We start from the raw sequence: 57671 nt of genomic DNA on the forward strand, positions 1-57671 counted from the left end.
ACGTGGCCGGTGAGGGGTTCGCCGACCGGGGTGCGGGTGGCCAGGTCCCACACCCTCACCGTCGCGTCGGCGCCGCCGGTGATGACCTGGGTGCCGTCCGAGGTCACTGCCACCGCTACCACCGCCCCGTGGTGGCCGGTGAGGGGTTCGCCGACCGGGGTGCGGGTGGCCAGGTCCCACACCCGCACCGTCGCGTCGGCGCCGCCGGTGATGACCTGGGCGTCGTCCGAGGTCACCGCCACCGCCCACACCGCCCCGTGGTGGCCGGTGAGGGGTTCGCCGACCGGGGTGCGGGTGGCCAGGTCCCACACCCGCACCGTCCCGTCGTAACCGCCGGTGATGACCTGGGTGCCGTCCGAGGTCACCGCCACCGCCCACACCGCCCCGTCGTGGCCGGTGAGGGGTTCGCCGACCGGGGTGCGGGTGGCCAGGTCCCACACCCTCACCGTCGCGTCGGCGCCGCCGGTGATGACCTGGGTGCCGTCTGAGGTCACTGCCACCGCCAGCACCGCGCCGTCGTGGCCGGTGAGCGGGGCGCCGACCGGGGTGCGGGTGGCCCGGTCCCACACCCGCACCGTCCCGTCGGAGCCGCCGGTGATGATCTGGGTGCCGTCCGGGGTGAGCGCCAGGGCCGTGATCGCCATGGCGGGTATGTCGCTCGCAGTGCGGGATCACTTACACAGTGATCCACCGGCGGCGCAGCTTCGGACGCCCCGACGGTCACCCACTCGGACGTTCACCCTGCGCTTGACCGAATCCGAGGGGAGATCGGAGCGCGCCACGCGTGAGGTACCCGGGCCCGGGCCGCGGGTCGCGGTAGGCCGCGAACCGGTTCTGTACTTCCACGAGTCCAGGACCTGCCCGCCCCGTCCGGTCCCGAGGGTCACCACCCTCGGCGAGGGCATCCGCCGCGCCCCCGGTTACGTCACCGGGGTGGGCGAAGCGTTGGTCGGCCTCGTGGGTCTCACAGGTCTCCCTTGAGCAGGGCGATGATCCGGTCGTTGAGCGCGTCGGCGTCGTCGGCGATGTCGTCGAGGAGGGTGAGGGCCTCCTCGAGGCTGGGCGCCTTCCGGCTTGCGGCAGCCGGCGTGGGTGTGGTGGCGTCCGGTGTCGGTGTGTGGGGAGCCGGTGTGTCGTGCTCGCTCTGCTGTGCTGCGCGGATAGCGGCGAGGGCGAGACGGGTACGGATGGTGCGCGTGGTGATGGGTTGGTAGTCGTCGTGCCAGCCGTAGCGGTCGATCGCGGGTAGCAGGGTGGCGGCGGCGCGCCATCGCTGCGGGTCTCGGAGCTCATGGCGGTGCGGGTCGGTGGCGGTCGTGGCGTGGGCGCTGGTGAGGTGCATGCGGGCTGATCCGCGGCCGAGTCCGTCGAGGACGCCGAGGGTCTCCAGCCAGCGCACGACCGCACAGCTCGGGCAGCGCCGCGGGTCCGGGTCGGTGGGCACCACCTGGTCACTGACCCGCACACCATCGTCGGCGACGTCGACCTCGGTGGGGACCAGCCTTCGGACGTGTGCCTGCGGCAGGTCCAGGACCAGGGCGGTCACGACCAGGAAGGCGTCGCGGCGGCCGTGCAGTCCGTGTGGCCAGCCGCGGGTGGGGCAGGCGGCGATCATCTCGACCGGGTCCGCCCCGCCCGCGCGGGCCGCGCGTGGCCGCGGGGTCGGGTCCGGTGGCGCCGCCGGCCCGTGCTGCGGGCGGTTCAGCAGGTGCCCGGCCCGGCGGTGCGCGTCGGCGATCGCGCGTACCCGCCGGGCCTGGGTGGCTGGGCGGGCCGGGAGCGCGGCGAGGAACCCGGCCAGGGCAGCCACGGTGGTCGGCAGTGCCGGCTGTCCGGTCGCGGTGGCGTAGTCGCAGAACAACGCCCACTCGCGGCGGTAGCCGGTACCGGCGGCGTCCCGCAGTGGCTCCTCGTGAGCCGCCGGGTCTGCTCGACCGGCGACCGGCCGGGCAGCAGTCTCGAAGGTGGGGGTCATCGGCTCACAGTCCGAGTTGGGTGACGGCGTTGCCGGCGAGTGGGGTGTGGTCGCGGTCGTAGGTTTCGATCATGGCGTCGCTGGAGTGGCGGGTCTGGCGGCGTACCGAGCGGTGATCGGCCCCGGCGCGGCGGGCGGTGGTGACGAACCCGGCGCGCAGCGAGTGGAACCCGACCGGGCCCGGTAGGCCTGCGGTGTGGGCGCGGCGTCGGACCATGGCGTGCAGGGCGTCCCCGGTCATCGCGGTGTCGGTGAGGGTGCCGCCGCGGCGGATCGCCCGCAGCAGCGGGGCGTCACCGGCCAGCGCGGGCACCGGTGCACGCCACGACCGGGACGCCTGCTCCGCTGCGTTGGTGGCGCCGGTCTCGGCCGGTGCCGACGTGCCGGCGGCGGAGGTGGTGGGGTCGGGGTGGGTGAACAGGTGGGTCAGGTCGGGCCAGGGCGGGGTTTCCAGGACGGCGCGCATCAGCGCCGGCCGCCCCTGGGGAGCGATGCTGAGGAGCTGGAGCCAGCGCAGCACCACACACGGCGGGCAGGTCCCCGGCCGGGTGCCGTAGGGCAGCACCACGGTGGCACCCCGGCCGGTCTGGTCGGTCTTCGAGCGCGCGATCCGCACGTGCAGCCCGTCGACCGGATGGAAGCGTAGGTCGGCGACGGTGAGCGCGGCGAGCTCGCTGCGGCGCAGGGCACCGGTGAACCCGATCAGCAACGCGGCCGCATCCCGGGCGGCGATCAACCCGGCCGGCCACGTCCCGAACCCCAGCCCGCCCAGCACAGTGCGCAGATCGTCCAGCAGCAGCGGGCGCATCTGGTGCCTCGAATGGGCACGGGCGCGTTTGATACCGGTCAGCACCGCCCCGACCGCGGGGTCGCGGGTCGGGGACCGGTGCCCGGCGTCGTGATGGGCGGCAGCGATCGCAGCCAGGCGCCGGCCCATCGTCGCCGGAGAGAACACCGCCTGCCCGGTGGGAGTGCGGGTGGCCTCCAGGTCAGCGAGGTAGAGCCGCACGGTGTCCACCGCCGCCGGCAACGCCTGAAGCCCCGCAGCAGTGCACCAGCGAGCGAAGTGCGCCCAGTCCCCGGCATACGCGGCACGGGTGCTCGCCGCCCGGGCGGCGACCGCGTGCGCGTCGGCGCGCTCGGCCAACGCCGCAAGGGAAGCAGCGCGGGCCGCCGCGGCCGCGACACCACCGGCCAGCACCGCGGTGTCGAGCCCGTCTGCGGCGCCCCCACCAGCACCCGGATCACCGTCTGGGGTGCTCTCCGTGCTCATCAGGGGCCTTCCCGCCGGCATGGACCTGCGCCCGCATCCGCGGGATAGGTCAGATAACCGGAGATTATCGCGTGTCCTAGCCGATGAAGCGGAAGCGACCAGGTGCGTCGCCAGGAACGGCCGCCAAGAACTAGTCACGCCGTCGTTCACCTGGTGTGAGCAGCAAAGACTGTGACCCATGCCCAGACATCCGCGATCTTGCGAGCAGCGCGTGCGCATCCGATCGCGTAGCGAAGTCGACCGGTACCGCTTCTTCGCTGAACCCGAGGGCTGAGGCCGGACGAACCTGGCTTCGTGATTCCAGCTCGAGGACCGCTTGAGCCCTGAGCTTGATCTTTAACCTCTGAGGTTGACGGCGCGCTGCCGCAGTGACCCCGGGTGACGTGGGGGCAGCCCTTGGTTGATCATGCTTCTGGCGAGTAAGAAGATCAACACAAGGACAGCTGCGGTGAGTAGTGCACGATCAAGCTCAGGTGGCGGCGCTCGGGGAGCTGACCTGGTTCCGCCACGAGTTCTACACGTCGTTGACCACGCGCTCTGATGTGTTGTTTGAGCTGACCGACGCCGTGCTTCGGCGCGATGTTCTTCGCCGACCCGGTCGCTGCGTTCGCCAACGTCGCCGCCGCGCTGCGCCCCGGCGGACGGCTCGCGCTCGTGTGTGCGCGAGCGATGGAGCAGTGCCCGTGGTACGTCGAACCGCTCGCCGCCGTGCTGGAGGAGCGCCCGACCCCGGAGACCGCGCCGTCGGTGATGTTCTCGCTGGCCGATCCCGCCGCCGTCCGGTCGATCCTGGAGCGCGCCGGGTTCGGCCCGGTACGGATCGAGACCGCCGACGTGCCGCTGTGGTTCGGCGCGGACGTCGGGGAAGCCCTGGAGTTCTACGTCGGTGCGGGTCCGGTCCGCGCCGCGCTCGAACAACAGCCGCAGTTGACGGTCGACGGTGTCCGCCGGCGTCTCGAAGCGGTCCTCGCCCGGTACGCCTCCGACAGCGGTGTCTGGATCCCCGGTGCGCACTGGCTCGTGACGACCACCCGAGCCGCTTGACGCCCGTAGAGCGGGCTGCGGCCCACTCGCGTCGCAGGACAGGGCCGTGCACCGCCGTCAGAGCCCGAGGCCCTTTCGCATCGCGAAGCCGTCGACGTAGGTGTCCTTGCGGGTGAACACGCCGTCGGCGTGCCGCAGTAGGTCAACCGCTTCGAAGCGCATCGGAGTGCCCGTCGGGGTGCCGGTCTCGTCGCCGATCGGGAACGGTGCGGCCAGAGTGGCGGTGATGACGTACTCGAGCACGACGAGGTCTCGCCCGATGACGACGCGTGTGATCTCTGCGGCGTAGTCGGGCATTGCGGTGAAGAAGTAGCCGAACAGCTCGCGGAGGGCCTGCGTGCCCGAGATCTCCTCGAATCCGTCCACGTTGCGTTCCGGTGATCCGCTGTGCCCGGCCGATCCCCTGGAGGCAGCCGCCCTCGCCGTTGCCGGGCTGCTGATCGACTCGACCGAGCTCGACGATGCGGACTATCGACGCTTGGCCGAGCAGCTGACCGAGGCGACGCTGTTCGAGATCGTGATCCTCGTCGGCTACTACACGACACTCGCGGACGTCCTGCGGGTCTTCGCGTCCGACCAGTGACGTTCGCCCAGGACACCTCGATCGACTTCGGCCACCCCTGCGCGGCCCGAACCCGGTCGGCCCGGCCTCATGGACCACTTCCACCGGCCCGGCCAGCCCACGCAGCCACCAAGCCCTTCGTCGTGGTCCGGGGTCAACCGGCGCTCATGCAGCTGCCCGGTCACCCGGTCCAGGGCACAGGCGGGCCACCGATCGTGCGTGGACTGCACACCCAGCCCGACGCTCGTACGCTTCCGGCCCACTGGGGCCCGGACCTCCATACCGTCTAGTCTAGAAGCTGACGTTCTGGGCGAGCGTGAGTTCCGCGGCGTAGTTGACAGTGCTGGTGCTCCGTCGCATGTAGGCCCGCCACGCGTCCGATCCGGACTCCCGACCGCCGCCGGTCTCCTTCTCGCCTCCGAACGCGCCACCGATCTCCGCACCCGAGGTACCGAGGTTGACGTTGGCGATGCCGCAGTCGGAGCCCTCAGCGGAGAGGAACAGCTCGGCTTCCTGCTGGTCCCGGGTGAAGATGCTCGACGACAGCCCTTGCGGGACGTCGTTGTGCAGAGCGATCGCCGCGTCGAAGGTCTCGTAGGGCAGGCAGTAGAGGATCGGGGCGAACGTCTCCTCGCGCACCACCGGGGTCTGCTCGCTCATCCGCACGATCGCCGGTTCGACGTAGGCTCCTGCGCCGGGTTGGTTCGCGAACCGGCGCCCGCCACCGACCAGGAGCTTGCCGCCCTCGGCCTGCGCACGGTCCAGCGCGTCCTGCATCGTGTCCTGTGCTGCGGTCGTGATCAGGGGACCGACGAGCGTTCGTTCGTCGAAGGGGTCGCCGATCGGGAGCCGGGTGTAGGCGGCGACGAGCCGCTCGAGCAGCTCGTCGGCGACGCTGGTGTGGACGATCAACCGGCGCAGCGTGGTGCAGCGCTGGCCCGTCGTGCCCGCTGCGGCGAACACGACCCCCTGGACGACGAGATCCAGGTCGGCTGACGGTGTGACGATGGCGGCGTTGTTTCCACCCAGTTCCAGGAGTGAGCGGCCGAAGCGGGCGGCGACCCGGGGACCGACCTCTCGGCCCATCCGCGTGGAGCCCGTCGCGCTGACGAGCGCGATCCGGTGGTCGTCGACCAGCTTCTCGCCGGCTGCGCGGTCGCCGATGACCAGGTGGTGCACCTCGTGCGGGGCGCCGACCTCGGCGGCGGCGCGCCGCAGCAGCGCGTCGGCCGCGATCGCGGTCAGCGGGGTGAGCTCGGAGGGCTTCCACACCACGGTGTCCCCGCACACCAGCGCGATCGCGGTGTTCCAGGACCAGACCGCCGCCGGGAAGTTGAACGCGGAGATGACCCCCACGACCCCGAGCGGGTGCCAGGTCTCGGCCAGCCGGTGGCCGGGTCGCTCGGACGCGATGGTGCGGCCGTAGAGCTGCCGGGACAGGCCGACCGCGAAGTCGCAGATGTCGATCATCTCCTGGACCTCGCCCATGGCCTCGGAGCGGATCTTGCCCACCTCGATGGTGATGAGCTCGGCGAGATCGGCGTGGTGCTCGCGCAGGAGCTCACCCAGCCGGCGCACAAGTTCGCCCCGGCGCGGCGCCGGCGTGGAACGCCACGCTTGGAAGGCGTGGTGCGCTGCCACCACCGCGGCGTCCGCCTCTGCTGCCGATGTGGGCCTGATGGTGAAGAGCTCGTCGCCGGTGATGGGGGAGCGGGCGGAGAGGCCGATGCCCTCGACAACGGTGGCGCCGATGCGTCCCAGGCAGGCACGGGCCTTTTCCCGGAGGGTCTCGGTTTCGGGCAGGGTCGAGGTGTCGCTCATGATTCCTTCCCCTTGAGTGCAGTGGTCAGTGATGCGGGTCGTTCGACGGCGGCGTGATCGAGCTTGAGCCGCTGTCCGATGGTCTGGATCGACCGGGCCTGTTGGTGTTCGTAGAGGTCGAACGGGTCGAGGACCTCTCGGTCGATCGCTCCCGCGAGCCACGCCGGGTCGTAGCCGATACCGGTGATGGCGTCGTTCCGGGTCCCCGCACCGGTCAGGTTCGACTGGAAGATCCCGGCGGCCGAGCGGGGCAGGAAGTCCTCGTAGACGATGGGCTCGGCAGTCACCCATCCCTGGTCGACGAGTTCGGTGACCGTCGTGGGCGGATACCGCCCGTCCCTCGTCCGCTCGCGCCTCAGCTGGTAGGTGAAGAACGCCAGGCCCCGTTCGGCGAGGCCGCGTTCCGTGGCGGGGAAGCCGCCCTCCCAGACGGCGCGAGCGATCTCCGCACGGCTCGTGCCCGGCGTCGCCTCGACCCGACGGTCGATCTCGGCGAGGAGGGTGTCGTAGTGGGCCCGGCCCTTGCGGGTCAACGCGATGCCGCGGGCCTCGACCTCACCGAACCGGACCCGGAGCGCACCGGTCTTGATCACGCCGTCCGCACCGCGCATCCGGCGGGGCTCGGCCAGCGCGCGGAACGACGTCTGGCGCAGCAGCACGTCCGGGCCGCTCCACCGCGGTGGGCCCTGGATCCGGCAGATCATCTCGACGCCCCGGCCCGTCATCCGCCGGTAGAGCTCGTCGATATCCAGAACCCGGGGTGTCAGGTGGTTGACGTGCGTGCTGCGAACCCCCGCGATGTCCGCCGCGACGCTGGAGACCTTCTCGAGCGTCGCGTACCAGGACGTGTCCACCGGTTCCCTGGATAGCCGGAAAGCGCCGACGGCCAGCCGCAGGAACTCCTCGCCCAGAGCCTCCGGTAGCTCCTGCTCCCGCTCGGCCTGGTCGGCCAGCTCGAGCAGCCGCGGCGGGAAGATCCGTCGGGTGCCCAGGAACCGGTCGATCCTCGTGCGCAGCTCCGGGTCGAAGAACTGCGGGTCCCCTGTGGTCAGCAGCGAGGTGAAGACGCGGAACGGGTTGCGCGCGAGCTCCTCGGCGTCGACGGGGCGAAACGCCGTGGAGACGACCGGTACGGCGCTGGTGGCCGCCTCGCGAAGATCGTAAAACCCGACCGGGCGCATCCCGAGCGCGCCGAAGATCCGTGCCACCTGGTTGAGCTCCTCAGGGGTGCCCACCCGGATCGCTCCGTGCCGCTCGGCGGTAACCCGGCCGATCGACCCGAGGCGTTCGGCGTTCGCGCCCGATCGCCGCAGGACGTCCTCGTTCACCTCCTGGGACACGTCGACGAGGGTCGCGTAGGCGGGCACTTCCCGCCCGTACATCGCCGACAGCCGCTGCGCGAACGCCGCCCGCAGCTGCCACTGCTCCATCACCGGCATATGACTGTCTCCTCACCGTCCCGCCCGCGGAACGGGTTCGTTGCCCGAATCAGATCCACGACCACGCCCGATCAGGCCGCGGGTAGCCGTCCCTTGCTGCGCATCGCCGCCCGCACGCGCTGCTCGGCGATGTCGCGGCCCGCCGCGTGGGGGGTGGCGCCGGTGCGTGCGGCCACGTCGAGTGCGGCTTCCGTGGTGACCCGCAGCTTCTGCGAGACGGCCGAGAAGATCTGCTCGACGCCGGGCCGGAACCCGGAGTACCGCGCGTCCATCGCGAAGGCCGCTGCCACGACACCGCCGGCGTTCGCGAGGAAGTCCGGCACGACGGTGACGCCGCGCCGCGCCAGGACCTCCTGTGCGGCCGGCGTGGTCGGGAGGTTGGCGCCTTCCACGACAAGTCGCGCCTTGATCCGGTGAGCGGTGTCCTTGTCGATGACGTCCTGCAGCGCGGCCGGAACGAGTACGTCGCAGTCCACGACGAGCTCCTCGCCAGGAACCAGGGCCGCACCGTCGACGTGCTCGACGAGCCGGTCCCCGTGCTCGGATCGGGCGTCCCGCAACGTCGCCACGTCGAATCCGGTCGGTGCGTGCACGGCACCGTGCGCCGTGGAGATGGCGACGATGTCGGCGCCGAGCTCGGCGAACCGGGTGGCCGCGGCGGCGCCCACTGCGCCGAATCCCTGGATGGCGACGCGAGCTCCGGCGAGCGGGAGCCCTACGCGGTTCGCGGCCGCGTCAGCGGCTTCCGCGACCCCGTAGCCGGTCACGCCGAGCTCATCGTAGGCCACGCCACCCAGATGCGCGGGCGTCCCCACCGCGGCGCCCCGGTCGCCCAGCTCGTCCTGCACGATGGCGGCGTCGTCCTCGGTGAGACCCATGTCCAGCCCGAGGACGTACTCCCGCGGGACTTCGTTGTGCAGCGCCCTGGCGAACGCGCGCAGCACGGGCTCCTTGTCCGGGGAAGCGGGATCGGCGACGATCCCCGCCTTGGCGCCACCGTAGAAGAGGTCGACGCCCGCCCACTTCCACGTCATGTTGCGCGCAAGGCGAGCGACCTCCGCGACCGTCACAGTCGGGCTCATGCGGGTGCCGCCCTTGCCGAGGCCACGGGCGGTGTTGTCTATGACGAGCACCCCCTTCATCCCGGTGCGGCGATGGGAGATGATCACAACCTTCTCGGGGCCCCAGTCGTCGACGAGGGCGAGCGGATCGTTCATGGGACGGGTCCTCCGTGGGTTGCCGGAACAGGCCCGGCTACTGGTGGTCATGGGACGGTGCCGAGGCATCGATCGCCCCTGCGAGGAGTTCGGCGAGGTGTGCCGCGGAGCGCCGGCTGTGCTGCGCGATCTGTGTTCGGCAGCTGAAGCCGTCCGCGAGGATCACGGTGTCCGCGGCGGCGGCTCGAACGGCGGGCAGGAGCACCTGCTCACCCACTGCGACCGAGGTCGCGTAGTGACCGCGCTCGAAGCCGAAGTTGCCCGCCAGGCCGCAGCAGCCCGAATCGAGTGCGGTGTTGTCCATCCCCATGCGGGCCAGCAGCCGTGCGTCGGCGCCGAAGCCACTGGTCGCGTGCTGGTGGCAGTGCGTCTGGCTGAGCGAGCGTCGGCCTACGGGAGGCGGGGTCCAGTCGGCCGCGTGCTGCTCGAGGAACTCGGCGAGGGTGTGGACGGATTCGCCGAGCAGCCGGGCCCGAGGATCGCCGTCGAGGAGCTCGGGCAGATCCGTGCGCAGTGCCGCCGTGCAGCTGGGCTCCAGGCCGACCACGGGCATGCCCGCCTGCAGCGGACCGTTGAGCGCACGCACCGTCCGACGGGCGACCCGCCGAGCGACGTCGAGCTGGCCGGTGCTGATCCAGGTCACCGCGCAGCACTGGGGTCGGTCGGGCAGGTGCACCCGGAAACCGGCGTGCTCAAGCACCCGCGTGCCGGCCTGCAGCACCTCCGGGGTGAAGTGGTTGTTGAACGTGTCGGGCCAGAGCAGGACGTCGCCACGTTCGCCGCTGCCGTGGCCGGTCCGGCTGTGGAACCAGGCCAGGAAGGTCTGCTCGGCGAAGCGGGGCAGCTCCCGTTCGGCGGCGACACCGCAGGCCCGCTTGAGCACCAGTGCTGCGGGGGAGGCGGTCACGGCGTTGACCAGGCGCGGGGCGCGTGCGGCGATCTGCGACAGCAGAGGCAACCAGCCCATGGAGTAGTGCGACGCGGGCCGGATCCGGTGGCGGTAGTGGTGGTGGAGGAACTCGGACTTGTACGCGGCGACGTCCACACCGACCGGGCAGTCCACGCTGCAGCCCTTGCACGACAGGCAAAGGTCCAGTGCGTCGCGCACCTCCGCGGAGCGCCACCCGCCGGTGATGACCTCGCCCTGCGTCATCTCGTGGAGCAGCCGGGCGCGACCGCGGGGGGAGTCCTTCTCGTCGAGGGTGACCCGGTAGCTCGGGCACATGACCTCGCCGCGGTGCGCGGTGGTCCGGCACTTCGCGACGCCCACGCAGCGCCGCGTCGCCTTGGCGAAGTCGCCGTCGTCACTGTGGAACGGACGCACGGTCGTGATCGGGAGGCTGCGCCTGGCGGGATCGATCCGCAGGTTCGCATCGATCGGGCGCGGCCGCACGATGATGCCCGGGTTGAGCTGGTCATCGGGATCCCACACTTGTCGGAAGTCCTCGAAGAGCCCGATGACGCGGGGGCTGTAGATCAGCGAGAGCAGCTCGGAACGGGCCTGACCGTCACCGTGCTCCCCCGACAGCGATCCGTGGTGCTCGGCGACCTCGACCATGAACGCGCGGAACGTGGCCGTTCCTTCCTCGGTGGTGAAGTCGAAGTCGATGCGCACGTGCAGGCAGCCCTCGCCGAAGTGACCGTAGATCACGCCGTGCAGTCCGTGCCGATCCAGCAGCTCGGTGAAGCCGCGCAGGTAGGAGCCGAGAGCGATCGGCGGAACCGCCACGTCCTCCACCCCCGGCCAGGCCTCGCTCCCGTCGGGGAGCCGGGTGGCGAGACCGGCACCGTCCTCCCGGATGCGCCAGAAGGTGCGTGCTCGGGCGGGATCCTGCACGATCTCCGTGCCGGTGAACCCGGCGCGGTGCCCGGCGACGGCGGCGAGGCGGTCGGCCGATCCGGCGACCTCCTCCGCCGTTCTGCCCAGCTCGGCGAACAGCCAGGCCTGCCCGTCGGGCAGGGCGTCGACGACCGCGCGCGTCTCAGGTCTGGTGACGATGTCGGTCAGGGACCGGTCGAGTCCCTCCAGAGCCAGGAGCTCGCGCGACAGGAGGTCCGGCACGGCATCCGCGGCGGTGGCGACGTCGGCGAAGCCGACGACGACGAGCGCGCGAGCCGGCGGCGGCGTGATCAAGCGGACCGTCGCGGACAGGACGATCGCACACGTCCCCTCGCTGCCCACCAGCGCCTTCGCGAGATCGAACCGGTGCTCGGGCAACAGCTGCTCCAGGGCGTAACCCGAGGCCTGCCGCGCGAACCGGCCCAGCTCGGTCCGCAGCACGCCGAGGTTCTCCTGCGCCAGCCGGTGCAGAGCCCCTACGATCCGGCCCTGCTCACCCCCGGCCGCGATCGCCGCGTCGATCTCGGTCCGCGACATCGCACCGATCGTCATGACCGTGCCGTGGTAGGTCAGGACCTCCAGCTCCACCACGTTGTCGGCCGTCCGTCCCCAGGCCAGGGAGCGGGCCCCGCAGGCATTGTTGCCGATCATGCCGCCGAGCGTGCAGCGGCTGTGGGTCGACGGGTCCGCACCGAACAGCAGGCCGTGCTGGGCGGCTGCGTCCTGCAGGTCGTCGAGCACGATGCCGGGCTCGACCGTCGCGGTCTGCTTCTCGACGTCCACGGCGAGGAGCCGGTTGAAGTGACGTGAGAAGTCGAGAACCACACCGGCGCCCAGGGCCTGCCCCGACGTGCTGGTCCCCGCTCCCCGACAGGTGACGGGCAGCTGCAGCGCGCGGCAGGCCGCGACCGCGTTGACGACGTGAGCGCGGGTGCGCGGGAGGACGACCGCGCTCGGTACCTGCCGGTAGTTGGAAGCATCGGTCGAGTACTGCGCCCGCCGGCTCGCATCGGTCATCACGTCGCCGCAGTCGGCGCGGTGCAACGCCTCCGCGATGGCGGTCGCCTGTGGTGCACCGTCGGTGCGCTTCAGGGACATCCTCACCGCTGCTCTCCCCTTGCCGTCGACGGCCCGATCGCCGTCGGTCTCCAGCCTGGGGGGGAGCAGCCGCTCCGCCAAGACCCAGCAGAACGCTAGATTTCGTTCGTGAGCCACAGAGATGCTTATGCTTCGCGGAGACAGGGATGATCAAGCCGCTCCACCTCGCCACGCTGCGCGCGGTCTGCCGGCACGGGTCCTTCGCGCTCGCTGCCCGGGATCTCGGTTACACGGCGTCGGCGGTCTCGCAGCAGGTCGCCGCCCTCGAGAAGGACACGGGCCTGACCCTCTTCGAACGCGAGGCTCGCGGCATCCGCACCACTGCGGCAGCGGAGCGGCTCGTCGAGCTGAGCGGCACCGTGCTCGCCACCCTCGACGAGCTCGACCACCAGGTGCGGGAACTGGCAGCGGGCTCGACCGGGCGGCTGCGCCTCGGCAGTTTCCCGACGGGAAGCGTCCGGCTCGTCCCCGCCGCGCTGTCCACCATCGCCGCAGTGCGCCCACGTGCGGACATCCAGCTGGAAGAGGGCGAACCCGACGAGCTGATCCCATCGCTTGTCGCCGGCGAGCTCGATCTGGCGCTCGTCTACGAGTACGCGCTCAGCAGGGGGAGGTGGCCCGAGGGTGTCGTGGTCCGCCCGCTCGTGCGTGAGGAACTGGTGCTGCTTCAGCCGAAGGGCAGCCCGGCTGCGGAGGTCTCGCAGCTGGCGTCGGCGCGGTGGGTCACGAGCAGGGAGGGCACGGCCGGTGCGCGTTCCCTGACTCGACTGTGCGCCGCCGCCGGCTTCACCCCGGACGTCTCCTTCCGTACCAACAACTACGCTGTGGTCCGCGAACTGGTGGCAACCCGGCTGGGCGTCGCGGTGGTCCCGGCTCTTGGGCACGTCCCGGACGAGCGGGTCCACGCGACCAGGGTGGGGCGGCGCGCGGCCCACCGAACGGTGCTCGCGGTGCACCGCGCGGCGAACTCGAACCCGCTGCTCCCGGAGGCGGTGACGATCCTGCAGCGCTCGATCCCTGCGGACCTGCCCTTCCTCACCCGGCCCGCGCTCAGGCGTACGGGTTCCGGTTCGCCTCGTCGAGGACCCAATTCCAGAAAGCCGAGAGCTTCTCGTTGACGACCCGGCCGACCGGTCGCGCGAGGTAGTACCCGGCCCCCGGGTCCGCGTGCACGTCGAACGGCCGGATTAGGTGGCCGCGCCGGATGTCCTCGTGGATCAGCCCCGAGAAGAAGAGGGCGATGCCCTGACCGTCGAGGGCCACCCGACGTAGCGCGTGGGAGTCGTCGATGCGAACGGCGTCGATCGGCCCGGTCGGCGTCACTCCGGCCTCGACGAACCAGCGGTTCCAGTGCTCGACGTTGAACTCGTAGAACAGGCGCTCGCCGAGGAGGGCCTGCGGGGACAGCGGCGTAGGGAGGCGGGCGAAAAGGTCTGCGCTGCAGACGGCGGTGAGGTCCCCGGACAGGAGCCGGACCGTGGCGGCACCGGGCCAGTCACCGGAACCCCAGTTGATGCCGGCATCGACCTGGTCGCCGAAGAAGTCCATGGGCTGGTACGCGTGGTGGAGCTGCAGATCGACATCGGGGTGGGCTGCCCAGAACGTGCTCAGCCGGGGCGTGAGCCAGATCGCCGAGAAGTAGGGCGCGACGCTCACGGTGAGGGGTCGCTCCTTCTCCAGCGCGGCCGCGTCGAGGACCGCGCGCTTGAGGACCTGCAGTCCTTGCGCGCAGCCGGTGAGGAGCTCACGGCCGGTCGGTGTGAGCTCGATACGCCGGTGCTTCCGCACCAGCAGCGCCGTGCCCAGCTGGCGTTCCAGGTGGCGGACGTGATGACTCAGGGCGGCCGGCGTGACCCACAGCTCCTCTGCGGCCCGGGTGAAGCTCATGTGGCGACCGACGGCTTCGAAGGCGCGCAGCTGCGCGAGCAGGCTCGGGCTCAGGTCCACGACCCATATTCGATTTAGTCTCGCTCACATGTCAACGCAGATCCTCGCTTGAAGGACCCTCGGCGAGCAGGGACTCTTCGTCGGAAGCGGCGCTCGTGCGCCAGTTCGACCAAGGAGGGTTCAAACATGCCCGCACCGCTGTCCGCCGCCGCGCCGGCGTTCGAGATCGTCAAGGGGGAGCGCGAGGTACTGGTTCTGAGCGAGGCCGCGGTGGAGGCCAACCTCGACCTGGCCGACCTGCTCGACGGCCTGCAGGAAGGGTTCGCCGGGCTCGAGCGCGGAGAGGTGCAGTCTCCGCACCGACCGGAGATCACCGTCCCCGAGGCGGGCTTCTCCCTGGCCATGTCGGCGTGGCAGCCAGGGATGCAGATCTGCACGAAGATCGTGAACGTCTTCGAGGCCAACCTCGACATTGGGTTGCCCAACCACCTCGCGATGATCAACTTGTTCGACCCGGCGACGGGGGCGACGACCTGCGTCATGGACGGTACCTACATCACGGGCATCCGGACCGCGGCGTCGGCGGTCCTGTCAGCGCGACTGCTGAGCAACCCGGCGTCGACGGTCGCGACCATCATCGGAGCAGGTGTCCAGGCCCGCGAACACCTGCGCTTGCTTCCCCTGGTCCGCGACCTCGACAGGATCAACATCTGTTCCCTCGATCCCGAGCACGCCGCACGACTCGCAGAGACGCACCCACTCGCGTCAGCCCACGACGACATCGAGTCGGCGGTGCGCGAGTCGGACATCGTGTGCCTCGCGACGCACTCCTCCACTCCTGTCATCGACGCGAGCTGGCTTTCGCCCGGCACGCACATCTCCTCCGTGGGCTACTACCCGCCCGAGGGTGAGCTGCCGCCGGCCGTGGCACGGCAGCATCGCCTCTTCGTCGAGACCCCGGACGCCTTCCTGCCGGCTCCGGTGGGCTGCAGCGAGCTGACCGGGCTCGACCCGGCGAGCGGGACGGCCCTGGGAGCCGTGGTCATCGGCACAGCGGAGGGCCGGACCGACGACACGGAGATCACCGTCTACAAGGCCATGGGCATCGGCATGGAGGACCTGGTCGCCGCCAATCTCGTCTACCGATCGGCGGTCGCCTCCGGCGCGACGCCCACATTCGCGTGGTGACGGGATGAGCACCCGTTCGCATCCGAAGGGTCGGTAGCACCTCCGCGAGAACCGGTATCACCCGGGGAGCGTCGCCGCGACCGGCCGGCGACACCGCCCCGAGCGCTATGCCGCTCGGTGGGCACCCGCCTGCACGCACTGCGGTCCAGTCCGCAACCTGAGGAAGCGAGGCAATACTTCATGGCCAGCGTCGTCCGTTGTGCAGAGATCTGTGCTGACCTGTGTCCTCCGACGCCATGACGTCCGCGCCCCTGACGCCGCCGCCGGCACCCGGTCAGGGCCCGGCCGCCGACGTGCGAGGTGTGCTCTCCGGGGTCGAGAACGCGCTCAACGAGGCCTTCGCGCCGATCGCCGAGACGGTCTCGGCGTTCGTCTTCGCCGAGATCATGCTCTTCGGCGTCACCTTCCCGTGGATCGTCGCATGGCTGGTGCTCGCCGGCGCGATCTTCACCGTGTACTTCGGGTTCGTCCAGTTCCGGAACTTCCCGTTGGCCATCGCGCTCGTCCGCGGGAGGCTTACCAGGGACGACGAGCCGGGCGAGATCACCCACTTCCAAGCGCTGACGTCGGCGTTGTCCGGGACGGTTGGACTGGGCAACATCGCGGGAGTCGGCGTCGCGGTGACGATCGGCGGACCTGGGGCGACCTTTTGGATGATCGTCGCCGGGCTTCTGGGGATGTGCACCAAGTTCGTGGAGTGCACGCTCGGGGTGAAGTACCGCGAGATCCACCCGGACGGCAGCGTCTCCGGCGGGCCGATGCAGTACCTGCGCAAGGGCATCGCCGAGCGCATCCCCGGGAACGTCGGGAAGGCACTCGGTCGGACCCTCGCAGCTCTCGCCGCTGTCTTCATCCTGTTCTTCGGGATCGCGGCCGGCAACATGTTCCAGGCGAACCAGACCTTCGCGCAGCTGCGTTCCGTCACCGGCGGTGAAGCGGGCATCTTCGGTAGCGACGGTGCCGGCCTCGTCTTCGGGGTCCTGCTCGCACTCGTGGTCGGAGCGGTGATCTTCGGTGGAATCACGTCCATCGGACGTGTCACCAGCCGGCTCGTCCCGGCGATGGGCATCATCTACGTGATCGCTTGCTTGTGCGTGATCGTCGCCAACCTGTCCCAGGTCCCGGCGGCCATCGCGGCGATCTTCTCCGGGGCGTTCACCGGCGCCGGGGTGACCGGCGGGGCGATCGGCGCATTGATCGTCGGGTTCCAGCGGGCCTCGTTCTCCAACGAAGCCGGGCTCGGTTCCGCCCCGATCGCGCACTCGGCGGTGAAGACAAAACGCCCGGTGACCGAGGGTTATGTCGCTCTCTTGGAACCGTTCATCGACACGGTGATCATCTGCACGATGACGGCACTGACGATCGTCATCGCTTCGACGCCGTTCTGGCGCGACGCACAGGCGACCGTCATGGCCGGCGGAGCGACCCCAGACGGTGTGCTCGTGACCTCCGACGCCTTCGCCACCGTGATGCCGTGGTTCCCGTATGTACTCACGGTCGCAGTGGCTCTCTTCGCAATCTCGACGATCATTACGTGGGGCTACTACGGGCAGAAGGCCTGGACGTACCTGTTCGGGATGAGCAGGGTGAGCGAGCGGCTCTACCAGGGCTTGTACTCACTGTTCGTGATCGCCGGATCGGTGCTGACCCTGAGCAGCGTGCTGGACTTCGCCGATGCCGTGTTGTTCCTCCTCGCCCTGTTCAACATCATCGGGCTCTACCTCCTCGCTCCGATCGTGCAGCGGGAGGTCCGGGCCTACCGCGACGAGCTCAGGTGCGGCGAGGTGCAACTGGCGCGCCTGGACCCGATGCGCCCGCCGCTCTAGATCCAAACCCTGACGGACGTGGTTGACACCCGGCCCCAAGATCAGTAAGGAGGCTGGGGCGTGAGCCGGAGCTGGACCGTCAGGCGCGTCGCCGCCAGGCCTACTACGCCTGGCCATCTCGCGGGAGTCCGAGGGGTCGACGGGCTGCGGCACCGTCCGAAGCGACTGCGGATCAGCCCGGACGCGACCCAGGCCGACGTCGTGGAGAAGATCATTCACCTGCGGCAGCACACCCAGTTTCGGTCGGGCAAGATCACATGGACGTACAGCGCTACCCCCCGAAGGGACGAACAGCAAGTCCGGTGTATGGCGCATCCTGCATCGACTGGGCATTGGACGGCTCCTCGCCTCGCAGCGTTACCAGCGCCGTGTGGCTGCCTACTGCGGATCGGGCTAGCCACCGGGGCCGTTCTCCCCGACGTCGGCGACGTGTACGGCGAGGTCGTCAACATCGCCGCGCGACCGACTGACCAGCACCGCCCCGCCCGACTCTGTGCTGGTCGACCACGGCGTGGCCGAGGCGCTGGCCGACGATCCGCGCTTCGCGCTGCGCCGGATCAAACCGGTCGCGGTGCGCGGCTACCGGCGTGGCCGAGGTGCGATTCCTCCGCTCTGGACTCAATGACGTCTTCGAGGTCACCGCCGCGCAGGGCCGGTTCATTCTGCGTGTGTACCGCGCCGGGCGGCGCACCGACGACGACATCCTGTGGGAGTGTGCACTGTTGGCGCACTTGCGGCGGGCAGGTGTGCCGGTCACCGCGGCGGTGCCGACGGATGATGGCCAGCAGTTTGTCGTTGGCCACGCGCCGGAGGGCCGACGGCAGCTGCTGCTCGACTACGCCGAGGGAAGCCTTGTCCGGAGCGGCCGGGCCAAGGGTGGCAAGCCCTCAGTGGTCGAGGTCGTCGAGCAGTACGCCACCGTTGCCGCGGCAGTCCACACCGCGGCCGACGGGTTCGCCGTCCCGCACCTACGCCTGGTCCTCGATGTTGAGCACCTCATCCGTGAGCCGGCCCGCGCTGCGCGTCAGCTGGTGGTCGGACGGTCTGACGTACGCAGGGTCCTGGACACGACCGCTGACCGGCTCGGTGAACTGGTCGAGGAGGTCATGCCTCTGCTCGATTGGGGACCGTGTCACGGTGATCTGTCCGGCGGGAACGCGGTGTTGCGCGACGGGCAGCTCACGCTCTTCGACTTCGACTGCGGTGGACCGGGCCCGCGCGCCTACGATCTGGCAGTGTTCGGCTGGTCGATGGGCCTGCACGGGGCGGATTCCACGGTGGTGGACCGCTACCACGCCGCCTACCGGGCGGCGCGGTACCTGCCCGAGCTGGACCGCGGGCAGGACCAGTTGTTCCAGGCTGTCCGGCAGTTGTGGTTCATCGGGATGCAGACGGCCAACTCGGGCGATTGGGGCTATCTCAAGGCCGACGACGACTTCGTCGATCAGGAGTTCGCGCTGCTGGCCAACCTCGCACAGCGGATCGACTGACCATCACTGGCCAGGTCGCTCAGGCAGTCGAAGCCGATCTGCGAAGGTGGGTCGCAGACTGGAGCACCCGAAGCCGTTCATCTGGACCAGACCGCTGACGACAGCCTCGGACCCTCGGACGACGTGTCCAGCGAATCTCAGACGCGGGACACTAGCCCGGTCGAGAACGACCTTGCTCTGATCAAACCGCCCTGTTGATCACGGCAAGGTCGTTCTCGACGCGCCAGGGGGTGAGCACCGCGGTCGCCCAACGGCGGACCGCCGCGCAGTGCTCGGCCGCCGAGCCGGCCGCCACCACGTCGGTCACGGTGAGCTCACCCCGGTGGGCGGGACGGACCAGCGGTGGCCCCGGCGTCCGGCTCAGCCCGGCGGAGAGCCGGCGGATGCGCCGCCCGTTCGCCGCGACGTCCAGACCGAGCACGACCGCCCCGTAGAGGGCGCCGAGGTGCACCGCCAACGAGTGCTCGCTCACCGAGTCGGGGTGCTGCAGCGTGTACGCGGCGACGGTGAGCCGGTGCACTGCGAAGTACTCCTGGTCGGAGAACTCCCGCTCGGCGAGCACCAGCGCGGCACTCGAGCACTCCGGGGACGGCAGATAGGGCCCGGTGCTCGCCGAGCAGCCCGCGCAGCCGGCCGTCATCCGCCGAAGCGGGACGTGCCCGCCCGAGCGTAGGTGATCTGCAGTGCGTCGCGCCGGTGCGGCCCGTCGTTGCGGGTGCCCGAGTGCCACAGGTGCCCGCTGAACAACAGCACCGACCCGGCCGCGAGCGCGATGCGCCGCTCGCCGGGAACGCTGCGGTTGTGGCTGTCTCTGGGCGCGAGCTTGCGCCACGTGTGCGTGCCCGGCACCACCCGCGTCGCCCCGCCCCGCTCGGTGACGTCGACCAACGCAACGATCGCGACCGCGCCCTGGGCGCCCGTGCCGGGCGGGAGGCCGGCGAAGTCGGCGTGCATCGCCTGGCCGCCGTAGCCGGGGTTCGGCGCGCGCACGTTGACCTTCACCAGCTCAGCGTCGGCGCCCAGCAGGTACTCGACGGCGGCCCGAAGGCGCGGCGCCGAGGTGAGCCCGTCGATGGCCGGACCGGTCGGCTCGGCGTGGCCGGTGCCGATCGGCCCGTCGTCGCGCGCCTCCCGCAGCGCGGCGAGCGTCGCCTCGTGCACGGCGGTCAGCGCCGCGGCGTCGAGCAGCCTGTCGAGGACGACGAAGCCGTCGCGGTCGAGAGCGGTGGTGTCGACGGTCGCGGCGGTCATGCACCCAGTGTGGCCCTTGACGCGACGTCAACCACAACTGGTTTTCGGAGCACCGCCCGATCGCTGCTCGTTGGTCACCACAGGCAAGGGACAGGGCGAGATCGGCGTGCACTCGTAGATGAACGCCTACTTCTGGTCCGACACGCCCTGCGCGCCACGCACGCCCGGCCGGTCACGAGGCCGAGGCGCTGGCGATGCATGCGCCGTCCGCGAGCTGGCGCAAGCCGCGCACCAGCCGATGCCGCGGCTCTACATCAGCCCCACCGGCCGCAACCAACGCGGATACTCGGTCAACAGCTCGGATCTGCGGCTCGACTGCGTCCACCAGCCACCCGCGCCCCCGCCCTCCCTGTCAAGCTAAGCGTCGCGCCCGACCAGTGACGTTCGCCCAGGACACGCGATCGACTTCGGCCACCCTAGACCTGCAGACGTCGCCCGTACGCACGGCTCACGCGCTTCAGCGTCTCCGGACGTCCCGAAGGGCGCAGCGAACTCGAACCTGAAGCAGGCCGTTGAAGTCGAAGCCCGAGCCGACCGATGATGGACGCTAGAGCGGGATGTGAGAGGCCATGACCGGCTACGTCGTCGTGATCGAAGAAGGCCCTACGAGCTTCGGTGCGTGGTCTCCTGATCTGCCCGGTGTCATCGCTGCAGGCGACACCCGCGACGAATGCGAACGCCTCATGCGAGAGGCGATTGCGTTCCACATCGCGGGGTTGATCGAAGACGGCGACGCGGTGCCGCCGCCGAGCAACGCCGTTGACGTGGTCTTCGTCGACCCCGCCGCGGCTTAGACATCTACCTAGCGCAGCCCGCAGCGCCAGGAGCTGGTCTCGGTCTGAGCCAGTCCCCGAGCGCGGCCACCCGCAGGCTCTTGCGACAAGTCAGCGGGTGTCATGGCAGGTGTGGGTCGGCCACGGCGGGTTCTGCGAGGTCTTCCTGGGAGTAGATCCGGCCACCGACGATCACGTGAGAGGGGCGGTGCAGGACGTCGAGGTCGTCGAGGGGGTCACCGTCGACGACGAGCAGGTCGGCGGCCAGGCCCTCACCGACCGCGCCGGTGATCGCGCCGAGCCCGAGCAGGCCGGCCGCGCCGCTGGTGGCGGTCTCGATGATCTGGGCGCGGTCGAAGCCCAGGTCCTCGTAGAGTTCGAGGCTGGCGCGGAACTGGTCGAACAGGGCGTTGGGCATGCCGGAGTCGGTGCCGATGACGTGGGCGACGCCGTGGTCGGTCATCCAGCGGATCTGGTCGCCGAACCGGAAGCCCTCGGGGAAGGTGATCCGCTCGGCCATGCGCCGCCACTGCGGCGGTGTGGTGTCACCGGCGATCGTGGCTTGGGCGGCCATGCGTCGGGCGGCGGCGACGGGCCGGTCGCGTTGTTGTGGCCCGGAGCGCCATCCGCAGTGTTCGATCGTGGCGACTCCGGCCTCGATGCAGTCGAGGATCGCCGGCGTGGCGTGGGCGTGGGCCGCCACGACCAGCCCGTGGGTGGCCGCGTGGTCGACGATGAGCCGGAGCTGGTCGGCGGTGTACTGCGAGTCGAACTCGCTCGGCCCGCCCGGTGTCATCTGCCCTCCCCCGGCCATCACCTTGATCAGGTCCGAGGAGGCCGCCAGGGAGTCGATGGCCGTGCGGATCTCGTGGTCGGTGTCGGCGACGCCGCCGAGGAACCAGCAGTGCCCACCGGTGATGGTCAGCGGGGTGCCGGCGGCCAGGATCCGAGGAGTCGGCGCCGCGGCGCCCTCCCTGGTCTCGTCCCGGACCTGGGCGACCACGCCGTGGGCGTCACCGAGGTCGCGCACGGTGGTACAGCCCGAGCGCAGGCAGGCCCGGGCGTTGGTCTGGACCAGCTCGACGATCTCGGCGCGCGATCGGGTCCGCAGGGTGGCGAAGGGCTCGCGGGTGAGATCGGCGGCCAGGTGCACGTGGCTGTTGATCAGCCCCGGCATGAGGGTCGACCCGGTGAAGCTCAGGCGCTGTGCACCCGGGTAGCGCGCGGCGAGCTCGTCGGCGGCGCCGACGGCGGCGATCCGGTCACCTTCCACGGCTACCGCGGTGCGCTCGCGCACGTCGCCGGCCGGGCCGACGAGGACCCGGTCGGCTTCGAGGATGCGATCCATGATCGGCGCTGTCCCCCTCTTCTGGCGCTATGCCGGCTGGTGACGGTCGGCGTCGGGCTCGCGGTAGCGGGCGAGCAACCGGCCGCCCTGGTACTGGGTGAGCCACCGTGCCACGCGGATCAAGCTACGTTCCGAACTCGCTTCCTGATCACCGGGGGCGCCGCCGGGCATGGTGCGCAGGGCATCGAGGAGCAGGCTCCCGTAACCGTCGCGGCACCGTTGCAGTCGCTCCCGGTGGGTGAATCGGGTCGAGAACAACGAGGGGTCCGGTCCGCGCTCGCGGGCGATCCGTGGGGTCTGCAGGCCATGCTCGCCCGCCTCGTCCAGCCGCGCTCCGGTCTACCCCATCCCCGTTAACACCCCGGCTCCGGGTGACACCGCCGGGTTGCGGATCAGCGGTCCCGCCGGTCGACCGTCGCGTGGCTCAACCGGGCTTTGTGATGTATGCTCGCATAATGGTATGTTATGACAGTTTTGGCGAGCCTCGCAAGGGGCCAACCTTGGGTCGCTGACGACCGGAGGTGCTCCCGGCGGGTGGCGTGGCCAGCAGGCGGGGCGTGCAGGCAAGGTGGTTGGTGCCTAGCGCGCTATCGGCTCAGACCTAGAGTCGATCCCGCAGCGGTAGACGACGAGCTGGGCGGAACGGTCCGTCGGTCGCAGCTCGTCGAGCGATACGAAATGAGAATAGGGGTAACGGGCTCGCTGGGGCCAACAAGGAGGGCGGTGACCGTCGCCCTGGACGCCCCACACGGATAACACGAGAGCTCCAGGATCCCTCGTTCACGCCTGTGGTCAGACCCTGAAGGCTCTGCTGCGGGGTACGGATCGGAGCGATGTGGCTGCGCCCTGGGATTCGCTTGCGGTCGCACCTCGTCGCCATCCCGGGACCTGTGATCGCCGGGCTAAGCCTTTGGCATCGCCGAAGTAAACGCCGTTTACCGCGGCTGATCTGTGCAGGCTCGGCCAGTCGTCGGAGTGTAGCCGGGGCCCGGACCGCGCCTGCCTCCGTGGATCGCACGACGCCAGATCTGATTGAACTGGCAGAGTCCGGCTGTCAACTGGCGGGAGCGTCGGGCACCGCGCGGGCAGGAACCCGCATCAGTGAGTTGGCGGGTCCGCACTCAAGCATCGGGGGTCTCGGGCCGTGGTACCCACGACGTCCGGAGCTTCGGGCCCGGTTCCATCTCCGGGGCGCCGTTGAGCAGTGCTGCCCACCAGTAGTGGGTCGAGGGCCGTGGGGCCGGCGCCGTTCTCGCGGAATCGTGCTTCCTATGTTGTCGGCTCACCACGTCGCGGCGCCGTGCGTGAGAAGCGAGCACGATGCACGGCGCTACCTCTTGGCCATGGGCCGTCGGCAAAGGGGTCGTGGGGTCCGCTGCCGAAGCCCGCTGCCGTGTTGTGTTGGATCTCAGCCGTACCTGCCCTACATCCCCACGCGGTTGCATTGCACGGTCGCGAGCTCGGACCACCTGAGCAGGAAGCCGGATGTGAGTGCCATCGGATTGGCCCCGATCTGATTCGGCCATGCACGGGTGCCGTCCTCAGGACGATGGACTCATGACGCGAGGTCAGCGGCGCCCCGGGCTTTGCTCAGCGCCAGCCGGTCGCTGGTCGCGGCCGGAGTGTTACCGGGCTCAGCTCTCCCGCTGTGGGTCTGCGCTGCATCAGCTCGGCTGCCTCGCGCAACTCGAGCCCCTCTTCTCTGGTCGCTAGGCAAGCGGGGCGTAAACGCCGTTTATCCATGATCGCCGTGTGGTCGGAGTCTAGGCGTATCGCCTCACAGGGAACGGTTAGTCGAGGAGCTGCAGGAACTATCCGCTCCTGTGGGGCGTGCCCGGGGCCCGCGTTTGCGGTGTCTGTCGAGTGACCCCGATAACTCGTCCGGCCGGCACGAAGCGCCGAGGTCCGAAGGACTGATCCGCGCGGCGGTGGGTCGGTTCTGGCTTGTCTCAGCGGGCTCCGGTGGCCCGGTCGAGGTCCGCCCGCCGCGTTCCCGTACGGAGGCGCTCATCGTGGGGGTGCGTAAACGCCGTTTACCGGTCTGACTGCTCCCAGGCTGGTGGCACGGCCCTGGTTACCTTGCTGTACTCGTTGGCTCACCTGCGTGGAGTCCTGTCCGACGCCGGCTTCTATCCGGCCAGTTAGCGGTGAAGGCCGGTCATAGCGCAGTCGGCTCTGCCGCCTCGAGCTGTTCGTGACCCGCCGGTGGACCCTTGCCGCGCGCGTCGACGGATCGTCACCGTTGGAGGCCAGCCGAGCGCACCGTAAACGCCGTTTAAACCAGAGCCCGCGTTCCGTCTCGCTTCACGCACACGCTTCAGGGCACGGTTGCAGCAGACGGCGGCCTCTCGAGGGTAGCTGATATGTGAGGAGAAGACGCAGTAAACGGCGTTTACGCGACAGGTCACCGAAACGACCAGCAGGGCGTGGTCGCGGACGGCGGGAGCGGGGCGACGAGCCGCGTAGTGGTCGAGGGCCGCGCGTTCTCCAGGCTCGCTGTCCCGCCTTGGACTTTGCTGCCGGCTCCGCGGTCGAGCATGCCGTGCGTGTGCGCTCGGGCTCGTGCCGGTCGGATTGGCATGCAGCGAGCACTCTCTGGGTAGCTGTCTCCGTTGTCGGTCCATCGGTGAGTCCCACGTTGTCCAGCTGGCCCGGAGTGCAGGCTTCAGTCACTGCCGAGCTGCCGTAGACGCCCTTGTGTCAGCGCCTGCCTCCCGTCACGAGCTCCGTCCTGTGCCGGACCGTGCGTGGACTTGGTCGGTCGATTACCGCTGCAGCTGTGCAGAGCAGTTGTTGGGGCCGGGTCCGGTCAGGGTAAGAGAGAGAGGTAAACGGCGTTTACGTCCGCCGCGCCGGAAGCGACTGGGCGGGAGACTCTGGGAAGCTGACTGCCGATGCAGGTCACCCGCGGCAGCAGGCTCACGTACTGGTCGCCTGAGTGTGCCGTACCGGCACGGCGTCCGATGACGGTCCGCGCGGCGGGGTCGCCGCACCGCCCGGCGCCTCGGAGCGCGGACAGTCGATCCCGGCGGGACCGGCCCGGCGCCGCGCGGACCGGTAGGGCTGGCCGCAGCTGCTCGGCAGTCATGCGCTCAGGCTCCTCCGCGGCGAGCCGTTCCCGGGCCGCGGGCGTCCGGAGTGCCGTCGACCTCCGGGCCTGGCGGTAACCGAATGCATCGCCAGGCTGCTCCGGTTGAGGCAGGACCTGCGCCTTGATCTGCCATGTCTCAGTCAGCCTGGCGGCGAGCGAGGTGCGGGCACTACCGTGCGGCTCCGGATGCGGCGGCGCGCAGATGCGGCGCGCCCGCCGGCGAACGAGCACGTGGCTCCGGTCACGAGGAGCGTGTAAACGCCGTTTACAGCTGCCCATGAAACGGCCATGCAGGTCTCGTTGACCCGATGCAGGTCTACCTCGCGCCAGCGATCTTCGGGTGTCCCTAGGGTGCGGTCCCTGGGGGTAAACGGCGTTTACGCCCAGGGACCGAGGATGGGGCTGAGGTCACTCCTCGGCAGTCGTGGCCGACTTGGCCCTGTTCTCCGCATCGGCCTCTGGCTCAGCCGACTCGGAGAGGAGTCGGATGAGCTCGGCGCGCTCGGTCTCAGTGAAGACTTCACGGATCGAGGCCGCTGCGCGAGCCGGGCTGGAGACGGCGATGCTCCGCCGCGTCCGCCGCGGTGGTTCTGCCCCGTGCGGTAGCGCCGGGGCAGGTCGCCGGTAAGGCGGCCCGGCCGCTGCGATCGCTTCCTGCTCAGGTTCGGGCAGCGTGCCGAACTGGCGCGCCTGCTCGACCTTCAGCGCTCCGAGCTCAAGCGCTTCACGCAGCGCCGGGATCAGACCGAGCAGCGCCATCCGCTGGCTGACGTACATCGGGGTACGCCCGATCCGGGTTGCGAGTGCCCGCTGGGTGATGTTCGCTTCTGCCAGCAGGCGCCGCATCGCTTCTGCCTCGTGCAGCGGTCCCAGTGCCTTGCGGTGGCTGTTCTCGACGAGCATGACCTCGTACATCGAGGCGACTCGGTCGTCATTGATCAGTGCCGGGATCTGCTGCAGGCCTGCGACCGTGGCCGCGCGCAGTCGGCGGTTGCCGATTAGGGCGATCCATCGTGCCCCGTCGACAAGGTGTTGCTGATCGGGGTAGCGATCGGCGAAAGCAGCCGCGGTGCAGACCACGATCGGCTGCAGGACGCCGTGGCCGCGGATGGTGGAGACGAGCTCGTAGAACTCGCCGTCCTCATCGTCCTCGATCGCCCGCTGGTTGAGCGGGTTCGGCACGATCTCCGTGACCGGCAACATCGACGTCGCAGGCCCCTGTTCCGGGACTACCGGAGATTCCCGAGCCTCGGGAGGTTTCGGCGTTGGCACCGGAGTTGCCTCGACCACAGGCGGCGCGCTTGCGGAAGCGGCGTAGTGCTCTGGGAGCTCTTCGCGAGCGAGCTCGGCGAGGTTGACACGCTTGCCCATGGGTCACTCCTCACTGGCCGCGTAAACGCCGTTTACGTCGCTGGAGTGCCGGGGGCCTTCGCTTCCAGAGCCCAGTACCTCGAGTGCGAGGCGGAAGAAGTCTTGCCGGGCTTCGAGCGCGACGCGGTTCTTCGCGTACTGCACTACGGTGATGCCCTCGGCTGAGGCACGGGTGTGCAGCTTGTAGTGGCGGATGACGGTATTGAATACCGGCCAGCCCCGGGCGGCGACGTACTCGCGGGTCTGCTCCAGGTCTCCGGCCCCGTCGCGGGGGTCCCAGTTGTTGAGAAGGACCCGCCACGGCACGCCAGCCGGTTCAATGACGCTCTGGATGGATCGGGTCGCGGGCGAGAACGACAACGGCTCTGGCTCGAGCGGCACGATGACGTCGTCGGCCTGGGTAAGCACCGTTCGAAGGATCGATTCGTCTTGGAGACTCCCGGGAGTGTCCACGAAGATGTGCGAGTACTGCTTGATCTCGCGCAGCGTGCCGAGCAACTGTGGGTTGTCGTGGCACTGCTCGAAGTCGAACGGGAGGTCGTCCCCTACGCGCTGGGCCCACTCGAGCATCGATGCTTGGGGGTCGGTCGAGACCCCCAGAACTGGTGACGAGTCGGCGGTTCCCCCGAGGGTGTCTGCGACGACCGCGGCCAGGTTCACCGTGACGGTGGTCTTGCCGACCCCGCCCTTCTGATTAGCGATGACGTGCACGCGCGCCATGAAGTAATCCCCTCCGTCTGCTTCCCGCCCGGCGGGCGGTACTTCGGATCGGCTCCGATAATCGCAGATCACCGCTATCACTCTGCGCAGCAGGTCGTCTGTGGCGCGTCGGAGCCCAGCTGCGCACCGGTAAACGCCGTTTACGCCGCAGCCGAGGACTGGTCACGACTCAAATATCGAACAGCTGTTCGACTTCGTTGACCTGAGGTCGTCGGAGTTGTGTCATGTCTCAGGACATCGGTGACGATCCTGCGTCGGGACATCGGTGACACTGGGGGTGTTGTTGGTGGTGACACTTCCGTCGCGAGGCTGCGGCGGTGCCCGCCCAGGAACCCATCGATCCCCGTGTCCGCCTTGCGATTGCGCAGTGGCCTGACGACGCGCCGCGGGGGCGGTCTCGACGTTCTGCACCGAGCACGGCATCTCGCGAAAGTCGTTCTACGAGCTCCGCAAGCGGGCCCGCGCGGAGGGCCCCGCGGCGGTGCTCGAGCCCCGCTCCCGACGACCCCGGTCGAGCCCGTCGAAGCTGACCGAGCAGACCAAGACCCAGGCGGTCGCGGTGCGGGCCGCGCTCGAGGCGTCCGGGCTCGACCACGGCCCGATCAGCGTGCACGACAAGATGCGCGCAATGGGCCTGAGCTCAGTGCCGTCGACGGCGTCGCTGGCACGGATCTTCCGCGAAACCGGGATCTCCCGCCGGGAGCCGCGCAAGAAGCCCCGCTCAGCGTGGCGGCGGTTCGTCTATCCGGCGCCCAACGCCTGCTGGCAACTCGACGCCACCGAGTACGTCCTGACCGGAGGCCGCAAATGCGTGATCTTCCAGCTCATCGACGACCACTCCCGCTACGCCGTCGCCTCCCACGCCGCGCCCGGCGAGACCGCCCGCGACGCGATCACGGTGTTCAACAAGGCCGTAGCCGCCCACGGAGTGCCGCAACGGCTCTTGTCGGACAACGGGGCCGCGCTCAACCCGACGCGTCGGGGCGCTTGGTCGGGCAACTCGTCTCCCATGTCGCCGGGCTGGGCACTTGAGGCGCTCTGGGTCCGGTGGAGACTCCACCGGACCCAGAGCGACTCACATGGACTGGCGACGTGGAACGACGACGCCATGGCCGATCCGCGCCGCTCACACCAGGAACGGGACATGTGATCCTGCCCGTAGGCCTCATGTGCAGACCCAGGCGGCGTCGAGAACGCGACCGAGCATCTCAGTGGCCAGCGCCGCCTTGGTGGCGACCTCGCCCCTCGTCAGCATCGCCGCGCCCCGGCAGCGTTCCCGGTCACCGGCCCGGTACTCCGCGGGCCGCGGATCGCAAACGCGGCACCCGCAGCGAGATACCGCGGAAGGTCGGGTTCTCCACGTCACCGCGATTCATTGCGATATCCACTCGCGTCACACAACCGGGAGCGATCACGTGTGCGCCGTGAGTGACCGGGCTCGACGCGTTCGTTCTGGCCAACACCCTCCTTCACCAACCCCGCCCGATATTGGCGCGTCCTGACCACGCCGTATCGCTGCTGACTGAGATCGGAGTGTTGACCCGTGCGTGACGTGGGGCCGTCCAACAAGACCCAGCAGACCACCGAGACCCAGCTCCGAGCGAACCTCGAGGCCTACCACCCTGCCCCGCTCGGTTGTTCTCCCCGGTCGGCCGCCACGTCACCTTACGCTGAGTGCTCCCACCCGGTCCCGGCCGTCGCGTCACGGATTTAAGAGATGGTTCAGAATGAGCTCGGCGTGTCTACAGCAGACACGCCGAGCTCATTCTGAAGCCATCTCTAAGCCTCCCGACACGCCGGGACGATGCAAACACCCGGCTTGCCAAGTACGACGACATCATCACTACCGCGGTCGCCGAACATCCCGACACCGATCCTCGCTAGTTCCCCGGTGATCCTGACCGGCCCGCCACGAAACTCGAACCGTACCGCTGACGCCTCCCCGACCTGGGGAATCGCAGTCAGCGAACCTCGGGGAGAGTGCCGGCTGTGTTGGAGTTTTCAGGGGCAAGGATGACCTGCGCGGCGACCCCGGGCTCAGTGAGCTGCTCGAGGCTGAGGCCGGTGGTGCGTGGCCCGAAGACCAGGACGAATAGGCAGGCGAAACTCAGCAGGACCGCTGAGGCGATGAGCACACCGGCGGCACCGAACGCGGCAAGGATCGGCAGCCCAACGAACGGCATTACCCCTGCGCTCAGTCGGCCGAGACTATAACAGACGCCGACCATGGTGCTGCGAATGCGGGTAGGGAACACTTCCGCCATGTACATGGTCGAGGAGCTGCCGAGGACATTGGCGGCGACTCCTACGAGGAACCCGGCGAGCAGGATCAACCAGTCGGAAGCAGCGAACCCGAACACCAGGCCAAAAAGCCCAGTTCCGGCGGCCGCGGTGATGACGAGGGCGCGGCGTTCGAGGCTCTCTGCGACGAAGGAGGCGAGCGCGGCTCCGAGCGGATAGCCGATCGCGATGATCGCGGTGTAGATCAACGACTGCGTGACGTCGAACCCCTTGTCGACCAGCAAGACTGGGGCGAGCGAGCCGAACCCGTAGTAACCCATCGTGCCGAAGACGAGCAGCGCCCCGATGGCGAGCACGCGACGAACGAACTCCGGCCTTGGTATCTCCGCCGCGCGGGTGGCCGGCTCGATGGAGGCGACCTCGGGCACCGGCGGCAGTGGGGTCCCAGTGCGGCGCATGATGGTCGCCTCGATCCTCGCCAGCTCGGCTTCGGCCTTTGCCGTCTGCCCTGTTGCCACTAGCCAACGCGGAGACTCGGGCAGGTTCCGGCGCATCCACACCACCAGCACCACCCCCGAGCTACCAATGATCAGCAGCCAACGCCATCCGTCGATCAGCCAGAAGACCTGGGCGAGTGGCGCGCCAAGCAGGGACACCACGGGGAACGACAGAAATCCGATCGTCATGGCCAGGCCGATGTAGCGGCCGCGGCGCTGTCGGGGAATGAACTCGCTGAGGTAGGTCGGGATCAGCGCCGCCTCGGCGCCGGCGCCGAGCCCGGCGAGGAAACGGCAGGCAATCAGCCACCAGACGTTCGGCGCGGCAGCGGCGAGCAGCCCGAACCCGAGGTAGATCATCAGGTTGATGATGAACATGCGTTTGCGGCCGAACCGGTCGGCAAGTCGCCCAAGGGTCAACGCACCGGTGAACATCCCGAAGAACACCGACCCGACGAGCAGCGCGCTCTCCAGAGGCCCGAGCTCCCAAGCGGGACGGAGCACGGCGAGCAGCACGCTGCCTGCGAAGACTTCGAAGAACTCAAAGAACAATCCGATCCCAACGATCACCACTAGCTTGCGGTGCCAGGAGGAGACCGGAAGGCGTTCGAGACGGGCGGCGACGGCGGCCGCATTGGGCAGGTCGGTGGTCATGGCGCGTTCCTCGTACGTCGATGGGCGAGAAGGCAGAAGTCGGGTGGTGTCGGTGCTCGCACGGCACGGTGGGCGGCAGGCAGACGGTGGGCGAGCACCGGGGCGCAGACATCGGTTGGGCCCGGCGCGGTCAGGGACTGCGGCGCAGAATCTCGTCCAGTGCGCTCCGCAGCGTGGCGCGGGCGTCGGTAACGGCACCTTGGCTGCGCCAACCCACGTGCCCGTCGGGCCGGACGAGGACGGCACCGTCGTCCTCGACCTGCCGCACGCGCGACCACTGCCCGGTGAGATCGGCGACGGGGCCGGTCGGTGTCACCGCGATGGTCGTCAGGGGTAGGCCCGTCTCCTCGACGAGCGAGCGGGCGGCTTCGGCGAAGGCCTCGCCGTCGCGCCCCAGCAGGAGCAGGAGACGGCCACGGCCAAGCAGGTCCAGCGTGGACATCCGGCCCTGCGGGCCCTCCAGCCAAGCGTGCGGCATACGGTGTCCGGGGCGCGTGGTCGGCCGGTAGTCGTGCCCCGCCGGGTCGCGACGCGGCGCGGGAGTGCCGTCCGGGACGAGAGCCCCGTCGGTGTAGACGTAACCGAGGTCGATGTCATGAGCCTGGAACTCACGGCGCATCGCCTGCGTCGCGACGTCAGCCACCATAGCCCGGCGGATCTCGCCACCGCGATCGTCCGCGAAGTAGGCAGTGAGTGCGGCGGCATTGCGCTCGGAATCCCCTGCCACCAGCCCGATCGCGGCCGGCAGCACGGCGTGCCCGTTGAAGGTCATCGTCGACCACTCGATGTGCTGACGGGCGATCGGAAGCCGCTCGGGTTCGTAGGTGTCGAGCAGCGCTACCCCGGCGTGGCCTTGCAGCACGGCGGCGAGCTTCCAGCACAGGTTGTGCGCGTCCTGGAAGGCCGAGTTGAGCCCGAGCCCGGTGGTCGGCGGATGCCGGTGCGCAGCGTCTCCGGCGAGGAACACCCGGCCCTCCCGGTAACGCTGCGCGTGGACTCCCTCGAGCACCCAGTGATTGACGCTGAGCACCTCCAGGTCCAGATCCGGGATGCCCAGTAGTTCCCGGATGCGGGGTGCCACGGTCGTCGTGTCGAAGCGCGCCCCCTCCTCCACCGGCATGGAGAAGTGCACAGCCCACTCCTCGGACTTAGGGCCCCAGTGGTGCGGGCCACGGGGACCGAGGTTCCCGTTGGACCACAGGCCCCGGGCGCTCGCGTTGCAGAACCAGGTCTGCAACGCGCCGTCGTCGGGCACCCACTCGGAGAGGTCGGCGGTAAAGTACACCGTCACCATGTCCAGCAAGTCGGTCCGGCCAACCATCTCGATCCCGAGGGCCCTGCCGATGGTCTTACCACCGTCCGCTCCGAGGAGGTACCGGGCCCGGACCGTGGTCTCCTGGCCCGAGGCGCGCTCCACCACGACCGCGGTGACGCCGGCGCCGTCCTGGGTGAAGCTGGTCAGCTCATGACCGAACCGGGCCCGGCCGGGGTTGCGAGCCTCCGCATGCCTGCGCAGCAGTGGCTCAAGCCGGATCTGCGGGAGGTCGGTGCAGACGACCGGGCTGTCGGCCTCGTACCGCTCCCGCAACGGACCACCACCGTAGGAATCGATGCTGAAGATCGTGCGCTGGTCGAGCGGCCCGTCACCGCCAAGGGACGTGGCGAACCGGACTTTCGACATGTTCGCCAGGGGCGCGCCGACCACGTAGACCTCGTCGGCGACCCCGTGCTGGCGCAGGATCTCCATCGTCCGCTGGGACAGAAAGTGGGCCTTCGGCAGCTGCGAGGTGGAGTCGTGCCGTTCCACGAGAAACGAATCCACGTTCAAGTCGGCCAGCATGATTGACGCGGCCAACCCGCAACCTCCACCCCCGACGATCAGGACCTCGGTCTCGATTTCGCTCATGCCCTCGCCCCATTCGTGGAGAAGCGCTCCCGCAGGCCGCGCTTGTCGATCTTTCCGTAGGTGTTGCGCGGGATCTCGTCAACAACCTCGACGGCGCGCGGTGCCTTGTACGGGGCGAGCAAGCCACGGCAGTGTCGGGACAGCTCTGCGAGCAGGTCTGGCGGCGTCACCGGTCCGGTGGGAACGACCACCGCGGTTACGATCTCACCCCAGGTGCGGTCCGGAGTCCCGATCACCGCAGTGTCGGCGACGGCGGGATGTTCCAGGAGCGCCCGCTCTACCTCGACTGCGTACACGTTGGACCCACCGCTGATGATCATGTCTTTGGATCGGTCGAGCAGGTACAACCGGCCGTATCCGTCGAGGCGGCCTAGGTCACCGGTGAACAGCCACCCGCCTCGGAGCGCCTTCGCTGTCTCCTCGGGCCGGTTCCAGTACTCGGTCATGACCGGGGGCCCCGAGACCGCGACCTCGCCGACCTCGTTCTCGCGCAGGACCGCACCGGTGTCGGGGTCAACGACCCGGATGTCCATGCCCGGGCGCGGATATCCCGCCGAGCGCAGCAGTGTGAGGTCCGGGTTATCGGGATGGGGATGGTCGGCGGCTGGGAGCCATGTCATGGTCATCGGTGACTCGCCCTGCCCGTACAGCTGGACCAGGACACGGCCGAAGGTGTGCAGCGCGGCCGCGAGCTCGGTAGGTGGGAAGGGTGCGCCGCCGTAGACGACCGAGCGCAGCGCCGGAAGCTCCGGGGCCGCGCCGCTGAGGTGATCGACGAGCATCGTGATCTGCGTCGGCACCATCCAGGTCGTGGTCACCGCCCGGGTACGCATCAGCTCCAACACCGGGGCTGGGGCGAAGCCCTCCGCGACCGGGATCACTTGGTGCGCGCCGCGGGCCACGGCGGCCAGTGCGTGGAAGCCCGCGCCGTGGCTCAATGGTGCGGCGTGCAGAACGACGTCACGCTCGTCCATTGGGGTCAGGTCTGCGAGCCAGGACGCCACGACGAAGGCCAGCCCACCGTGAGTGAGCACAGCGCCCTTCGGTCGTCCGGTAGTGCCGGAGGTGTAGAAGAGCCAGGCTGGCGTTACCGGTGTGACGTCCGCGATCTCGGCCGGTCGGTCGGCGTGCTCCAACACCAGCGTCTCATATCCCGAGCCCGTCGCGAGCATCGGACACGACACGTCGCCGACCTCGGCTGCGCCCGCCTGATCGGTGACCAGCACCGCCGCGTCAGAGTCCTCGACGTGGTATGCGACCTCCGCAGCGGGAAGCTTGGCGTTCAGTGGGACCAGCATTGCCCCCGCCGCGAACGCCGCGTACATCGTCTCGATCAACTCGGGCCGGTTGCGCATCAAGACAACGACTCGATCACCCGGACCAAGGCCGAGCCCGCGCAGGCCGTGTGTGAGGGCGGTGACGCGACGATCGAGTTCGGCCCAGCGCAGGGTCTGCTCACCCCAGGTCACCGCCGGGCGGTCCGGATACCGGGCAGCGACCTGGCCAAGCATGCGTGCAAGGTTCATCGCGGTCTCACGCCGACCGGTCCGGGTCGACCGTTGCCTCGTCGCCCCGGCTGTAGTGCTCGGCGTCGCGGGCTGCGATGAACTTCAGCAACGCCTCACTGACGTCTTGGCCCTGTTCGTGGGCCATGTTTTTCACGTCGGTCCAGTCCTGCAGGTCGCGTGCCGCGGCGTCCTGCCGGTCGTTCCAGTCCTCGACCAGCGGGCAGGTGATCTCGAGCCGGATGTCGTTGACCGGGTCCCGGAAATAGATCGACAGGATGATGCCGTGGTCGGTGGGCCCGACGATCTCGACGTCGTTCTGGCACAACCAGGCCGCCCACGCGTAGATGTCGTCGGGGGTGTCGGCCTCGAAGGCGAGGTGGTCGAAGATGTCGTAGGCCGGGTGCCCCTTCGGGTTGGCCCGCGGCAGGCCGGGCGCCTCGAAGAAGGCCAGCGTCGACCCGTCATCTAACCGGAAGAAGACGTGGAAGTAGGGGAAGTCGTCGCCGGTAGAGGGCACCTTCGACCCGATCACCGTGCTCACCATCGGCATGCCCATGACGCGGGTGTAGAAATCGACGGTGCCCTCCACATCGTGCGTGACGTAGGCGAGGTGGTTGAGCATCTTCGGTCGGCCCTGGGCGGGTGGCCCGGACAGGCGCGGGGTCTCGGTCTGCTGGCTCATGAGTGCTCCTTCTGCTCGATCGATGCTGTCACTGTTCAACCCAGGCCTGCCGTCCACGCGGCGATGCGGTCGCATGCCTCGTCGCGCAACTCCGGCTGCCCCTGGAAGTAGTGGCCCGCTCCCTGGAGGGCGACCAGCTCGCGCGAGTGCGCGGCGGCTGCCTCGTACATGTCCAGCGCGTGCCGCGGGTGCGCGGCGGTGTCCCCCGTGCCGTAAACGACCAGGACGGGAACTCCGACCGATGGCAGCCAGCGCAGCGCGTCGCCGAGGGCGTGGTCGATCGACCATTGATTGAGCCAGCTTCGCGCCGTGGTGTACCGAGCGATCGCCGCGGGCAGGTGGTTCGCCACAGCGGGTGGGCCCCAGAGTGACGCTCCGATCTCGCGGTCGCTCGGTTCGATTGCATCGTCCAGGCTGCGCGGGTCGGCGTAGGTCCCGTGGACGACGAACGGGACGTCGTCGGCACCGGAGGGCGCAGCGCGGAGCATCGAGTCCGCCCATGCGCTGATACGGCGGTTGCGCGCGACCTGGGCCGCCCGGTACCGCCTCACGAACTCGGCGCTGTAGGGCGGGCCGTTGCGCTCGTCATACATGTCAAGCACCGGATCGCGGACGAAGGGCGCGGACTCGTCGACAATCGCCGGATCCAGCCACTCCGTCACTAGCCGCGCGCGACCGGAGTGCGCCATCAGCATGACCACCCCGTCCACTAGGGGCAGTTCGTGACGGGTCAGGTCCGGGCCGCCACCGGGCGGGTCAGTGACGGTGGGCTGGCGGGCCTGCGCCTGGTAGTAGGGGACCACGGAGGCGCCACCGGAGTTGCCCACCAGAACGATCCGGCGGTACCCACGTTCCTCACGCAGGTGTCGCACCATCGCGGCGATGTCGAGCAGCACGTTCTCGGTGGTCAACGAAGAGTCGTTGCCAACGTACCGCGTGATCAGCCCGATGCCTGCGTACCCGCGCTCCGCGAGGGGGACGAGTGCGTAGTGCCCCAGCATGTTCGAGGTCGGGTGCACCATCACGATCGCCGTGTCTGGGCGGGTGCCCTTCGGGATCACCTCGCTTGCCCACACCGTGGCCGCGAGCCGCGCGACTCCGGAATAGACGTCCACACGGGTGCTGGGCACCGCCGGCGCGGCGAGCAGATTCCGCTGGACTGTGATCCCCGTCGTCGGGGCGCTACTCACGCTCACCCGGTCACCGTGACACCACGCGCATGTCAGGAATATGTCGATCCGACGACACCAAACGTCTCCCGGCAGAAGTCGGCGACCGCTGTCGCCCGGCGCCTTTGGCGGGTCCCGACGGGCCACGCCACCGCGACTCTGAACTCGTCGACCGGGTCGGCGATCGGGCGGGACACCAGGGGGCGACCCTCGTAGCTGATGGCGCTCGGCCAGCGCTGCACCATGATCGCCCAGCCAAGTCCGCGCGCGACCAGGCACCGGACCATCTCGATGTTCGTGGTGCGATGACCCGGCACGTGCTCCAAGCCGGTGTCGGCCACGATCTGCCGGGCGCAGTCGGCGCTCGGCGGGACTTCGAAGGTGATCAGCGGCTCCGCTACGAGGTCGGCGAGGGCCACCTCGTTGCGCGACGCCAGCCGATGGTCCGCCGGGAGGATCACGTACGGCCTGCATGCCTGGACAACCGTGTACTCCAGATCTGCCCCGATGCCGTTCTCGTACAACAGGCCGATCTCGCACGCTCCCCCCACCAGCAATGGGCGCAACTCGTCGTGCGAGCCCTCCACGAGGTCGACTTGCAGCTTCGGGTGCCGCAGAGCGAACTCGTCGAGCAACGCGGGCAACAGGAAGGGGACGAGCGAGGTGTAGCAGGCCATCGCCAACCGGCCCGCCACGACTGCACCGTCCGCCCGGGTCACCGCTTCGAGGTCGTCTGCCTCGGCCAGGAGCGGACGGGCGCCCGCCGCGAACCGGACCCCCGCTGGGGTGAGCGCTACACCCCTGGCTCGATGCCGGATCAGCAGGTCCACCCCAAGGCACCGCTCCAGGTTCGAGATCGCCTCCGACAGCCCAGCAGGCGACGCGCCGCAGTGCCGGGCCGCGGCCGTGATCGTGGTGTGGTCGGCGACCGCGACGAAGTACTCCAGCTGCCGAAGAGTGAACCGAGCCATGAGGTTTCTCCGTTGAAAGCGTTCGGAAGGTTCGCCTTTACCGTAGTCCGATCCGGTGTCATCGTCATCGGCACCCGAGGAGGTACCGATGACGCTTACGCCCACGGAGAGTGGCCCCCCCAGGAGCCCGGTCGACCCGATCGCCGAGATTTCACTCGCCGCTCTGAACGCCGACCCGTATCCGATCTATGCGCGCCTGCGCGCCCATGAACCGGTGGCCTGGGTCCCGGCCCTGGGTTATCACCTCGTCACCCGGTACGAGGACATCGTGACGATTGAGCGGAACCCGGGGGTGTTCTCCTCCGCGGAAGACCCCTCGGTCGTCGTCCGTGCGATCGGCAAGGTCCTGATGCGGCGTGACGGCGAGTCCCACCGTGCCCTGCGCGCCGCCGCCGAGGCCTCATTCCGGCCCCGCGCCGTTCGCAGTTGGGCCGACCGGTTCCGTGCCCTCGCCGACGATTTGCTCGACGACCTCGGTGGGCCGGGGCCCGGTGAGGCCGACCTGTTCGCGGACTACTTCCGACCGTTGGCCGCGCGTGCCCTCGCTGCGGTGCTCGGTCTGCGCGGCGTCTCCGACACCGAGCTGTTCAACTGGTCCCAGGACATGATCGACGGGTGCGCGAACCACGCGCAGGACCCCGCGGTCTGGGCCCGCAACGATGCCGCGGTCACCGCCCTCGACGCCGCCGTCGCCGCGTCATCCGAGCACTTCCTGGCCAATCCCGACGACTCAATCGTATCGGCGATGCTGCACGTCGATCCACCACTCGACGTCGACGACGTCCAGTTGAACGTACGCGTCATCATCGCGGGCGGAATCAACGAGCTCCGCGACTCCGGGGCCACGGCGACCTACGCCTTGCTTACTCACCCCGAACAGCGCGCCGCAGTGGAAGCCGATCCCACGCTATGGAAGCGGGTGTTCGAGGAGGCGGTCCGGTGGATCGCCCCGATCGGAATGTACCCCCGACAGGTCGTCGAGGACACACAGCTCGCAGGCGTGCCGCTGCACCGGGGGGCCAGGGTCGGCGTCGTCGTCGCCTCGGCCAACCGCGACGAGCGGCGCTTCACTGCACCCGACGAGTTTGACATCCACGCCCACACCGCGGGCCATCTCGCCTTCGGCAGCGGGCCGCACTTCTGCCTCGGCGCCTGGATGGCACGGATCTGCATTGGGCAGATCGCCCTGCCCGCCCTCTTCGACCGGTTCGAGGGCCTCGAGCTCGCAAACGACATCGAAACCCGGTGGGCGGGCTGGGTCTTCCGCGGTCCGTTGAACCTGCCGGTGCGGTGGCGGAGGGACCGTTCGTGCCCACAGTGATCTATATTCTCGACGATGGCACCCGCGAGGAGGTCAGCGTCCCGGTCGGGACGCCTGTGATGAAGGCCGCCGTGGCCAACGGAATCGACGGCATCGTCGCCGAATGCGGTGGCAATCTCGCCTGCTCGACGTGCCACGTGTACGTCGAGGACGGTTGGGGGGCGCTCCCCGCGCTCTCAGAGGACGAGGACGACATGCTGGAGGCCACCACCGCCCCGAGGACCGAGCAGAGCAGACTCAGCTGCCAGCTGGTCATGACACCAGAGCTCGATGGGCTCGTCGTCCGGGTCCCGGAGTCGCAGGTATGACGGGCCACGTCGTGGTCGTCGGCGGTGGACATGCCGGCGTCGAGCTCGCCGCCACCGTGCGGGCGGCCGATCCGCTCGCGGCCCTCACCATCCTCGGCGAGGAACCCCACCTGCCGTACCACCGACCTCCATTGTCCAAGGGGATCCTCGGCGCAACAAATCCCACGGAGGACAGTGCCGTCGTGGGCCTGCGCGCGTTGAAGTGGTTCGAGCAGAAGGACATTGCACTACGAACCGGTGACCCTGTGGTACAGATCGACTGTAACCAGCGCGCCGTGAAGCTCAGTTCTGGGGCGGAGGTGGCCTACGACCAGCTCGTGCTGGCCACCGGTTCCCGGAACCTGGAGTTGAAGGTTCCGGGTGGCGACCTTCCGGGAGTCCACTATCTGCGGACCTTCGACGAGGCAGTTCAGCTCCGGTCCGCACTCCGGTGTGGTGGATCGGTCGTCGTCGTGGGCGGCGGCTTCATAGGCCTTGAGATCGCCGCCTGCGCAAGCAAGGTCATGCGATCGGTCACTGTCGTGGAAGCGGCGAATCGTCTCCTGCCGCGGTCGGTGAGCGAGGTGACCGCCGTACACCTCTCGGACATGCACGCGGCCAACGGTGTAGCAGTCCTTGTGGGGCAAAGCGTTACGCGCATCATCGAGGACGCTGGACGTGCAGCTGGTGTGGTGACGTCGGCCGGCACGGTTCTGCCGTGTGACCTTGTGGTCGTCGGGATTGGTGTCGTACCGGCTACCGAGCTCGCCGTTTCCGCAGGGCTCCGGGTGGACAACGGCGTGCTCGTCGATTCCTTCCTCCGGACGTCGGATGAGCGCATCTCCGCGATCGGGGACTGCGCCGCGTTTCCATCCGCAGACCGGGATGGTGGCCAGGTCCGGTTAGAGTCGGTGCAGAACGCGGTAGGGCATGCGCGCTGCCTTGCCGCCCGACTTACCGGTACCGGAGCCCCCTACTCGGCGGTACCGTGGTTCTGGACTGAGCAGTACGGCGCGAAGGTCCAGATGGTCGGACTCGTGCAGGGACACGACCGGACTGTAGTCCGCCGCTCTCAAGACAATTCGGGGTTCTCCGTCTTTTGTTACGCAGGTGAGCGGCTTCTCGGTGTCGAGTCCGTCAACCGGGTGCGTGACCACGTGGGGGCGCGCGCCCTACTCGAGAACAGGATCGACCTCGCACCGGAGCTCGCGGCACGGCCCGACGTTGACCTCCGCCAGATCGCGCACTCTGCTCCGGCCGCCTGACCCCAATACTCCCGGACGGCCGCCACCACAGTGCTGGCCCTCGTTTCCAATGACGGAGACGCACATGATCGAAACGACAGGAAGTAACCGTTCCTCCTCAATCGGGCACTTCACGCCGTCGGCACCGGTACTGATCGTCGGTGCGACGTCTGACGACACCGGCCTCATTCGACTCAAGAGCCAGTGCATGACGATGGGTTGGCCGGTCGTCGAGGAACACAACACCACACGGCTCGCCTGGACGGCCTCCGTCCGGCATCCCGCAGCCGTACTCGTGGTCCCCAGCGAGGGAAACTGGACGGTGGACGCCGTCACCACGATCCGGCGCGCGACCTCCGCACCGATCGTGGCAGTGGGGGACCTCGGCACGATGGCCGCGGCGCCGTTGCTCAGAGCTGGCGCAGATGCTCTCGTCCCCGCGGGCCTGTCCGCCGACGACACCCTCGCCCATGTCATGGCCACCATGCGGCGCGGCGCCGAGAGCCTCAAACTCGAGACACGCTACCTGGTGAGCAAGACCTTGCACGTGGATCTGTGGCAGCGCACGGTCAGCATCAATGAGCACCCCGTACGCTTAACGGCGACCGAATTCGATCTACTGACGGAGCTCATGCGCAACTCAGAGCGCGCTCTGCCGCCCTCATTCATCGTTCCCCGCGTGTGGGGTTGCAGCGGTAAGGCCGGGCTGAATACGTTAAGGATCTTCATCTGTAGGCTGCGGCAGAAGCTTGGGGACGACGCTCGCCAGCCGGTGCTCGTGGAGTCGGTACGGGAGGTCGGTTACCGCTTCGCAAGTCCGGTCGTGCAAGTACCTGACCACGCACAGCCCGCGCCTGCGCGCTCGGTCGGCGAGGAGCATCTCAACCAGCTCGCCTCGCTGGTTACCGCGCTCGGTGCTTGCAACGACGTCGACGAGGCTGCGCAGTGCATGGCGGCGAAGCTCGTAGAAGCCAACTTGGCCGACGGTGTCGGTGTCCACCATCTCGAGGGATCCTGGCTTCGACTGCTCGCCCACACCGGCATGTCACCCCGGTGGGCCGAGGCCGTCGGACCGCGTGTATCGCTGAAGGGCCACTTCGCCAGTGCGCACGCCGTTCGAACCGGAGGGCCGGTTCAGCTCGCGCAGGTCACGGCGCACCCACACCGCAACACATTCCGGATCCTGCGCGGTGAGGAGCCACAGCCGACCTCGGCCCTGTTCCTACCGGTTGAGGTGCACGGTGAGGTCGTGGGTTGTATCGGGTTACTGCGCTGGACTGCGGCGATGCATACCGCAGACAGCCTCGCCTTCCTACGGGCCGCCTGCGCCGTATACGGCACCATGAGCGACCTTCGGACCCATCGGTGTTCAACACCGCCCCAGCTCCATCCACACGCGATCAAGGTCACCGCGTGAGGATGATCAGCCTGTCCCCCCGGCAACCGCAGCGCGGCCGGCCACGGAGCCCACCATCCCAGCGATTGAGGCCCGAACCGGCCAACCGCACCCGAGGTCGTCACAAAGGACCGGGTCGTCATCAGCTCGAATCATGGACGTTCACCGACATGACCAAGGCCTCCGAGCTCGTGTCGTCGAGGGACATACCACCCGCTGGTCGAACTGACAATTCGCCACATGCCCGGTGCACGAACATCGATATCGCCGGGATAGAAGAATCAGGTCGTGCCCCTCGTGATCGCTGATACGAGACTTATGCGACGACGAACTCTATATCTATCACCACCGAGGAGTACATGACATGACCACCACCGAGCAACCCAGCGAGAGTCGAACCGCCCCTACACTTCCCGGCGGGCCGAAGATGCTGAACCATCTCGCCTATGTCACACACGACGTGGAGGGCACGGTCGACTTCTACCAGAATATCATGGGCATGCCGATGGTCAGCACAGTTATCGGCGACTCCGTTCCGTCCACCGGTGACGACATTCCATACTTCCATGTCTTCTTTCGCTTGCGCGATGGTTCCACCCTGGCATTCTTCGAGGCCCCCGGGATCCCAAAGGCGAACCCAAAGGGGCATCTTGCCTATGAGATCTTCGACCACCTAGCCTTCGAGGTTGACAGCATGGAAATAGTCGACAAGTGGCACGCCTGGCTGGTGCACAACGGAATCGAGGTCGTCGGCCCGACCGATCACAAGATCATCTACAGCATCTATTTCCACGACCCGGTGAACAATATCCGCCTCGAGATCACCACCCCCATGACGGAGAACTGGAACGACCGGGTCGCGACGGCCAACCAGGATCTCCGGGAGTGGCTCGATGTGAAGAAGCAGGCCGCAGAGCAGAATCAGGACGTCGTGGAGGCTCTCCTGAAGTACATAAAGACCGAGCGCTCGGATTCAGAGGTGGAGGCCCCCGCCTGACCCGGGAGGAGGGGCCGGCCGGTGCTGCGGTCGACCCCTCCTTGTCTGCCTTTGCACCGCCCTCACCAACGGAGGTCCAGACATGACTGGGTTAACACATATCATCGGGTGGGCTCACACCCGGTTTGGTAAGTTGGACCATCCCGACGTCGAGGCCCTGATCGCGGATGTCAGCGCTTCCGCGCTTGCGGACGCGGAACTGGACGCCGCGGACGTCGACGCTATCAGCGTCGGGGTCTTCGGAGCCGGCTTCTCGCGGCAGAGCTTCGACGCCGCCCTGGTGGGGGCGGGTGCACCGGAGTTGGCGAGGATACGAGCAGTCCGCTCGGAGAACGCCTGTGCAACCGGAAGCGCTGCCCTCTACGCCGCTTTCGACATGGTCGCCGCACGAACCGCGAATGTGGTCCTCGTCGTAGGTGCCGAGAAAATGACAGGCGTGTCCGGTCAAGAGATCGGTGACATCCTGCTCGGTTGTGCACACTTGCGGACCGAGGCCACCTTCGGCAGCTTCGCGGGCGTGTTCGCGACACTAGCGCGGCAGTATTCCGAGCGCTACGGCAGCCTGCGGGAGACTCTCGCCGCGATCGCGGCGAAGAACCACCACAACGCGGTCACCAACCCTGTCGCACACATGCGTCGTGATCTGGGCGTCGACTTCTGTGCGACCGTCTCCAAAAGTAACCCAGTAGTCGCCGACCCCCTGCTCAGGACGGATTGTTCACTCGTCTCCGACGGAGCTGCGGCCGTAGTTGTCACCTCACCAGACGTCGCCCGCGCGGCTCGGAGGTCCGTGGCTATAAGTGGACGGTCACAGACCAATGAGCCGATGGCCCTAGCGGCTCGGAGGGACCCGTTGAGTTTCGACGGCGCAGGACGGGCGTTTCGCGCTGCGCTAGCCCAGGCCGCGTCCGATGTGAGCGAGCTCGATCTGATCGAAACCCACGACTGCTTCACAATGGCCGAGCTACTTCAGTATGAAGCCTTCGGACTCGCCGCGCCGGGCAAGGGGAGCACCTTGTTAGCGCAGGGACACACCGCGCGAGACGGTATTTTGCCGGTCAACGTGTCGGGTGGCCTCAAGGCTAAGGGACACCCGATCGGTGCGACGGGCGTCTCACAGCACGTTATGGCCGCTCAACAGCTCGTCGGTGAGGCGGGGGAGATGCAGCTGCCGAGAGCAGCTCAGGCCCTGGTCTTCAACATGGGCGGAGCCGCTGTCACCAACTATGCGACAGTCCTTGTGGGTGTCCGATGACCCGGTTGACCAAGTTTGGAGCCGGAGCGTGGCGCGGGTTCTTCCTGGTCGAAGCGACGCGCCAGCGTGTACGCAGGAACGCGCCCTGTAGGCGGTGCTCGCGCATCAGCCGCTCGACCGCTTGCGCGAGACAAAGTGGCCGCGCCGGCGCAGGGGTCGCGTGCACCCCTCGGGGCGCCGTAGGTCGCCCCCGAGCGTTCGTGGATCTCGCGGATCTGTTCGAGCAACTCGGTGTCGGAACGGCGTCGTTGCGACGGGTCGCGTTGTTGGGTGAGCCAGCCGTAACAGGTCGACGCGGCGACGCCGAGGACTTTCAAGATCGGGGCGATCGCCGAATCGGTCCTTCAACGCCTCGACGGCTTCAGCTGGCCTGCACTCAGGCCCGGCGAGGAACCTGACCTCGAGTTCGCTGTCAGGTTCTGCCTCTACACTGGGCTAGCTGAGTAGTGGGTGAGCCCGCGGAGGTGGGTGTCGTGTCCGGAATGGCTCGTATCGGCCGGTTCGGGGACACTCGTGTCGAGCCTGCCGGGTTGTTCGATGTGGCCGATCCTGCGGCTGTTCCGCCGCCGGGTACCCACGAGGTGTTGTTCCGGGCGCCGGCGTCGTTGTCGGTGATGCTGGACGGGATGGCCGAGGCCGGGTTGTCGGACAAGATCGAAGCCTGGGGCCGGGCCTACGGCGGGCTCGTGGACCGGTTGTTGCGCGAGGTCCAGCGTGCGTGCGGGTGGGCCGGGGACCCGGAGCGGTCCTCGATCCTGTCGCCGGCGCGGTTGGAGCTGGCCGCGCTGGTCGAGTCCTCGGCGCCGGGGTTCGAGCAGGCTCGGTGGCACTGCCACGTCTACGTGGGTGCGATGGCGACGGTGTTGAAGACGGGGGAGCGGGCCCCGGTCTCGGCTGAGTTCTTGCGCGAAGGCGTGCACTCCTCCGCGGACGTGTTCCACGAGAACGAGCTGCGGGCGTTGGTCGAGCAGGAGTTCGAGGTGTCCTGGGGGTTTCCTCGGGAGACGTACTCGATGTACGAGATCGTGGATCCGCCGTGGCACGAGTACATCGGAGACGCTGATCGCGGTATGTGCCCGGGCCCGTGGGAGGTCACGGGCACCCGGGTGCTGGCCGACGAGCGGGCACTGCGCCTGACTGCCGAGCATGAAGCGGACCGCTTGCACCAGCGGGCGATGGGCCTCGAATACGATCGGGACGAGCTGCGGGCCGCGAGCGCTGCAGCGTGGGACCGCCTGCTCAGCAGCTAGCTGATCCGCCCCACCCCGCTGGCATCGCTGCGGCCCCGGGGGTGCGGTGCCCCCGTCTGGGGTCAGTAGTAGTCGTCGTCGAGGTCGTAGCCGTAGTCGTCGTAGCCCAGGTCGGCGTGGCCGTGGTCGAGGTGGTGACCGTGGTCGTAGCCGTGTCCGGGCTGGGTGTGGCTTCGGCTGCTGTTGCGGTCGGCTTCGATCTGGAGCTGGTCCTGGTGGGCGCGGTGGGTGTAGGCGTCGTGGATGGCGCGCTGCTGCTGTTCGCGGTCCTGCGTCGGGGCGGGGCGGCCGCGGTGGGCATGGTTGGGCCGGGTGGTCTGGTCCAGGGTGTCGAGGGCCTGCTGGGTCCGGGTGCTCGGGTCCTGGCTGGTGGGTTCGGTGTCGTGTCCGGTGTCCGGAGTGACGACGTCGCCGATGTCGCCGAGTGCGAGTTGTTCGCCCCGCTGTTCGGTGGTGGGTGTGGTGTCGCGCCAGGCGGGCAGGTTGCGGCGTTCGAGTTCGACGGCGGCGGCCTGGTCGGCCTCGCGCAGCGGCGCGGTGTGTTCCCACCACTGTTGGCGGGCTTCGTACTCGCTGGTGAGGGCGTCGGCTTCGGCGGTGTAGGTGTCGGCGAGTTCGTGGTGGCGCCGCGCGGTGGCCAGGAGTTCGGCGCGGTCTCGGGTGGGGTCGGGTGCGTCGGCTTCGGCGCGGGCCAGCAGGGCGTCGTCGCGGATCTCCGCGGCGAGGCGCCGGGTGGCGGCCAGTTCCTCGCCGACCGCGCGGGGCCCGTACTCGTCGGCGCGATACAGCTCCAGCGCCCAGGTTTCGCGGGCCTGGTAGAGCTCGGTGGTGTCCTTGTGCTGCCAGGCCAGCGCGGTCGGGTCCGGGTCGAGCGCTTCGGTGGCCTGGCGCCACAGCGCGTAGGCGAAGGGCTGCTCGGCCGGTGGCGCCTGCCCCAGGGAGGACTGGTCCTCGCCGATGCCGCGGTACTCGCGGTAGGCGGCCACCAGCCCGGCCCGGCGTTCCCACTCGGCCCGTTCCTGCGGTGCCTCGTGCGGGTCCGGGGCCTCGGGCAGCCGCTCACGCGCCCACGTGGGGGGTTGTTCGGCGATCTGCTGCCCGAGGTCGTGCTGGCGGTGCTGGGCGAGCTCACCGAGAGCGTGCAGGTAGTCCCGGACCTCGCCGGGGGCGAGGGTGTCGGCCACCGTGGTCCACTCCGCCCCGGGCACGGTGGTGTCGCGTTCGGGTTCGCGGTGCTCCAGTAGCCGACCGAGGCGCCAGTGCAGCACCTTCGACAGGTCCTCGGCGGTGGTGAAGCCGCGCATCCCGACCGCCTCACCCAGCAGCGTGCGGGGGTCGTGCCCGTCGAGCTGTGCGGCGTAGACCTTGTTGAGCATCCGCCCGTAAGCGGGCTCGTTGCGCAGCCGCTCGTACTGGTCGGTGGTGAGCAGCCCGGCCAGGACCTCGTCGTTGCCGGAGCCGGCGGCGCGCATGCTGACCTGGTTCATCAGCGCCCCGAGGGTGGCGAACGAACCCATGTCGTGCTCGGCGCTCTCGCGCACGGTCACGGCGGCTTCGTCGACCTCGCTGCGCGCGACGACGTCGGCGAGCCGCTGCGCGGCGGTGTCGGCGATACGGCGCGGGTCGTGGGCGTCGGGGGCCTGCTCGGTCACCAGGTAGATCAGGTTCGTCGACCGGCCGCGAGTGATCGCCGGATACAGCGACTCGCGGGTGGCGTCGCGGCCGGTGACCGCGCGCCCGACGTCGACGGTCACCCCCTGGGCGGCATGGTTGGTCACCGCATACGCCAACCGCACGTGCTCCTCGACGTAGGACCTGCTCAGGTGCGCGGTGGCGCCGTGGTCGTCCTGGACGAGCAGCTGCCCCTGCTCATCGCGGCCCAGGACGGTGTAGCGCTGCTTGTTGGTCACCGGCCGGTGCGTCCCGTCCGGTCCCGGATCGACGCGCTGACGGCCGTCGTTGCACGTGGTCTGGATCAGGTCACCGACCCCGACCTCGGTGCCGTCGGGCAGGCGGGTCAGGACGTCGGGGGACACGCGCCCGAGCCGCACCAGCTCCTCGTGGACCTTCCTGGACAGTTCGGCGGCCATCTGGTTGGTGTCGACGATGAGCAGGGCCTGTTTGCCGTCGAGCATGTCGGCCAGGTGCCCGCGCACGGCGTGCTCGGCCATCTCCTCCAGCGACCCGGTCCGGACCCGGCCGCGGTCGGTGTAGGCGGCCACCGCCGAGGCCTGCCCGGCCCGTAGCTGCAGCGACGCCTCGGCCTCCCAGTCCTCGCTGAACCGGTGCACGGTGTCGAGTTCGAACACACCGGGCCCGGCGGCCAGGTGTGCGAACATGCCCCCGGCCCCGACCGGCTGCAGCTGGTGGTGGTCCCCGGTCAGCAGCACCTTCGCCCCGGCCGCGGCGGCCAGGTCCGCGATCGCGATCAGCTCCGCGGTGCTGCTCATCCCGGCTTCGTCGACCACGACCAGGTCCCCGGCACCCAGCCGTTGCCGCACCTGACCGTTCCCGGCGTCGGGTTCGAGGAACTGCCGCCGGAACGCCGCGGTGGTCATCCCTTCCAGGCCGAGCCCGTCGAGGTTCTGCGCGGCGATCTTCGCCGTCGCCAACCCCAGCACACGCCCACCGACCTCCGCGTTCCACGCGGTCCGCAACGCACCGACAGTGTGGGACTTGCCCGTCCCGGCCGGCCCGACCAGCACGTCCACGGTCCGCCCCGACCCCAGCACCCCGGCCACCACCGCCGCCTGATCAGCCGACAATCCCCGCTCGCTCAGCGCCCCGATCGCGGCGTCGACCCGCTCCTCGGCCACGGTGACCGCACCGGTCGTGTGGGTCAGGGCACGCAGCCGCTCCTCCCCGGCGATCGCCGTGGTGGTGGCGTAGCGCTCGTCGATGTGGGCCCGGAACATCGACCGCCCGTCCCCACCCGGGCCTGTCCGCCGCAGCACCTCCGGGACCGGGACGGGGTCCCCGGCCGAGACCTGCACGACCCCGTAACGCCCCGGCTGCGCCAGCACCGCACCGGCCAACGCGGCCACGAACGCCGGCCGCTGCCCGGCCGCGACCCCGATCCCGGCGTGGTCACCCAGGTGCTCGTCGATGGCCGCGGTCAGGTTCCCGACCGTCCACGTCGCGTACTTCGCCTGCACCCCCTCGACCCCGGCCACCAAGGCCTGATCGACCACGAAACCCAGCCGCGACAGCCCCCGATCCGCGGCCACCACCCCGGTCGTGCCCGGCCGCTCGTTCGCGGCGTGGCCGTCGACCGCGGCCGCGGTGGCCGCATGGAACCCGTCGATCTCGGCCAGCACCAACCGGGCGGCCTCCCGCCCCGATACCTGGCCGGTCATCCCGGCCGGACCGTCCACCGCGGCCACGCCCGGGTGCCGGCCACTGGCCGCTGCGGCCATCACCCGCTCGTCGACCGCGTCCAGCGCGGCCGCCAACCTGGCCGCCCGGCCACGATCCCCGGACGCCCACGCCGCCACCGCGGCCGGACCGGCCAACCCCGTCTTGGGTTTGCGGGTGTCCTTGACCGCCTGCTCCACCAGAGCCCGCTTGGCCCGCGCCCCCGGCGCCCGCCCGTGCCGCGCGGTGTAGGCCTCCACCAGCTCCGCAACCCGCGGCCGCACCTTCTCGTGCGTCCGTGTGCTGGCCGCGGCCAGCAGCTCCGCGTCGATACCGGCGATCTCCCGGGCCACCCCGTCGGGGCGCAGCTCGAACACCACCCCCATCGACTCGGTCAGCAACTGCTGATAGGCCCGCGTGTAGGCGGTGGCCATCGCGTCCTTGACCGGCTTGAACGCCTGACCGTCCAGCGCCAGCACCCGGCCATCGGCCGTGGCCGCCCGGTTCAACACCCCCGCATGCGAGTGCAGCTGCGGCTCCCCGTCCCGGTTGGTGTGATGGCCATAGACCACCGCGGCCAACCCCGTGGCCGCCTCCCACTCACCGACTGTCCGCCCCGACGGGCCGCGGCCCTCGTGCCGGCCGGACCGGACATAGGCCACGTCCGCCTCGGCCGCCGACAACGCGATCCGCACCGCCTGCTCGTGCGCCGCCCGCACCAACTCCGCGCCCTCCGCGTCGCCGGCCGCCAGCAACGCGGTGTAGTACAGCGACACCGACTTCACCGGCGAGAACGTCACGTCGTAGTACGCCGTCGGGGTCCGCGTGTTCTTCTTCGCCGACGTCTCAATCTCGAACCGGCGCTCCGCCGTGGCCCCCGGCTCGGCCTTGAGCGCATCGGCCACGATCTGCGCCGCCGTGCGGAACCGCCGCGGCTTCGACCCCAGATACACCGGGGTCTTCTCCGTCGACCCGGGCACCACGTGTTCGGGGTAGCGAAGCTGCCCGAAGATGGCCCGCACGTCCTCCGCTGTGGCCGTGTCACCGGGCTGCGCGGGCAGCCCCAGCGCCTCCAGACCGGCCCCGAACCACACCCCGTCGGGTTCACCGTGCTCCGCCCCGGAGGTCAGATACTCCGCCGCTCCGGGGGTGCGTTCCCACGCCCCGTGGGAGTGTTCCGGGCTGTCCACACCGGGGGAGTCCACCCCCTGCTCCGCCCCCTGTTCCGGGGTCTGTTCGGGGTGGGAATCGCAGCCGTGGAGCAGGTACTCGACAGACCCGGGCGCCATCGCGGTCACACGCACGACGCCCATGACAGGAAGGCTACGCGAGGCGCCAGCCACCGGCAAGATCATTTGATGCATAGGTGTGAAGCCTGGAGGTGATGGGAGGATGATCTAGGACGAGGAGGGTCGGAGAGCAAGAAGATGATCTAGAGGTGATGACAGGAGAGGAGGAAGAGGAAGACAGAGCTGAAGAGTCAGGACAGAACAAGGCGATGAGGTAGAGCTGGGTGAGGACGTGGTCGAAGGGCCGCAGTGACGGCCACTGAGGCAGCCGCGAAGTGCCGACCGGTGGCGATCGGCGGGCACCGAACGGTGGCCAGGGCTGCGGCGAGTGGGGCACCATCGGGTGGCCCGAGTGCGGCGGTGCAGGGCACGCAGCGCCGGCCGGTGTTCGGGTGGGGAAGCGACGGTCGACGGATCGGGGGTGGCCCACGTGGCGGGCAAGAACAAGACGAACAATGACCGGCAGATCCGGGACCGGGTCGCGGAACTGGCGGCGGCGCGCGACCGGCTCGACGCCGAGGAGGCCGAGCGGCGCCGGCGTGAGGACGCGGCGTTCGAACGCTACGCACGCGCGGACACCGAGGCCGCCCAGGTCGCCGCGCAGCGCGACCGGGCACTGGCCGATCTCGACGAGCAGGCGCAGCGCGTCCGCGCCGACGCCGATGCCCGGCTCGCCGAGATCGAGCAACGCCGCTGCGAGATCCTGACCGAGCTGCACGCCGGCGGCCGCAAGGCCGACGACCTGGCCGCGATGTTCGGTCTCGCGGTCAAACGAGTCCGCGCCGTGCTCCGACAGAGCCGGCCCCCCGCTGGCCCGGCGGCCGGCCCGGCGGCGCCGGGCGGAGGGGATCCGGCCCCACCGGCCGACACTCCGGCCGACACGTCCGCGACCGCACCAGTGGCCGAAGCGGCGAGTACCTGACCGGCCCGCCGCGGCTCACCGGCCCGGGCCGCCGCCGTGGCCGCGGACAACGACTGTGCCGCCGCAGGCGGGTCCGCCGAACGCTCGGCCCGGCGCGGTCCCTGAGCGCCTCGACCCCCGGCCACGGCGCCGCGCCCCATGTGTGGCGCGCTCGGCCGGCGGCCACCGACCCGACGGCGCCGGCGGCGGCCGGCCGGTTCTCGGTGCCGGCGGCACGCCGGCCCGGCCCGGGTCCGGTGCCCGGTGAAACGTGAGGGAGGGGCCCCGCCGGTGGCGGGGCCCCTCCGTGGTGGTGGTCGGTCAGTGGGGCTGGCGGGCGTGCCAGTCCGAGACCGTGAACCGGTCGTAGACCTTCAGGCAGCGCCAGTCGCGGTTGAGCCGCGCGTTGCGCTCGGCGGTGCTGGCCGAGGTGGCGGCGATGTACTCACAGCGGGCAATGAGCACCTCGTCGCGGGTGGCGTCCGCGGCCGGGATCGGGACCCCGGTGATGCCGCCCTCGCGGCAGTCCTCGCACAACCCGTCGTCGCGGCTGCGCTGCCGGTCCCGCGTGGAGCGCTCCACCCCGCACGCCACACACGGCAACCCCTTCATGGCCGCCAGTGCGGCGCGGTCGTAGTCGATCTGGTCGTAGTCGGGTGCCTCGTCGGTGACCTCGCCCGGGTCGGTGCGCTCGGCGAAGTAGCGCCGCGTCGCGACGTCGTGCTCGGTGGCGCGCTGGCTACGCCGCGGCTGCGGGGCACCCCGGCGCCGGACCACCGAACCCGGGCGGCGGCGCTCGTAGTCGCGGCGCTCCGCGCGCACCGCCGCCGCGTGGCGCTGCGCCTGCGTCGTCAACTCCGCGCGCCGCTCGGCGTGCGGCACACACGCCTCCACCAGCGCCTTGCCGTCGTCGTCGCTGGACTTCCACAGCGCGCGCAGCCGCGGCAGCACGACCGCGGGCGGCTGCTCCAGGGCGGCGAGGATCTGCCCCAGCAACGCGCGGGTCGCGTCGTCCACGCGATCGGCCAGCCGCGCCGTCCGGCGCCGCGCCTCACCAATCGCGCTCCGCTCGATCAGCTCCGCCACCCGGCCCATCTCCTCGGCCGCATCCACCATCGCGTCACCGACCGGGGCGGTCGTCGTGTCGTTCGTCGTGTCGGTCCTGGTGTTCATCGCGACTGCACTCCCTAGCCGTGGCCGGTGATCGGAGGTGGGTGGGCCTGTCGGCCCGTGAGGGGCAGCGGGCGTCGTCCCCGCTGCCGCTTCGCGGCGGTCGCACGGCCTCCGAGGCTCGACGTCAAGGGCCGGCCGAAGGCCGGTCGCGCAGCGACGCGCAGCGCCCTTGACGTTGAGTGAGGCCGTGCTCAGCTCTAGGGCCGGCAGGCCCACCCGCCCCGCCGCAGGCGGGTCCTACGGGGTTCTCGGCCCGCCGCGGCCATGAGCTGCCCTACGCCACCGGCCGCCGGCCCCCGCCAGCCCGCACCGCGTCAGCGTTGCGCGACCCCGGCGCCACCGGGTGGCGTAGGGCCGGTGGACCCCGCCGCGACAGCAGACGGGCCCACCGGGGGATCAGCTCATGCCGGCCCCGGGGGTACCCAGCGCGTCCAGGATGTCCGCGCCGCCGGTGACCAGTCGTGCGCCCTCACCGATCAGCCGGTGCGCACCGGCCGAGCCGGCCGAGGTGACCGGACCGGGCACGGCCATCACCGGGCGCCCGAGCCCGCGTGCCGCAGCGGCGACCTGCAAGGCCCCCGACCGGGTACTGGCCTCGACGACCACGCTGGCCCGACCGAGACCGCCCAGCACCCGGGCCCGGCCCCGCGCCCGGTGCCGGCTGGGCAGCGTTGCGGGCCCGACCGCGGACACGACCAGACCGCGCTCGGCGATCCGCTCCAGCAGCGCCGCGTGCGCGACCGGGTCGGCCCGGTCGACCCCGCCGGCGACCACCGCCACCGTCACACCGCGCGCGGCCAGCGCCCCGCGGTGGGCGGCGGCGTCGATCCCGAGCCCGCCGCCGGCGACCACCGTGTGACCGGCCCCGGCCAGCTCCCCGGCGACGTCGGTGGCCACGTGGACGCCGTAGGGCGAGGCCGCCCGCGACCCGGTCACCGTGATCGGCGCCGCGTCGAGGACCTCGTACCCGCCATCACCGCGTACCCACAACCCGACCACCCCGGGCAGGGCCGCGGCACCCGGCCACTGCGGGTCCTCGGGGATCAGCAACCGCGCCCCGCACTCGGCGGCGGCCTCACCGTCGCCGCGGACCGCGGCCACCGCCGCGCGCACCCCCGCCACCGACACCTGCCCGGCCAACTCCACCGCGACCACACCGGCGGCGAGCTGCTCGGCGGCCTCCAGCACCCCGACCGAGCTGATGTAGCGCTCGAGGGCCGGGCAGTACGAGTCGCCCACCCGCAGCAGCAACGCGCGCGCCGCGCGCACCTCGGCCCACGGGTCCGGGCCGGGTACCGGGGCGGGAATCGACAGACCAGTAGCAGCAGACATCGCAGAGCCCTTTCGATCAGCAGGGTGTCGGTGAACAGATCCGGTGCCAGACGCCGGCGCCGGCGCGGCCTCGCCGCGCGGTCCCGGGGCGCCCCGGGTGGGGCGCCCCCGCAGGGGCCGCCCGGTCAGAAGGGCGGCTCCTCGTCGCCGTACTCGGCGTCGGCGACGACCGGCCCGTACAGCTCCAGGAGCAGGTCCTCCAGGACCCGCTCCTCGGTGACGCTGAGCTGGGTGGGCAGGACCCCGTCGAGGGTCCACTGCCCGGTCTCGGGGTCACGGGCGACGCTGCGGGTCGTGCTGGTGCTGCTCATCTGGGGCCTCCGGTGCTCGGTGCGGCTGGAACGCGGCGCAGCCTCAGCACGCCCGGGGTGGGGGCCCGCAGGGCCGGCGGCGGTTCTGGCTGGCCCATCCCGGTGTGACCCCCGTACGCGACCGCCGCCGCCGCTCCCCGAGGTGACGGGGTCTCACCGGGATGGGTCGGCCAGGTTCGTCGGCGCTTGCCCCACCCCGGGTGTGCTGACCATCCGGGCGATCCAGACGTGCCGAGCACCGGAGGCCCACCCCCGGCCACCACGTCCCGGCACCGGACGCAACCCCTCCCACCCGGACCGGCACCGCGCTGGTGAGCTGTCGGCACCCACCGGCACCGGGATGGTGAGCTGTCGGTGCCCACCGGCACCGGGCCCGGCAACCCCGAGCTGTCGGCCCGGGCAGGGGCACGGGTCACCGCCCGGCCGGGGCACCCGGCCGGGCGGTGACAGCGTGCCCGTCAGTCACCCGGCTCGGCCTCGGGCTCGGCCTCGCGGAGCACGATGTTGTGGGCGATCGGGGTGGAGATCACCTGGTCCACCTCGTGGGTGTCCTCGCAGGCCGGGCAGGCCACCCGGTCCCCGGCCTGCAGGTCGTCCTCGATCAGGTGCGGCTCGTCGCTGCACCCGTCGCTGAAGGTGACGAAGCTTCCCGGGCTGAGCACCAGCCCGGTGTCGGGGTCGGTCCAGAACGTGGATGCCATCTCGGGTACCTCCGTCGGGGGTGTCGGTCGGTGTGGCTGGAACGCGGCACCGCCTCAGCGCGCCCGGGGCGGGGCCCGCAGGGCCGGCGGCGGTTCTGGCTGGCCCATCCCGGTGTGACCCCGTACGCGACCGCCGCCGCCGCTCCCCGAGGTGACCGGGTCTCACCGGGATGGGTCGGTCGGGTTCGTCGGCGCCTGAGCCCGCCCCGGGTGTGCTGACCTCCGGGCGATCCAGACACACCGACCGCCACCCCCGCACCCCGGACCCCCGGGGTTGCTCACCGTGGCCGGGTCCGCCCCGTCCACCAGCGTGCGTGCGCTTCCCCCGCGGTCAGGGCGGTGGGAGCAGGGTGGCGCCCTCACCGACCGCGACCCGCTCGGCGAGACGCTGGAACTGCGCGCGCACGGCGGGCACCCGGGCCGGGTCACCGACCAGCAGCGTCTCGAACTGCTCCAGCGCCCACCGCACCGTGACCCCGTGCCGGGCCAGATACAACCCGACCTGCTCGATCCGCCACCGCCGGCCCGGGTCCAGCCAGGCATAACCCAGCAGCTGCCAGCACCAGCGCGCGACCCGCGCGGGCGCATCGGCCCGCACCACGGTCTTGACCTCCACCAGCGTGTCTCCGACCAGCAGATCGGCCTCCGCCCAGTGCGGCACCAGCACCGGCGCGGCGAACCCCAACCCGCCGGCCCGGGCCGGGGCCTGCTGGTGAGCCCAGTCGTGCCATGCCGTGAGGGTGCCGGAGGTCTCGACCAGCCGGGCGAGCGCGGCCGCGTCGGCCACCACCGCCTCCGGTGCCAGCTCGCGCAGCCCCGCCACCGTCACCGCACCGCCCGCGGCGAGCTCGGCCAGGGCGGGCGGGGTCGTCCCGGACCGGTAGCGGTCCTCACCCAGGGTCCAGGCCGCGTAGGTGCGCGCCAACCCCACCTCGGCCCCGTGCGAGCCGATCGTCGCGGTCGGGGCGTGCTCGCGGTGGAACAGCTGCCCGCGGGCGGCGAGCTCACCGAACCCGTCATCACCCACCGCCGGCCCGGACCGGTCCGGGCCGGTGCCGGGCGGGGGTGGCGCGAACAGTGCCACGACGTCGCTGGGGGAGGGGCGCAGCCCCACCGCGACCGCGGCCAGATCCGGCTCTGCGGCGATCACCGCCTGCTGGGCCGGGTAGGTCGCGGCGATCGCGTTACTCGCCCGCGCCGAGACCACCCCGGCACCGACCAGCCCGTACAGCGCCGCGTACGGGGCGGCCGCCTGCACCAGCGCCGACAACCGCGCCCCCACCACCGCGCCGACCGTGCTCCAGTGCCCCGCTCCGACCCGGCCCGCCGGGCGTGACACCACCGCTGTGGCTGCGGCGGCCCGGACCTGGTCGACCACGACCCCGGTACCGGGAAGCCGCCGGGTGCACCACCGCGCGAGCACACCCTGCTGCAGCTGCGAGGTCAACGACACCGCCACCACCAACCCTTCCCCCGGGATCCACCCGGTCGGTCGTGCTGCTTGCGTGCAGCGGGGCGGACCCGGGCCGGGTCAGGCCTCACCCGAGCCCCCCGCCCCGCTGGTGGTGTCGGTGTGGTGGCGGCGGTCGATCCGCCGCGGGGCGCGGGCGCCGTAGGCGAGCCCGCGGGTGATGGTGCGTTCTGCTTCGGCGCGGGTGAACCCCTCGACGCCGATGTGGACGCCGGCCGCCTCGAGCAACAAGGCGTGGGCGTTGTCGGCGTCGAGTTCCCCACCCCCGACCAGCCGGCCCAGGGTGCGGGCCGCGGTGAGCAGGGTGATCTGGCGCTGTCCCTTCGCCGCGTGCTCGACCGCAGCGCTCTCACCGGCCAGGATCGCCGCGACGTAGGCGTTGGCCCGCCGGGTCGACAACACCAACGGTGCGCTGCGGCGCGGTTCGGGCGCCGGTGGCGGGGTGAGCAGGGTCGCCAGCCAGCCCGGGAGCTCGGCGATCTGGCCATGCTCGGCGACCATGTAGGCGCCCTCGGGGCGGATGCTGCCCGCACCGACCACGAACCCGCCCCCGGCGCGGGTGTCGATCAGCGGACCCAGGCTGTGCCCGTGACCGCCGTGGGTGTTACGCAGCGCCAACCCCTGCGGCATCCGGTAATAGAGATGCTCACCATCGGTCGGGGTCACCGTGGAGTAGGTGGCGGGCAGGGTCTGGCCGTGACGGGCGGCGAGCTGGTCGAGGACCTCGCGGCCGGTGGTCGCCCCGCCCCACCCGGGCAGAGGATCGGTGCTGGTGTCCAGATCGATCACCACCAGCCCCGACGGGCCGCAGGCGATCCCCACATTGAACCGCGCCGCCTCACCCGTCCCCGACCACCAGCGGCAGATCTGGGCACGGTCACGGGTGGCGCGCTGTTCCCACCCCTGGTGACCGGCGGCGCAGATCCCGCGCCCCCGGCAGCGCTCGGCGCTGTGGCGGGGCACCGCGGGCAGCTTGCCCCCGGCCTGGACCGGGAACACGTACAACCCGGCGGCCGCGGCGTCGAGCGCGACCCGACGCAACCGGGCCACCTCCCGGTCCCCGCCCCGCACGCGCCGGCGGGTGGATGACATGGCGTGGTCCTCCCCTCCCGCGACCCGGGCCGTGTGCCCGCCCCCAGCATCGCACCGCTGCCCGCGGGTACGGGCGCTGTTGATGCTCGTCGCAGTCGTCGCGGTGGACGTGGTCGTGGTGGTCATCAGGGGTCTCCTCCTGGGTGTCGTGGATGCGGTGACGCGCCCCGACGAGCACACCCCGGCGCCGGGCCGGGCTGAGGGTTCGGTGCTGGCCCGAGCGGTGTGTGGACCCGCGAAGCGGGCCGAGCCCCGGCGAGGCGGCGTCCCACCCGGTCGGGTCGGCGACCGGTTCATCCCCGGACCCGGTCACGGGTGTGCTGTCCTCCCGGGCGCTCACCTCACCCGACACCCCGGGCAGTGGCCCCGGGCTCACCGTTCGTGCAGATCAGCCGCGGTGGAAGGTGTGCAGACGGTCCACGTCGACGAATCCGGCGCGGCGATACAGCGCGGTGGCCGCGCTGCGGTCGCGGGCGCCACCGGGCTCGTCGTCGTCGACGTAGAGCACCGCGCGCCGCGCCCCCGCGCGGTAGGCGTGGTCGAGGCCGGCGCGCAGCAGGGTCCGTCCCCATCCCGCGCCGCGAGCGTCCGGATCGACCTCGAGCCAGGCGATGCGGGCGCTGCCCTGCACCGGGTGGTCGATCTCGATCTCACCGAGCAGCTGACCCGCGCGCCGGGCCAGCAGCCGCCAGCCCAGCCGGCGCTGTTCGATCTCGATCAGCGGGGTGCCCGGTGGGGCGGGGGTGGCGAGCAGAGCGGTCAGCGCCTGATCGGGCAGGACCATGTAGTTCCACAGGTCCTTACCGGTGAAGCCAGCGGCGCGCAGCGCGGCGACGGTGGCGGCTCGGTGGGTCACTGCGAGCGCTTCGAGTCCGAGGTCGAGTGCCGTGGCGAACCCGAAGGCCTCCACCGCCGAGTCGGGGTAGCGCTGCAGTGCGCTGTCGAGCAGGACCTGCGTGAGGCCGGTGTCCTCGCCGGTGTGCATCCACGGGACGACCGCGGTGGTGTCGCGGGCCCGCCACCCGGTGGCGATCACCCCCCGGACCTGGCCCAGATCGTCGACGGCGACGTGGTGGCGCAGGTCGGTGAGCTCGGCCCACAGGCGGGAGTCGATGGGCGAGCGGCCGGTGAGGGCCTGGGCCAACCCGGCCGCGGTGGGCAGGGGCTGGCCGGGCAGCAGGTCGGCGGTGACCAGAGCCAGTACCGCCGGGTGATCGGCGGCGCGCAGCGGACGCACGGTGATCGTGGCGGGTCGGGTCACCACGGCCGCACCTGCATGGAGCCAGGATGGCCCGCGGACGGGACTACGTCGAGTCAGGGGTCGGGTCACGAGGTCACTCCTGGAAGTCGGGCGCCGCGCGCCAGCGCGTCGCGCAACCATGTCTCGGTCGCGGTCACGGTCATCGCCACCGCGGTGTCGGCGGTGTCCAGGCCGGCGGGGTCGATCACCCCGGC

General features: G+C 70.3%; 44 protein-coding genes and 1 pseudogene (1 of these 45 cut by a window edge). 16 read left to right on the plus strand and 29 right to left on the minus strand.

Features of this window, described 5'->3' with window-relative positions; translation table 11 throughout:
- The 3 genes from AB0J24_RS21810 to AB0J24_RS21820 all read right to left on the minus strand — a co-directional run.
- Positions 1 to 644, minus strand: a 644-nt coding sequence (locus AB0J24_RS21810; protein WP_358684128.1) for a WD40 repeat domain-containing protein, incomplete at its 3' end; no start/stop codon positions are given.
- 320 nt (positions 645 to 964) lie between these two features.
- Positions 965 to 1975: a hypothetical protein gene (locus AB0J24_RS21815; protein ID WP_358684130.1), complete on the minus strand. Its 1011-nt coding sequence runs from the start codon at positions 1973 to 1975 to the stop codon at positions 965 to 967.
- Positions 1976 to 1979: 4 nt separating this feature from the next.
- A complete protein-coding gene (locus AB0J24_RS21820; protein ID WP_358684132.1) occupies positions 1980 to 3248 on the minus strand; it encodes a hypothetical protein in 1269 nt (422 codons plus the stop codon).
- 579 nt (positions 3249 to 3827) lie between these two features.
- Between AB0J24_RS21820 and AB0J24_RS21825 the strand changes: the two genes are divergently transcribed.
- A complete protein-coding gene (locus AB0J24_RS21825) occupies positions 3828 to 4292 on the plus strand; it encodes a hypothetical protein (RefSeq protein WP_358684134.1) in 465 nt (154 codons plus the stop codon).
- Between the two features lie 57 nt (positions 4293 to 4349).
- Here AB0J24_RS21825 and AB0J24_RS21830 read toward each other — a convergent pair whose 3' ends face one another.
- Positions 4350 to 4658 (minus strand): nuclear transport factor 2 family protein, encoded by a 309-nt coding sequence (locus AB0J24_RS21830; RefSeq protein WP_358684136.1) that lies wholly within the window; start codon positions 4656 to 4658, stop codon positions 4350 to 4352.
- Here AB0J24_RS21830 and AB0J24_RS21835 point away from each other — a divergent pair.
- Positions 4630 to 4875: a hypothetical protein gene (locus tag AB0J24_RS21835; RefSeq protein WP_358684138.1), complete on the plus strand. Its 246-nt coding sequence runs from the start codon at positions 4630 to 4632 to the stop codon at positions 4873 to 4875. The two genes, AB0J24_RS21830 and AB0J24_RS21835, sit on opposite strands and share 29 nt — an antisense overlap.
- Positions 4876 to 5145: 270 nt before the next feature.
- On the opposite strand, the gene AB0J24_RS21840 is transcribed toward AB0J24_RS21835, so the two are convergent.
- The 4 genes from AB0J24_RS21840 to AB0J24_RS21855 all read right to left on the minus strand — a co-directional run bounded on the left by AB0J24_RS21840 (position 5146) and on the right by AB0J24_RS21855 (position 12269).
- On the minus strand, positions 5146 to 6675 hold the full coding sequence (locus AB0J24_RS21840; RefSeq protein ID WP_358684140.1) for an aldehyde dehydrogenase family protein: 1530 nt from the start codon (positions 6673 to 6675) through the stop codon (positions 5146 to 5148).
- Positions 6672 to 8114, minus strand: a complete 1443-nt coding sequence (locus AB0J24_RS21845) for a VOC family protein (RefSeq protein WP_358684142.1) — start codon at positions 8112 to 8114, stop codon at positions 6672 to 6674. The genes AB0J24_RS21840 and AB0J24_RS21845 overlap by 4 nt, the downstream gene beginning before the upstream one ends.
- A gap of 71 nt (positions 8115 to 8185) precedes the next feature.
- Positions 8186 to 9331: a Glu/Leu/Phe/Val dehydrogenase dimerization domain-containing protein gene (locus AB0J24_RS21850; protein ID WP_358684144.1), complete on the minus strand. Its 1146-nt coding sequence runs from the start codon at positions 9329 to 9331 to the stop codon at positions 8186 to 8188.
- 37 nt (positions 9332 to 9368) lie between these two features.
- Positions 9369 to 12269, minus strand: coding sequence for an FAD-linked oxidase C-terminal domain-containing protein (locus AB0J24_RS21855; RefSeq protein ID WP_358684283.1), 2901 nt, complete (start codon positions 12267 to 12269; stop codon positions 9369 to 9371).
- 146 nt (positions 12270 to 12415) lie between these two features.
- On the opposite strand from AB0J24_RS21855, the gene AB0J24_RS21860 reads away from it, so the two are divergent.
- Positions 12416 to 13387 (plus strand): LysR family transcriptional regulator, encoded by a 972-nt coding sequence (locus tag AB0J24_RS21860; protein WP_358684146.1) that lies wholly within the window; start codon positions 12416 to 12418, stop codon positions 13385 to 13387.
- On the opposite strand, the gene AB0J24_RS21865 is transcribed toward AB0J24_RS21860, so the two are convergent.
- Positions 13320 to 14216, minus strand: a complete 897-nt coding sequence (locus AB0J24_RS21865) for a LysR substrate-binding domain-containing protein (RefSeq protein WP_358684148.1) — start codon at positions 14214 to 14216, stop codon at positions 13320 to 13322. The two genes, AB0J24_RS21860 and AB0J24_RS21865, sit on opposite strands and share 68 nt — an antisense overlap.
- Before the next feature lie 126 nt (positions 14217 to 14342).
- Here AB0J24_RS21865 and AB0J24_RS21870 point away from each other — a divergent pair, with 126 nt between their 5' ends.
- From AB0J24_RS21870 to AB0J24_RS21880, 3 genes are all read left to right on the plus strand, one after another.
- Positions 14343 to 15344 carry an ornithine cyclodeaminase family protein gene (locus tag AB0J24_RS21870; protein ID WP_358684150.1) on the plus strand — a complete coding sequence of 334 codons (1002 nt, stop codon included), beginning with the start codon at positions 14343 to 14345 and terminating at the stop codon, positions 15342 to 15344.
- Positions 15345 to 15580: 236 nt separating this feature from the next.
- Positions 15581 to 17170: an alanine/glycine:cation symporter family protein gene (locus AB0J24_RS21875; protein ID WP_358684152.1), complete on the plus strand. Its 1590-nt coding sequence runs from the start codon at positions 15581 to 15583 to the stop codon at positions 17168 to 17170.
- A gap of 587 nt (positions 17171 to 17757) precedes the next feature.
- The gene (locus AB0J24_RS21880) at positions 17758 to 18660 is read left to right on the plus strand and encodes a phosphotransferase (protein WP_358684154.1); all 903 of its coding nucleotides are present in this window, start codon (positions 17758 to 17760) and stop codon (positions 18658 to 18660) included.
- A 181-nt stretch (positions 18661 to 18841) separates the two neighbouring features.
- On the opposite strand, the gene AB0J24_RS21885 is transcribed toward AB0J24_RS21880, so the two are convergent.
- Together AB0J24_RS21885 and AB0J24_RS21890 are read right to left on the minus strand one after the other, a co-directional pair.
- Positions 18842 to 19300: a DUF5946 family protein gene (locus tag AB0J24_RS21885; protein WP_358684156.1), complete on the minus strand. Its 459-nt coding sequence runs from the start codon at positions 19298 to 19300 to the stop codon at positions 18842 to 18844.
- Entirely contained in the window at positions 19297 to 19911 is a 615-nt protein-coding gene (locus AB0J24_RS21890; RefSeq protein ID WP_358684158.1) for a phytanoyl-CoA dioxygenase family protein, read from the minus strand. The genes AB0J24_RS21885 and AB0J24_RS21890 overlap by 4 nt, the downstream gene beginning before the upstream one ends.
- Before the next feature lie 569 nt (positions 19912 to 20480).
- Between AB0J24_RS21890 and AB0J24_RS21895 the strand changes: the two genes are divergently transcribed.
- The gene (locus AB0J24_RS21895) at positions 20481 to 20705 is read left to right on the plus strand and encodes a type II toxin-antitoxin system HicB family antitoxin (RefSeq protein WP_358684160.1); all 225 of its coding nucleotides are present in this window, start codon (positions 20481 to 20483) and stop codon (positions 20703 to 20705) included.
- 100 nt (positions 20706 to 20805) lie between these two features.
- Here AB0J24_RS21895 and AB0J24_RS21900 read toward each other — a convergent pair whose 3' ends face one another.
- The 3 genes from AB0J24_RS21900 to AB0J24_RS21910 form a co-directional block, all read right to left on the minus strand.
- Positions 20806 to 22032, minus strand: coding sequence for an amidohydrolase family protein (locus AB0J24_RS21900; protein WP_358684162.1), 1227 nt, complete (start codon positions 22030 to 22032; stop codon positions 20806 to 20808).
- Positions 22033 to 25531: 3499 nt separating this feature from the next.
- Positions 25532 to 26494, minus strand: coding sequence for a ParB/RepB/Spo0J family partition protein (locus AB0J24_RS21905; RefSeq protein WP_358684164.1), 963 nt, complete (start codon positions 26492 to 26494; stop codon positions 25532 to 25534).
- A gap of 3 nt (positions 26495 to 26497) precedes the next feature.
- Positions 26498 to 27214, minus strand: coding sequence for a ParA family protein (locus AB0J24_RS21910; protein ID WP_358684166.1), 717 nt, complete (start codon positions 27212 to 27214; stop codon positions 26498 to 26500).
- A 421-nt stretch (positions 27215 to 27635) separates the two neighbouring features.
- Between AB0J24_RS21910 and AB0J24_RS21915 the strand changes: the two are divergent.
- A pseudogene (locus tag AB0J24_RS21915) lies at positions 27636 to 28199 on the plus strand (DDE-type integrase/transposase/recombinase); the annotation flags it as partial.
- 976 nt (positions 28200 to 29175) lie between these two features.
- On the opposite strand, the gene AB0J24_RS21920 reads toward AB0J24_RS21915, so the two are convergent.
- From AB0J24_RS21920 to AB0J24_RS21945, 6 genes are all read right to left on the minus strand, one after another.
- Complete coding sequence (locus tag AB0J24_RS21920; protein WP_358684168.1) at positions 29176 to 30606, minus strand: MFS transporter; 1431 nt, start codon at positions 30604 to 30606, stop codon at positions 29176 to 29178.
- Positions 30607 to 30736: 130 nt separating this feature from the next.
- Complete coding sequence (locus tag AB0J24_RS21925) at positions 30737 to 32512, minus strand: FAD-dependent monooxygenase (RefSeq protein WP_358684170.1); 1776 nt, start codon at positions 32510 to 32512, stop codon at positions 30737 to 30739.
- The gene (locus AB0J24_RS21930) at positions 32509 to 34038 is read right to left on the minus strand and encodes an AMP-binding protein (protein WP_358684172.1); all 1530 of its coding nucleotides are present in this window, start codon (positions 34036 to 34038) and stop codon (positions 32509 to 32511) included. The genes AB0J24_RS21925 and AB0J24_RS21930 overlap by 4 nt, the downstream gene beginning before the upstream one ends.
- A gap of 7 nt (positions 34039 to 34045) precedes the next feature.
- Positions 34046 to 34702 carry a VOC family protein gene (locus tag AB0J24_RS21935; RefSeq protein ID WP_358684174.1) on the minus strand — a complete coding sequence of 219 codons (657 nt, stop codon included), beginning with the start codon at positions 34700 to 34702 and terminating at the stop codon, positions 34046 to 34048.
- A gap of 35 nt (positions 34703 to 34737) precedes the next feature.
- Positions 34738 to 35898, minus strand: coding sequence for a hypothetical protein (locus AB0J24_RS21940; RefSeq protein ID WP_358684176.1), 1161 nt, complete (start codon positions 35896 to 35898; stop codon positions 34738 to 34740).
- 26 nt (positions 35899 to 35924) lie between these two features.
- Positions 35925 to 36947, minus strand: a complete 1023-nt coding sequence (locus AB0J24_RS21945) for a LysR family transcriptional regulator (RefSeq protein WP_358684177.1) — start codon at positions 36945 to 36947, stop codon at positions 35925 to 35927.
- Between AB0J24_RS21945 and AB0J24_RS21950 the strand changes: the two genes are divergently transcribed.
- The 7 genes from AB0J24_RS21950 (at position 36931) to AB0J24_RS21980 (ending at position 44592) form a co-directional block, all read left to right on the plus strand.
- Positions 36931 to 38163, plus strand: coding sequence for a cytochrome P450 (locus AB0J24_RS21950; RefSeq protein ID WP_358684179.1), 1233 nt, complete (start codon positions 36931 to 36933; stop codon positions 38161 to 38163). The genes AB0J24_RS21945 and AB0J24_RS21950 overlap by 17 nt on opposite strands.
- A complete protein-coding gene (locus AB0J24_RS21955) occupies positions 38151 to 38471 on the plus strand; it encodes a 2Fe-2S iron-sulfur cluster-binding protein (RefSeq protein WP_358684181.1) in 321 nt (106 codons plus the stop codon). The genes AB0J24_RS21950 and AB0J24_RS21955 overlap by 13 nt, the downstream gene beginning before the upstream one ends.
- Positions 38468 to 39715: an FAD-dependent oxidoreductase gene (locus AB0J24_RS21960; protein WP_358684183.1), complete on the plus strand. Its 1248-nt coding sequence runs from the start codon at positions 38468 to 38470 to the stop codon at positions 39713 to 39715. The genes AB0J24_RS21955 and AB0J24_RS21960 overlap by 4 nt, the downstream gene beginning before the upstream one ends.
- Before the next feature lie 64 nt (positions 39716 to 39779).
- Entirely contained in the window at positions 39780 to 41111 is a 1332-nt protein-coding gene (locus AB0J24_RS21965) for a winged helix-turn-helix domain-containing protein (RefSeq protein ID WP_358684185.1), read from the plus strand.
- Positions 41112 to 41454: 343 nt separating this feature from the next.
- Positions 41455 to 42087, plus strand: coding sequence for a VOC family protein (locus AB0J24_RS21970; RefSeq protein WP_358684187.1), 633 nt, complete (start codon positions 41455 to 41457; stop codon positions 42085 to 42087).
- An 82-nt stretch (positions 42088 to 42169) separates the two neighbouring features.
- A complete protein-coding gene (locus AB0J24_RS21975) occupies positions 42170 to 43342 on the plus strand; it encodes a thiolase domain-containing protein (protein WP_358684189.1) in 1173 nt (390 codons plus the stop codon).
- Positions 43343 to 43815: 473 nt separating this feature from the next.
- Entirely contained in the window at positions 43816 to 44592 is a 777-nt protein-coding gene (locus AB0J24_RS21980; RefSeq protein ID WP_358684191.1) for a hypothetical protein, read from the plus strand.
- A 62-nt stretch (positions 44593 to 44654) separates the two neighbouring features.
- Here AB0J24_RS21980 and mobF read toward each other — a convergent pair whose 3' ends face one another.
- Positions 44655 to 49259, minus strand: a complete 4605-nt coding sequence (gene mobF / locus AB0J24_RS21985) for a MobF family relaxase (protein ID WP_358684193.1) — start codon at positions 49257 to 49259, stop codon at positions 44655 to 44657.
- Between the two features lie 397 nt (positions 49260 to 49656).
- Here mobF and AB0J24_RS21990 point away from each other — a divergent pair, with 397 nt between their 5' ends.
- The gene (locus tag AB0J24_RS21990) at positions 49657 to 50157 is read left to right on the plus strand and encodes a translation initiation factor IF-2 (protein ID WP_358684195.1); all 501 of its coding nucleotides are present in this window, start codon (positions 49657 to 49659) and stop codon (positions 50155 to 50157) included.
- A gap of 300 nt (positions 50158 to 50457) precedes the next feature.
- Here AB0J24_RS21990 and AB0J24_RS21995 read toward each other — a convergent pair whose 3' ends face one another.
- The 8 genes from AB0J24_RS21995 to AB0J24_RS22030 form a co-directional block, all read right to left on the minus strand.
- Positions 50458 to 51309: a hypothetical protein gene (locus AB0J24_RS21995; protein ID WP_358684197.1), complete on the minus strand. Its 852-nt coding sequence runs from the start codon at positions 51307 to 51309 to the stop codon at positions 50458 to 50460.
- Positions 51310 to 51705: 396 nt separating this feature from the next.
- Complete coding sequence (locus AB0J24_RS22000) at positions 51706 to 52641, minus strand: DNA-processing protein DprA (RefSeq protein ID WP_358684199.1); 936 nt, start codon at positions 52639 to 52641, stop codon at positions 51706 to 51708.
- Between the two features lie 125 nt (positions 52642 to 52766).
- Complete coding sequence (locus AB0J24_RS22005) at positions 52767 to 52952, minus strand: hypothetical protein (protein ID WP_358684201.1); 186 nt, start codon at positions 52950 to 52952, stop codon at positions 52767 to 52769.
- Positions 52953 to 53410: 458 nt separating this feature from the next.
- The gene (locus AB0J24_RS22010; protein WP_358684203.1) at positions 53411 to 53653 is read right to left on the minus strand and encodes a hypothetical protein; all 243 of its coding nucleotides are present in this window, start codon (positions 53651 to 53653) and stop codon (positions 53411 to 53413) included.
- A gap of 331 nt (positions 53654 to 53984) precedes the next feature.
- A complete protein-coding gene (locus tag AB0J24_RS22015) occupies positions 53985 to 55112 on the minus strand; it encodes a hypothetical protein (RefSeq protein WP_358684205.1) in 1128 nt (375 codons plus the stop codon).
- Between the two features lie 72 nt (positions 55113 to 55184).
- Positions 55185 to 56216 (minus strand): bifunctional DNA primase/polymerase, encoded by a 1032-nt coding sequence (locus tag AB0J24_RS22020; protein WP_358684207.1) that lies wholly within the window; start codon positions 56214 to 56216, stop codon positions 55185 to 55187.
- 388 nt (positions 56217 to 56604) lie between these two features.
- On the minus strand, positions 56605 to 57480 hold the full coding sequence (locus AB0J24_RS22025) for a GNAT family N-acetyltransferase (RefSeq protein ID WP_358684209.1): 876 nt from the start codon (positions 57478 to 57480) through the stop codon (positions 56605 to 56607).
- A gap of 62 nt (positions 57481 to 57542) precedes the next feature.
- Positions 57543 to 57671, minus strand: the end of a protein-coding gene (locus AB0J24_RS22030) for an asparagine synthase-related protein (protein ID WP_358684211.1). 1158 nt of this gene lie beyond the right edge of the window; the window shows 129 of its 1287 coding nt (coding positions 1159–1287); its start codon lies off the right edge, out of view — the gene reads right to left on this strand; the stop codon is at positions 57543 to 57545.

Source organism: Pseudonocardia sp. NPDC049635 (assembly GCF_040659795.1).
In the GTDB taxonomy this organism is placed as follows: domain Bacteria; phylum Actinomycetota; class Actinomycetes; order Mycobacteriales; family Pseudonocardiaceae; genus Pseudonocardia.

What these genes read in the sequence shown, in the direction of transcription:
- AB0J24_RS21815 (WP_358684130.1), bottom strand. Translation starts at nt 1,975, where the DNA reads ATGACCCCCACCTTCGAGACTGCTGCCCGGCCGGTCGCCGGTCGAGCA.
- AB0J24_RS21820 (WP_358684132.1), bottom strand. Translation starts at nt 3,248, where the DNA reads ATGAGCACGGAGAGCACCCCAGACGGTGATCCGGGTGCTGGTGGGGGC.
- AB0J24_RS21825 (WP_358684134.1), top strand. Translation starts at nt 3,828, where the DNA reads ATGTTCTTCGCCGACCCGGTCGCTGCGTTCGCCAACGTCGCCGCCGCG.
- AB0J24_RS21840 (WP_358684140.1), bottom strand. Translation starts at nt 6,675, where the DNA reads ATGAGCGACACCTCGACCCTGCCCGAAACCGAGACCCTCCGGGAAAAG.
- AB0J24_RS21845 (WP_358684142.1), bottom strand. Translation starts at nt 8,114, where the DNA reads ATGCCGGTGATGGAGCAGTGGCAGCTGCGGGCGGCGTTCGCGCAGCGG.
- AB0J24_RS21850 (WP_358684144.1), bottom strand. Translation starts at nt 9,331, where the DNA reads ATGAACGATCCGCTCGCCCTCGTCGACGACTGGGGCCCCGAGAAGGTT.
- AB0J24_RS21855 (WP_358684283.1), bottom strand. Translation starts at nt 12,269, where the DNA reads ATGTCCCTGAAGCGCACCGACGGTGCACCACAGGCGACCGCCATCGCG.
- AB0J24_RS21860 (WP_358684146.1), top strand. Translation starts at nt 12,416, where the DNA reads ATGATCAAGCCGCTCCACCTCGCCACGCTGCGCGCGGTCTGCCGGCAC.
- AB0J24_RS21870 (WP_358684150.1), top strand. Translation starts at nt 14,343, where the DNA reads ATGCCCGCACCGCTGTCCGCCGCCGCGCCGGCGTTCGAGATCGTCAAG.
- AB0J24_RS21875 (WP_358684152.1), top strand. Translation starts at nt 15,581, where the DNA reads ATGACGTCCGCGCCCCTGACGCCGCCGCCGGCACCCGGTCAGGGCCCG.
- AB0J24_RS21885 (WP_358684156.1), bottom strand. Translation starts at nt 19,300, where the DNA reads ATGACGGCCGGCTGCGCGGGCTGCTCGGCGAGCACCGGGCCCTATCTG.
- AB0J24_RS21890 (WP_358684158.1), bottom strand. Translation starts at nt 19,911, where the DNA reads ATGACCGCCGCGACCGTCGACACCACCGCTCTCGACCGCGACGGCTTC.
- AB0J24_RS21895 (WP_358684160.1), top strand. Translation starts at nt 20,481, where the DNA reads ATGACCGGCTACGTCGTCGTGATCGAAGAAGGCCCTACGAGCTTCGGT.
- AB0J24_RS21900 (WP_358684162.1), bottom strand. Translation starts at nt 22,032, where the DNA reads ATGGATCGCATCCTCGAAGCCGACCGGGTCCTCGTCGGCCCGGCCGGC.
- AB0J24_RS21905 (WP_358684164.1), bottom strand. Translation starts at nt 26,494, where the DNA reads ATGGGCAAGCGTGTCAACCTCGCCGAGCTCGCTCGCGAAGAGCTCCCA.
- AB0J24_RS21910 (WP_358684166.1), bottom strand. Translation starts at nt 27,214, where the DNA reads ATGGCGCGCGTGCACGTCATCGCTAATCAGAAGGGCGGGGTCGGCAAG.
- AB0J24_RS21920 (WP_358684168.1), bottom strand. Translation starts at nt 30,606, where the DNA reads ATGACCACCGACCTGCCCAATGCGGCCGCCGTCGCCGCCCGTCTCGAA.
- AB0J24_RS21925 (WP_358684170.1), bottom strand. Translation starts at nt 32,512, where the DNA reads ATGAGCGAAATCGAGACCGAGGTCCTGATCGTCGGGGGTGGAGGTTGC.
- AB0J24_RS21930 (WP_358684172.1), bottom strand. Translation starts at nt 34,038, where the DNA reads ATGAACCTTGCACGCATGCTTGGCCAGGTCGCTGCCCGGTATCCGGAC.
- AB0J24_RS21935 (WP_358684174.1), bottom strand. Translation starts at nt 34,702, where the DNA reads ATGAGCCAGCAGACCGAGACCCCGCGCCTGTCCGGGCCACCCGCCCAG.
- AB0J24_RS21950 (WP_358684179.1), top strand. Translation starts at nt 36,931, where the DNA reads ATGACGCTTACGCCCACGGAGAGTGGCCCCCCCAGGAGCCCGGTCGAC.
- AB0J24_RS21960 (WP_358684183.1), top strand. Translation starts at nt 38,468, where the DNA reads ATGACGGGCCACGTCGTGGTCGTCGGCGGTGGACATGCCGGCGTCGAG.
- AB0J24_RS21965 (WP_358684185.1), top strand. Translation starts at nt 39,780, where the DNA reads ATGATCGAAACGACAGGAAGTAACCGTTCCTCCTCAATCGGGCACTTC.
- AB0J24_RS21970 (WP_358684187.1), top strand. Translation starts at nt 41,455, where the DNA reads ATGACCACCACCGAGCAACCCAGCGAGAGTCGAACCGCCCCTACACTT.
- AB0J24_RS21975 (WP_358684189.1), top strand. Translation starts at nt 42,170, where the DNA reads ATGACTGGGTTAACACATATCATCGGGTGGGCTCACACCCGGTTTGGT.
- mobF (WP_358684193.1), bottom strand. Translation starts at nt 49,259, where the DNA reads ATGGGCGTCGTGCGTGTGACCGCGATGGCGCCCGGGTCTGTCGAGTAC.
- AB0J24_RS21995 (WP_358684197.1), bottom strand. Translation starts at nt 51,309, where the DNA reads ATGAACACCAGGACCGACACGACGAACGACACGACGACCGCCCCGGTC.
- AB0J24_RS22000 (WP_358684199.1), bottom strand. Translation starts at nt 52,641, where the DNA reads ATGTCTGCTGCTACTGGTCTGTCGATTCCCGCCCCGGTACCCGGCCCG.
- AB0J24_RS22005 (WP_358684201.1), bottom strand. Translation starts at nt 52,952, where the DNA reads ATGAGCAGCACCAGCACGACCCGCAGCGTCGCCCGTGACCCCGAGACC.
- AB0J24_RS22010 (WP_358684203.1), bottom strand. Translation starts at nt 53,653, where the DNA reads ATGGCATCCACGTTCTGGACCGACCCCGACACCGGGCTGGTGCTCAGC.
- AB0J24_RS22020 (WP_358684207.1), bottom strand. Translation starts at nt 56,216, where the DNA reads ATGTCATCCACCCGCCGGCGCGTGCGGGGCGGGGACCGGGAGGTGGCC.